This is a genomic window from Streptomyces sp. NPDC096205 (genome assembly GCF_044763135.1).
GTDB lineage: Bacteria > Actinomycetota > Actinomycetes > Streptomycetales > Streptomycetaceae > Streptomyces.
This window is the reverse complement of sequence record NZ_JBIWFS010000008.1, coordinates 428,693-486,363: the sequence shown is the minus strand read 5'-3', so window position 1 is coordinate 486,363 and position 57,671 is coordinate 428,693. Positions and strand designations below refer to the sequence as shown.

General features: G+C 72.2%; 44 protein-coding genes (1 of these 44 cut by a window edge). 24 read left to right on the top strand and 20 right to left on the bottom strand.

The genetic code is table 11. The annotated features are described in order from the left end of the window. A protein-coding gene (locus ACIQ6Y_RS29530; RefSeq protein ID WP_404043345.1) for a hypothetical protein crosses the window boundary here: on the bottom strand, positions 1 to 173 show its 5' end (the start). 721 nt of this gene lie to the left of the window's left edge; only the first 173 of its 894 coding nucleotides appear in the window; the start codon lies at positions 171 to 173; its stop codon lies off the left edge, out of view. A 167-nt stretch (positions 174 to 340) separates the two neighbouring features. Then, positions 341 to 2,308, bottom strand: coding sequence for an acetoacetate--CoA ligase (locus ACIQ6Y_RS29525; RefSeq protein WP_404043343.1), 1,968 nt, complete (start codon positions 2,306 to 2,308; stop codon positions 341 to 343). Between the two features lie 211 nt (positions 2,309 to 2,519). Between ACIQ6Y_RS29525 and ACIQ6Y_RS29520 the strand changes: the two genes are divergently transcribed. Continuing rightward, positions 2,520 to 4,898 carry a glycoside hydrolase family 31 protein gene (locus tag ACIQ6Y_RS29520; protein WP_404043341.1) on the top strand — a complete coding sequence of 793 codons (2,379 nt, stop codon included), beginning with the start codon at positions 2,520 to 2,522 and terminating at the stop codon, positions 4,896 to 4,898. Here ACIQ6Y_RS29520 and ACIQ6Y_RS29515 read toward each other — a convergent pair. Next, complete coding sequence (locus ACIQ6Y_RS29515) at positions 4,889 to 5,425, bottom strand: NUDIX domain-containing protein (protein ID WP_404043339.1); 537 nt, start codon at positions 5,423 to 5,425, stop codon at positions 4,889 to 4,891. The genes ACIQ6Y_RS29520 and ACIQ6Y_RS29515 overlap by 10 nt on opposite strands. A gap of 47 nt (positions 5,426 to 5,472) precedes the next feature. Further along, a complete protein-coding gene (locus ACIQ6Y_RS29510; RefSeq protein WP_404043337.1) occupies positions 5,473 to 6,300 on the bottom strand; it encodes a M15 family metallopeptidase in 828 nt (275 codons plus the stop codon). 255 nt (positions 6,301 to 6,555) lie between these two features. Between ACIQ6Y_RS29510 and ACIQ6Y_RS29505 the strand changes: the two genes are divergently transcribed. The 5 genes from ACIQ6Y_RS29505 (at position 6,556) to glpK (ending at position 12,780) form a co-directional block, all read left to right on the top strand. Further along, positions 6,556 to 6,981 carry a Zn-ribbon domain-containing OB-fold protein gene (locus ACIQ6Y_RS29505; RefSeq protein ID WP_404043335.1) on the top strand — a complete coding sequence of 142 codons (426 nt, stop codon included), beginning with the start codon at positions 6,556 to 6,558 and terminating at the stop codon, positions 6,979 to 6,981. Further along, positions 6,978 to 8,168, top strand: coding sequence for a lipid-transfer protein (locus tag ACIQ6Y_RS29500; protein ID WP_404043333.1), 1,191 nt, complete (start codon positions 6,978 to 6,980; stop codon positions 8,166 to 8,168). Before ACIQ6Y_RS29505 ends, ACIQ6Y_RS29500 begins: the two co-directional genes overlap by 4 nt. A 157-nt stretch (positions 8,169 to 8,325) precedes the next feature. Next, a complete protein-coding gene (locus tag ACIQ6Y_RS29495) occupies positions 8,326 to 9,975 on the top strand; it encodes an EAL domain-containing protein (protein WP_404043331.1) in 1,650 nt (549 codons plus the stop codon). 514 nt (positions 9,976 to 10,489) lie between these two features. Beyond that, on the top strand, positions 10,490 to 11,239 hold the full coding sequence (locus ACIQ6Y_RS29490) for an MIP/aquaporin family protein (RefSeq protein WP_404043329.1): 750 nt from the start codon (positions 10,490 to 10,492) through the stop codon (positions 11,237 to 11,239). A gap of 20 nt (positions 11,240 to 11,259) precedes the next feature. Beyond that, on the top strand, positions 11,260 to 12,780 hold the full coding sequence (gene glpK / locus ACIQ6Y_RS29485) for a glycerol kinase GlpK (RefSeq protein WP_404043327.1): 1,521 nt from the start codon (positions 11,260 to 11,262) through the stop codon (positions 12,778 to 12,780). An 89-nt stretch (positions 12,781 to 12,869) separates the two neighbouring features. On the opposite strand, the gene ACIQ6Y_RS29480 is transcribed toward glpK, so the two are convergent. From ACIQ6Y_RS29480 to ACIQ6Y_RS29460, 5 genes are read right to left on the bottom strand one after another with little or no spacing between them, the layout of a single operon-like run. Beyond that, a complete protein-coding gene (locus tag ACIQ6Y_RS29480) occupies positions 12,870 to 13,481 on the bottom strand; it encodes a GTP-binding protein (RefSeq protein WP_404043325.1) in 612 nt (203 codons plus the stop codon). Continuing rightward, positions 13,462 to 17,100 carry a hydantoinase B/oxoprolinase family protein gene (locus ACIQ6Y_RS29475; RefSeq protein WP_404043323.1) on the bottom strand — a complete coding sequence of 1,213 codons (3,639 nt, stop codon included), beginning with the start codon at positions 17,098 to 17,100 and terminating at the stop codon, positions 13,462 to 13,464. Before ACIQ6Y_RS29475 ends, ACIQ6Y_RS29480 begins: the two co-directional genes overlap by 20 nt. A gap of 24 nt (positions 17,101 to 17,124) precedes the next feature. Continuing rightward, on the bottom strand, positions 17,125 to 17,520 hold the full coding sequence (locus ACIQ6Y_RS29470; RefSeq protein WP_404043321.1) for a DUF742 domain-containing protein: 396 nt from the start codon (positions 17,518 to 17,520) through the stop codon (positions 17,125 to 17,127). 9 nt (positions 17,521 to 17,529) lie between these two features. Further along, positions 17,530 to 17,967 (bottom strand): roadblock/LC7 domain-containing protein, encoded by a 438-nt coding sequence (locus ACIQ6Y_RS29465; protein WP_404043319.1) that lies wholly within the window; start codon positions 17,965 to 17,967, stop codon positions 17,530 to 17,532. Then, positions 17,964 to 20,822 carry a nitrate- and nitrite sensing domain-containing protein gene (locus ACIQ6Y_RS29460; protein ID WP_404043317.1) on the bottom strand — a complete coding sequence of 953 codons (2,859 nt, stop codon included), beginning with the start codon at positions 20,820 to 20,822 and terminating at the stop codon, positions 17,964 to 17,966. The genes ACIQ6Y_RS29465 and ACIQ6Y_RS29460 overlap by 4 nt, the downstream gene beginning before the upstream one ends. A gap of 417 nt (positions 20,823 to 21,239) precedes the next feature. Here ACIQ6Y_RS29460 and ACIQ6Y_RS29455 point away from each other — a divergent pair, with 417 nt between their 5' ends. After that, the gene (locus ACIQ6Y_RS29455; protein WP_404043315.1) at positions 21,240 to 21,845 is read left to right on the top strand and encodes a hypothetical protein; all 606 of its coding nucleotides are present in this window, start codon (positions 21,240 to 21,242) and stop codon (positions 21,843 to 21,845) included. Positions 21,846 to 21,895: 50 nt separating this feature from the next. Here the strand turns inward: ACIQ6Y_RS29455 and ACIQ6Y_RS29450 are convergent, their stop codons facing one another. Next, on the bottom strand, positions 21,896 to 23,104 hold the full coding sequence (locus ACIQ6Y_RS29450; RefSeq protein ID WP_404043313.1) for an NAD(P)/FAD-dependent oxidoreductase: 1,209 nt from the start codon (positions 23,102 to 23,104) through the stop codon (positions 21,896 to 21,898). A gap of 148 nt (positions 23,105 to 23,252) precedes the next feature. Beyond that, a complete protein-coding gene (locus ACIQ6Y_RS29445) occupies positions 23,253 to 23,573 on the bottom strand; it encodes a bifunctional 3-phenylpropionate/cinnamic acid dioxygenase ferredoxin subunit (RefSeq protein ID WP_404043311.1) in 321 nt (106 codons plus the stop codon). Positions 23,574 to 23,877: 304 nt separating this feature from the next. On the opposite strand from ACIQ6Y_RS29445, the gene ACIQ6Y_RS29440 reads away from it, so the two are divergent. From ACIQ6Y_RS29440 to ACIQ6Y_RS29400, 9 genes are all read left to right on the top strand, one after another. Continuing rightward, positions 23,878 to 24,708, top strand: a complete 831-nt coding sequence (locus tag ACIQ6Y_RS29440; protein WP_404043309.1) for an IclR family transcriptional regulator — start codon at positions 23,878 to 23,880, stop codon at positions 24,706 to 24,708. 574 nt (positions 24,709 to 25,282) lie between these two features. Beyond that, on the top strand, positions 25,283 to 26,368 hold the full coding sequence (locus tag ACIQ6Y_RS29435; protein WP_404043307.1) for an S-(hydroxymethyl)mycothiol dehydrogenase: 1,086 nt from the start codon (positions 25,283 to 25,285) through the stop codon (positions 26,366 to 26,368). Between the two features lie 92 nt (positions 26,369 to 26,460). Next, positions 26,461 to 27,063, top strand: a complete 603-nt coding sequence (locus tag ACIQ6Y_RS29430; protein WP_404043386.1) for an MBL fold metallo-hydrolase — start codon at positions 26,461 to 26,463, stop codon at positions 27,061 to 27,063. A 97-nt stretch (positions 27,064 to 27,160) separates the two neighbouring features. Beyond that, a complete protein-coding gene (locus ACIQ6Y_RS29425; protein ID WP_404043305.1) occupies positions 27,161 to 29,602 on the top strand; it encodes an FAD-dependent oxidoreductase in 2,442 nt (813 codons plus the stop codon). A 9-nt stretch (positions 29,603 to 29,611) separates the two neighbouring features. Continuing rightward, complete coding sequence (gene solA / locus ACIQ6Y_RS29420) at positions 29,612 to 30,766, top strand: N-methyl-L-tryptophan oxidase (protein ID WP_404043303.1); 1,155 nt, start codon at positions 29,612 to 29,614, stop codon at positions 30,764 to 30,766. Between the two features lie 10 nt (positions 30,767 to 30,776). After that, positions 30,777 to 31,907, top strand: coding sequence for an aromatic ring-hydroxylating dioxygenase subunit alpha (locus ACIQ6Y_RS29415; RefSeq protein WP_404043301.1), 1,131 nt, complete (start codon positions 30,777 to 30,779; stop codon positions 31,905 to 31,907). Next, positions 31,900 to 33,369 carry an aldehyde dehydrogenase family protein gene (locus ACIQ6Y_RS29410; protein ID WP_404043299.1) on the top strand — a complete coding sequence of 490 codons (1,470 nt, stop codon included), beginning with the start codon at positions 31,900 to 31,902 and terminating at the stop codon, positions 33,367 to 33,369. Before ACIQ6Y_RS29415 ends, ACIQ6Y_RS29410 begins: the two co-directional genes overlap by 8 nt. 146 nt (positions 33,370 to 33,515) lie before the next feature. Further along, entirely contained in the window at positions 33,516 to 35,081 is a 1,566-nt protein-coding gene (locus tag ACIQ6Y_RS29405; RefSeq protein ID WP_404043297.1) for an APC family permease, read from the top strand. Positions 35,082 to 35,097: 16 nt separating this feature from the next. Continuing rightward, positions 35,098 to 36,648: a GMC family oxidoreductase gene (locus ACIQ6Y_RS29400; RefSeq protein WP_404043295.1), complete on the top strand. Its 1,551-nt coding sequence runs from the start codon at positions 35,098 to 35,100 to the stop codon at positions 36,646 to 36,648. 15 nt (positions 36,649 to 36,663) lie between these two features. Here the strand turns inward: ACIQ6Y_RS29400 and ACIQ6Y_RS29395 are convergent, their stop codons facing one another. From ACIQ6Y_RS29395 to ACIQ6Y_RS29380, 4 genes are all read right to left on the bottom strand, one after another. Further along, a complete protein-coding gene (locus ACIQ6Y_RS29395; RefSeq protein ID WP_404043293.1) occupies positions 36,664 to 41,280 on the bottom strand; it encodes a hypothetical protein in 4,617 nt (1,538 codons plus the stop codon). Between the two features lie 38 nt (positions 41,281 to 41,318). Further along, on the bottom strand, positions 41,319 to 42,197 hold the full coding sequence (locus tag ACIQ6Y_RS29390) for a hypothetical protein (RefSeq protein ID WP_404043291.1): 879 nt from the start codon (positions 42,195 to 42,197) through the stop codon (positions 41,319 to 41,321). Positions 42,198 to 42,300: 103 nt separating this feature from the next. Beyond that, positions 42,301 to 43,827 (bottom strand): hypothetical protein, encoded by a 1,527-nt coding sequence (locus ACIQ6Y_RS29385; RefSeq protein ID WP_404043289.1) that lies wholly within the window; start codon positions 43,825 to 43,827, stop codon positions 42,301 to 42,303. 95 nt (positions 43,828 to 43,922) lie between these two features. Continuing rightward, positions 43,923 to 44,615: a GntR family transcriptional regulator gene (locus ACIQ6Y_RS29380; RefSeq protein WP_404043287.1), complete on the bottom strand. Its 693-nt coding sequence runs from the start codon at positions 44,613 to 44,615 to the stop codon at positions 43,923 to 43,925. 151 nt (positions 44,616 to 44,766) lie between these two features. On the opposite strand from ACIQ6Y_RS29380, the gene ACIQ6Y_RS29375 reads away from it, so the two are divergent. From ACIQ6Y_RS29375 to ACIQ6Y_RS29350, 6 genes are all read left to right on the top strand, one after another. After that, positions 44,767 to 46,059, top strand: a complete 1,293-nt coding sequence (locus ACIQ6Y_RS29375) for an MFS transporter (protein WP_404043285.1) — start codon at positions 44,767 to 44,769, stop codon at positions 46,057 to 46,059. Beyond that, entirely contained in the window at positions 46,056 to 46,877 is an 822-nt protein-coding gene (locus ACIQ6Y_RS29370) for a putative hydro-lyase (protein ID WP_404043283.1), read from the top strand. Before ACIQ6Y_RS29375 ends, ACIQ6Y_RS29370 begins: the two co-directional genes overlap by 4 nt. Positions 46,878 to 46,958: 81 nt before the next feature. Beyond that, positions 46,959 to 47,720 carry a LamB/YcsF family protein gene (locus tag ACIQ6Y_RS29365; protein ID WP_404043281.1) on the top strand — a complete coding sequence of 254 codons (762 nt, stop codon included), beginning with the start codon at positions 46,959 to 46,961 and terminating at the stop codon, positions 47,718 to 47,720. Next, entirely contained in the window at positions 47,717 to 48,346 is a 630-nt protein-coding gene (locus ACIQ6Y_RS29360; RefSeq protein WP_404043279.1) for an allophanate hydrolase subunit 1, read from the top strand. The genes ACIQ6Y_RS29365 and ACIQ6Y_RS29360 overlap by 4 nt, the downstream gene beginning before the upstream one ends. Before the next feature lie 14 nt (positions 48,347 to 48,360). Continuing rightward, positions 48,361 to 48,585 (top strand): hypothetical protein, encoded by a 225-nt coding sequence (locus ACIQ6Y_RS29355; RefSeq protein ID WP_404043277.1) that lies wholly within the window; start codon positions 48,361 to 48,363, stop codon positions 48,583 to 48,585. Continuing rightward, positions 48,582 to 49,451 (top strand): biotin-dependent carboxyltransferase family protein, encoded by an 870-nt coding sequence (locus ACIQ6Y_RS29350; protein WP_404043275.1) that lies wholly within the window; start codon positions 48,582 to 48,584, stop codon positions 49,449 to 49,451. The genes ACIQ6Y_RS29355 and ACIQ6Y_RS29350 overlap by 4 nt, the downstream gene beginning before the upstream one ends. A gap of 17 nt (positions 49,452 to 49,468) precedes the next feature. On the opposite strand, the gene ACIQ6Y_RS29345 is transcribed toward ACIQ6Y_RS29350, so the two are convergent. The 5 genes from ACIQ6Y_RS29345 to ACIQ6Y_RS29325 form a co-directional block, all read right to left on the bottom strand. Next, positions 49,469 to 50,326 carry an SGNH/GDSL hydrolase family protein gene (locus tag ACIQ6Y_RS29345; protein WP_404043273.1) on the bottom strand — a complete coding sequence of 286 codons (858 nt, stop codon included), beginning with the start codon at positions 50,324 to 50,326 and terminating at the stop codon, positions 49,469 to 49,471. After that, a complete protein-coding gene (locus ACIQ6Y_RS29340; RefSeq protein ID WP_404043271.1) occupies positions 50,323 to 51,525 on the bottom strand; it encodes a glycosyltransferase in 1,203 nt (400 codons plus the stop codon). Before ACIQ6Y_RS29340 ends, ACIQ6Y_RS29345 begins: the two co-directional genes overlap by 4 nt. 149 nt (positions 51,526 to 51,674) lie before the next feature. After that, positions 51,675 to 52,808: a glycosyltransferase family 4 protein gene (locus ACIQ6Y_RS29335; protein WP_404043269.1), complete on the bottom strand. Its 1,134-nt coding sequence runs from the start codon at positions 52,806 to 52,808 to the stop codon at positions 51,675 to 51,677. Between the two features lie 416 nt (positions 52,809 to 53,224). Beyond that, on the bottom strand, positions 53,225 to 54,643 hold the full coding sequence (locus ACIQ6Y_RS29330) for a HEAT repeat domain-containing protein (protein WP_404043267.1): 1,419 nt from the start codon (positions 54,641 to 54,643) through the stop codon (positions 53,225 to 53,227). A gap of 324 nt (positions 54,644 to 54,967) precedes the next feature. Then, positions 54,968 to 55,360, bottom strand: coding sequence for an ankyrin repeat domain-containing protein (locus tag ACIQ6Y_RS29325; RefSeq protein WP_404043265.1), 393 nt, complete (start codon positions 55,358 to 55,360; stop codon positions 54,968 to 54,970). Between the two features lie 262 nt (positions 55,361 to 55,622). Here ACIQ6Y_RS29325 and ACIQ6Y_RS29320 point away from each other — a divergent pair, with 262 nt between their 5' ends. Both ACIQ6Y_RS29320 and ACIQ6Y_RS29315 read left to right on the top strand, forming a co-directional pair. Further along, positions 55,623 to 55,817 (top strand): hypothetical protein, encoded by a 195-nt coding sequence (locus ACIQ6Y_RS29320; RefSeq protein ID WP_105974144.1) that lies wholly within the window; start codon positions 55,623 to 55,625, stop codon positions 55,815 to 55,817. 40 nt (positions 55,818 to 55,857) lie between these two features. Then, positions 55,858 to 57,540, top strand: a complete 1,683-nt coding sequence (locus ACIQ6Y_RS29315; protein ID WP_404043263.1) for a hypothetical protein — start codon at positions 55,858 to 55,860, stop codon at positions 57,538 to 57,540. Positions 57,541 to 57,671: the final 131 nt, after the last annotated feature.

Sequence of the window (57,671 nt, the reverse complement as noted above, 5' to 3'; positions counted from 1 at the left end):
CGTGTGCGTAGGAGCGCCTCCACCTGGCGTAGGTAGGTGGCGTGGTCGTCGAAGGTGAAGCTGCGGTAGCGCCGCATGGCCCGGAAGTCCTGCTCGTCGGTCAGCAGGCCGATGGTGCCGGCGATTTCGCGGCGCAGGACGCGTCGCATTGTCTGGTGGTCGGTCTGTGCCATGTTCTCCCCCTGTGCACGGTCGATCAATGCTCACTCACAGTAATCGGCACCACTGACAACGGGGTCGGTGATCGATGTCGCCGCAGGTCAAGCGAGTGATGGGGGAAGGCGTGGGTTCGGCCGCGGACCCTGCCGTGAGCGGTCCGCGGCCGAAAGCCGTGTGGTGGTCAGGCGCGCTTGCGAGCGAGATCCTCGTAGAAGTCGAGCAGGTCGAGGTTGTCGATGGAGCCGGGGTTGACGGCCTTGTCCAGGGGGGTGCCCTGGAGGAGGCGCTTGACCGGGACCTCGATGCGCTTGCCGGTGAGGGTGTGCGGGATGCCGGGAACCTCGATGACCTCGTCGGGAACGTGGCGCGGGGACAGTTGCTCGCGGATGGTCTGCTTGATGCGGTTCAGCAGGGCGTCGTCGAGGGTGGCGCCGGGGGCCAGGTGGACGAAGAGGGGCATCCAGTAGCCGCCGTCGGGTTGTTCCACTCCGATGACGAGGGACTCCTTGATCTCGGGGAGGCGCTCGACGACCTCGTAGATGTCGGCGGATCCCATGCGGACGCCCTGGCGGTTCAGGGTGGAGTCGGAGCGGCCGTGGATGATGACGGAGCCTCGGGAGGTGACGGTGATCCAGTCGCCGTGGCGCCAGACTCCGGGGTAGGTGTCGAAGTAGCTGTCGTGGTAGCGGCTGCCGTCGGGGTCGTTCCAGAAGTGGATCGGCATCGACGGCATGGGGTTGGTGACGACGAGCTCGCCGACCTCGTCGATGACCGGCTTGCCGCTCGGGTCCCAGGACTGCAGGTCGGTGCCCAGGCCGGGAGCCTGGAGCTCGCCGACGTAGACGGGGAGGGTGGGGACGGCTCCGGCGAAGCAGGAGCAGACGTCCGTGCCGCCGCTGACGGAGGCGATCCAGAGGTCGTCGCGGACCTCGTCGTGCAGCCAGCGGAAGCCGTCGGGCGGCAGCGGCGAGCCGGTCGTGGCGACGCAGCGGACGGTGGAGAGGTCGTGGTCGCGCGAGGGGTGCACGTCGGCCTTGCGACAGGCCATGACGTAGGCGGCCGAGGTGCCGTAGAGGGTGGCCCGCGTGCGTTCGGCGATGCGCCACTGGGCACCGGTGTCGGGGTGGCCGGGGCTGCCGTCGTACAGGACGATCGTGGTGCCGGTGAGCAGGCCGGAGACGAGGAAGTTCCACATCATCCAGCCGGTGGACGTGTACCAGAAGAAACGGTCCTCGGGGCCGAGGTCGCAGTGCAGGCCGAGCTGCTTGAGGTGCTCGACGAGGATGCCGCCCTGGGACTGGACGATGGCCTTGGGCAGGCCGGTCGTACCGGAGGAGTACAGGACCCACAGGGGGTGGTCGAAGGGGACCTGTTCGAAGACGGGCTCCACGTCGGCGCTGGTCAGGGAGGACCAGTCGAGGGCGCCTTCGGGGGCTTCGGTGCCGAGGAGCGGGATGTGGACGACCGCGCGGAGGGTGGGCAGTTCGCTGCGCAGTTCGGCGACGGTGTCGCGGCGGTCGTGCTCCTTGCCGCCGTAGCGGTAGCCGTCGACGGTGAACAGGACGACGGGTTCGACCTGCTGGAAGCGGTCGAGGACGCTGCGGGCGCCGAAGTCGGGCGCGCAGGAGGTCCAGACGCCGCCGACGGCGGCGGTGGCCAGGAGGGCGACGACGGCTTCGGGGATGTTCGGGAGGTAGCCGCTGACGCGGTCGCCGGGCCGGACGCCCAGGGCGCGCAGCTCGGCCGCCAGGGAGCCGACCTGGCGGCGCAGCTCCGACCAGGTCACCGGGCGCGGTTCGTGGGTCTCGTCGACGCAGAGGAGGGCCGGTTCGTCGGCGCGGGTCGCCGTGGCGCGCAGGGCGTGTTCGGCGTAATTGAGTGTGGCTCCGGGGAACCACTGGGCTCCGGGCATGGAGCGGTCGCCGAGCACGCGCGTGTAGGGCGTGGAGAAGCGCACGTCGAACCATTGGGTGACGGCTTCCCAGAAGGCCTCGGGTTCGTCTACGGACCATCGGTGCAGGTCGGCGTAGCCGCCGTCGGCGGGTGCACCGTGGTGTTGGGCGGCCCAGGCCTGGAACTTGGTGATCCGCGCGTCGCCGATGCGTTCGGGATCGGGCTGCCAGAGGGGCTGGGGGTTCTCGGTCGACATGGGCGGCTCCCGGACTGTGCGCGTCGTGTGCGTCGTCCGCGCACGGGCGGGGTGTGCGCGTGACGCGGATGACACGGACGATGCCATGTGATCGACTTCCGCACCAGGGTCCGCCCCACATAGTCCGCGTCGTGAAGATGTGGTCCGAGCACGGGTGAACGGCAGTTGAACGGCACGCGCGCGTGGCCCTGTCAATGGCAGGGTGAGCAGCATGGACGGTCGTGACCTGGTGCGTTCGATAAAGGCGGTCGGTGCTGTGGGGGTGACCCAGGGGTTGCGTGCCGTTCGGGCGGCGTGGCGCAGGGGGCGCACCGATGCGGCCGGGCTGCCGCCGCGCGGCGCGGAACGCGCGCGTGTGCCGGGTCCGGTGCTCGAGGCGGAGCCGGGTCCGGGTGGTGGGGTGATCCGGTTCAGCCGTGCGGAGCTGCGGATCGTGGTGACTGTCAGTGGGGCGGTGTTCTGGGGCTGGGACGGGGCTGCTCCCGAGCCGTCGTACGCGCTGGCCGGGCGCTGTCCTGAGCCCGACGCACGGGCGGTGCTGGAGCCGGACAAGGACGGCGGCTGGCGGGTGGTGGCGGAGCGGGTGACGGTGGTCGTCTCGCGCCACGGGGCCGTGGAGGTGCAGACGCCGGGCGGGGTGATGCTGCGGCGGGATCTGCCGCCTCGCTGGTGGGAGCCGGTGGGCGGGGGTCGGGCACGGTGGATGCAGCGGTCCGAGGTGCCGGCGGACGCCCGGTTCTTCGGGCTGGGCGGGCGGGCCTCGGGGCCGAGGCTGCGGGACGGCGTGTACCGGCTGTGGAACACCGATCCGGGCGTGCCCTTCGGCCCTGGGGACGATCCGCTGTACATCACGATGCCGGTGCAGTTGGTGGTGTCGGACGCGGCGACGCATCTGGTCTTCCACGACACGTCGTGGGACGGGACGGTGACGTTGCGGGAGGGCGAGGAGGGCGCCGGTTCGGGGCACGACCGCGCGGGGGTGAGCGAGCTGCGGATGGAGGGCGGCCCGCTGCGCTGCTGGGTGATGGTGGGGACGCCTGCGCGCGTGTTGCTCGCGTGGGCCTCGTTGACCGGTCAGGCCGCGGTGCCTCCCGCGTGGGCGCTCGGTCACCACCACGCGCGGTGGGGGTTCGGCAGTGAGCGGGAGGTGCGGCGGATCGTCGCCGGTTACCGGGAGCGCGGGCTGCCGCTGGACGCCGTGCATCTGGACATCGATCACTTCGACGAGCACCAGGTGTTCACGGTCGACCGAGAGCGCTTTCCCCACCTCTCGGGGCTGGCCGAGGATCTGCGCCGGGACGGTGTCCGGCTGGTGTCGATCGTGGACCCGGCGGTGAAGGCCACGGTGGGGAACGCCGTGTACGACAGCGGTACGGCCGAGGACGCGTTCGTGCGGGACGCCTCGGGTCGGGTGGTGCGCGGGTTGGTGTGGCCCGGGGAGGCGGTGTTCCCTGATTTCACGCACGCGCGTGTGCGCAAGTGGTGGGGGCACTGGTACGAGGAGCGGCTCGCGCAGGGGTTCTCTGGTTACTGGCATGACATGAACGAGCCGACGTCGTTCGCGGCGTTCGGCGAGTCGACTCTGCCGCGTTCGGCCCGGCATGACCTGGACGGGCAGGGCGGCGATCATCGCGAGGCGCACAACGTGTACGCCCTGTGCATGGCCGGGGCAGGCTATGAGGCGCTGCGGGAGCTGTCGCCCGGGCGGCGGCCGTTTCTGTTCTCGCGTTCGGGCTGGGCGGGCATGCAGCGCTACGGCGGGACGTGGTCGGGAGACGTGGCCACGGGGTGGCCGGGGCTGAGGGCGTCGCTGTCGCTGGTCCTGGGGCTCGGGCTGTGCGGGGTGCCGTACTCGGGGCCGGATGTGGGCGGGTTCGACGGCAGCCCTTCACCGGAGCTGTTTCTGCGCTGGTTCCAGCTGGGCGCGTATCTGCCGCTGTTCCGTACGCATGCGAGTCTGCGGGCGGGGCGCCGGGAGCCGTGGGAGTTCGGCCCCGAGGTGCTGGAGCACGCGCGCGTGGCGCTGATCGAGCGTCGGCGGCTGTTGCCGTACTTCGTGACGCTGGCGCATCTGGCCCGGCGTACGGGTGCGCCGTACGTGCGGCCCGTGTGGTGGGGTGCGCCGGAGGACCGGGCGCTGCGTGACTGCGAGGACGCGTTCCTGCTCGGCGACAGCCTGCTGGTGGCGCCGGTGCTGGATCCGGGGGCGGACCGGCGTGCGGTGCAGTTGCCGCGCGGGCGCTGGTACGACACGGTGACGGGTCGGGCGTACGAGGGGCCGGGGCAGGTGCTCGTGGACGCGCCCTTGTCGAGGATTCCGGTGCTCGCGCGCGCGGGTGCCGTGGTTCCGGTGCGGGGTGAGGACGGTGGTCTGGAGCTGGAGGTGTGGGCGCCGGCCCGGGGCCGCACCGGGGGCGGGCTGGTCGTGCCGGACGGGGGCGACGGTTGGGAGGAGCCCGAGATGGAGCGCTATGTCAGCCGCTGGGAGGGCCGTCGGGTGGTGGTGCGGCGCGAGGGTGAGGACGGCGTGAGTGCGCCGCCTCACCCGGTGCGTGTGCGTGGTCTCCTCGACGGGTCGGGTCAGACGTAGCGGCCCTCGAACCAGGCCCGTACGGCCAGGGTGTGGAGGGGGAAGGCGAGTTCCTCGGGCCTGCGCAGCAGGTGCCAGCCCTGTGTCTCGTCGGTGGGGGCCGACTGCGGCAGGCGGTCGACCGGGCGCTCGGGGAGGACGCCGAACAGCAGCAGATGGCCGTCGGAGGAGGTCATGGCGTCGACGAGCCGTACGTCGCGGCTCGCGGCGTCGATGCCGGTCTCCTCTTTGAGCTCCCTTACGAGGGCCTGGCGCCAGTCCTCGCGGTCGTCGATGTAGCCGCCGGGAAGTGCGGTGCCCCCGCGCGCGGGTGGCACGTCGCGGGTGACGACGATCAGGGCCGTGCCCTTGGTGTCGTAGACGGGCTGGATGGCCACGGCGACGGGCAGCGGGTTGCGGTAGGCCACCGTGCCGCAGGCCGGGCAGGTGCGGGGCCAGCTGGAGATGCCCTCTCCGTAGGGCGATCCGCAGCTCGAACAGTGGGAGCCCGGTGCGGAGTTGGGGGCGGAGTGCTGGTTCTCGGACACGCCGCGGACTGTATCCGATCACGGAGAGGGCGTCCTCATCCGGCGGTTCAGCGGTGGTCGGCGAGCGATCCGGCACTTACGGGGAAGTCGAAGTAGGTGTCGGGGTAGGACTCGGGCTTGTAGGTGTAGTGCCACCATTCCTCGGCGAGGTTGACGAAGCCGAGGCTCTCCAGGGTCGTCTTGAGGCGGAGCCGGTTGGCGCGCTGTTCGCCCTGGATGCGGGGGTCGAGGGTGTGGCTGAGGGTGTCGAAGCAGTCGAAGCCGGTGCCCATGTCGACGGAGTTGTCCGGGAATCGTTCATTCCCGGGCGCGTAGCACGGTACGAGCGGCTCTCCGGGGTGGTAGGGCCGGGTGTGCTTCGCCGGGAGCTTCACGAGGGTGAGGTCGACCGTGGAGCCGCGGCTGTGGCCGGACTTCTCGGCGATGTAGCCGTCGGCGAACAGCCGGCTCTTGTCCACGTTCGGGTAGAACTCGGCCTTCATCGCCTCGTCGTCGAGGTCCTCGGCCCAGCGGACGAAGTGGTCCACGGCGCGCTGGGGGCGATAGCAGTCGTAGACCTTGAGGCTGTATCCCTGGCGCAGCAGTCGCTGTTGTGCCTTGTGGAGGGCTTCCGCGGCGGGGTGGGTGAGGATGCACAGCGGCTGCCGGTAGCCGTCGATGCGTTCGCCGACGAAGTTGTGCGGGGTGAAGTAACGCATCTCCTGGATGATCGTCCGGTCCACGCTGCTCAGTGCCACGAAGTCGGCCGGGGCGTGGGGTTCGGGCTTCGCGTCGGCCGTCGGGGGTGCGGCGGTCACGGCCGCGAGGGCGGCGAGCGCGGTGACGATCCCGCGGAGCGCGGTGGAGACGCGTACGGAGGCGGAGAGTCGTGTCATGTCTCCTGCATCTATCAGGAGGGTGCGCTTCCGGGGAAGCGGTCCGCCAGGTCCGGCCGGGATGGAGCAGATGCGTGGGAGGGACGGCCGGGGCCACCCCCGTGGGCCTCGCCCGTCCCTCCCGTTACGACGACGCAGGTGAGGCGCACTTGGTTCACCTCAATGACCTGCCGATTTATGGTTGCCCGTGGCACACTTCTGACGCTCCATCAGATTCCTTACCAGGGAGGGGCTTTGACGCGTACACGCATACCCGTGGTCGCCGACTGGTTCACCGGAGAGGGCTGCACGTTCCGGCTGCTCGGGACTCGCTGTTCGGCTTGCTCCGGCATGTTCTTCCCGCGGGAGGACACGAACTGCCGCAATCCGGGCTGTCCGGGAGGCGAGCTGGAGGAGTTTCCGCTGTCGCGGCGCGGGCGGGTCTGGTCGTACACGGACGCGAGATATCGGCCGCCGTCACCCTATGTGACCAATCCGGAACTTCCGTGGGTGCCGTATGCGTTGATCGCTGTGGAGCTGGCAGCCGAGCGGATGGTGGTGCTGGGACAGGCGGCTCCCGGGATCACCGTCGCCGATCTGACGGTGGGCATGGAGGTGGAGGCCGTCTCCGGCGTGCTGTACGAGGACGCCGAGACGGTCTGGACGACATGGCACTGGCGGCCGACGGGGGGCGGGGCATGACGGAGGACGTGGCGGTACTGGGGGTGGGCATGCACCCCTGGGGGAAGTGGGGACGGGGTTTCGTCGCGTACGGAACGGCGGCCGCGCGGGCGGCGCTCACCGACGCGGGGCTGGACTGGCGGGACATCGGCTCGGTCGTCGGCGCCGGCACCGTGCGCGGCGGCTATCCCGGCCATGTGGCGGGGGCGGCCTTCGCCAAGGCGCTGGGCTGGCAGGGCGCCCGGGTGACGAGCGTGTACGCGGCCTGCGCCTCAGGAGCCCAGGCGGTGAACACCGCGCGGGCGCAGATCCTGTCCGGGCTCGCGGACCCGGTGCTCGTGGTGGGCGCCGACTCCGCGCCCAAGGGCTTCTTCCGGCCGGCGGGCGGAGACCGGCCCGACGACCCCGACTGGCTGCGGTTCAGGGTGCTCGGGGCCACGAACCCGGTCTACTTCGGCCTGTACGCACGGCGGCGGATGACTGTGTACGGGGACACACCGGAGGACTTCGCCCAGGTGAAGGTGAAGAACTCCGCGACGGGCGCGCTCAATCCCTACGCCCGCTATCGCAAGCGGGTCACGGCCGAGGACGTCGCGGCCTCGGCTGTGGTCGCCGATCCGCTGCGGCTGCTCGACATCTGCGCGACCTCCGACGGCGGAGCTGCCCTGGTGCTGTCCAGCGTGGACTTCGCGCGTCGGCACGGAGTCACGGAGCCGGTGCGCATCCGTGCCGTGTCGACGGTGACGCCCCGCTATCCCAACACGGTGCTGGATCTCCCCGACTTCGCGACGGACTCCGCCGCGGTGGTGGAACCTGGTCCCGAGACCTTCCGCGCCTCGATCGCCCGCGCGGCCTACGAGGAGGCCGGTGTCGGCCCCCAGGACCTCTCGCTCGCCGAGGTCTACGACCTGTCCACCGCACTGGAGTTGCAGTGGTACGAGGATCTCGGGCTGTGCGGCGAGGGTGAGGGCGCCAAGCTGCTGAGAGGCGGCGAGACGGCCACTGGCGGGCGAATACCGGTGAACGTCAGCGGCGGGCTGGCCTCCTTCGGTGAGGCGGTACCGGCCCAGGCGATCGCCCAGGTGTGCGAGCTGACCTGGCAGTTGAGGGGCGTGGCCGGAGAGCGGCAGGTCGACGGGGCACGGGTGGGCGTCTCCGCCAACCAAGGCCTCTTCGGGCACGGGTCGGCGATCGTCGCGGTGCGGTGAACGGGTCCTGGCCCGGGGCGGCTCCGAGCTGACTCGGTCTCACAGTCCTACGGCCCCATGCAAGAGCGATCCGTACGCTCTGTGAGCGGGCAGGAATGCTGCGTGAACGTCTCATGAACTGGGCCTGGGCGTGCCCGGGCGGAGCCATCATGCTGCCGTGCACTCCTGGACGGATACTCTCCGCTTCGCTTTCCAGCCCGTGGTCAATCTGACCACCGGCGGAATCGCGGCACTGGAGGTCCTCGCCCGGCCTGAGGCGGGGGACATCCTGGCCGAGGCCCGTCGGGACCCCGAGCTGGACGGCAGGCTGGCCGTGCTGGCGGTTCGCGCGGCAGCGCGCAAGGAGACCCTGCTGCCGCTGCACATCAACGTGTTCGCCGCCACGCTCGCCGACCTGGGCGGGCTCGGGCCGCTGCACGACGCAGTGCGGCAGGCCGGCCGGCTGCCGTGGGAGGTGACGCTCGATGTCGGGCCGCCCTTCACCCACGTGCCGCAGCAGGCGCTGCTGGACGCGGTCACCGCGCTGCGGGAGACAGGCTTCCGGATCAGCGCGGACGGCATCGGTGACGGGGACCTGCCCCTGCGGGTGCTTCACGACATGGCGCCCGACCTGGTGAAGCTCGACATGTCGCTGCTGGACCGGCCGGCGGCGGTCGGGGCCATGCGCACACTGTGCGACCAGCTCGGGGCACTGCTGTCGGTCGAGGGAGTGGAGACCGAACTGCAGTACCGGGCAGCCGTGTCGGCCGGTGCGCAGCTGGGTCAGGGGGAGCTGTTCGCTCCTCCGGCGCGGTTGCCCGTGGCGGAGGTATACGTTCCGCCGCGCCCGTCCGGGTCCGCCTCGGGGTCGCGGCCGGGGCCGTCGGTGCGGGAGTTCGTACGGCCTGCCGCGCTCCTGCCGGACACCGCGTCCGCGGGGCAGGTGCGGGCGCTGCTGACAGGCTCGCCGGACGTGTCGGGGGTGCTGCTCGTGGACCGGGACGGCGTACCGGTGCGGTCGGTGCACCGGTCCCGCTTCCTGCTGTCGATGTCGGGGCGTTATGGACACGCCCTGTACGCCGACCGGCCCGCCGCCCGGCTGGGAGATGTGCCGCGCACGGTGGGCGCGGACGCCACCGCGTGGGAGGTGCTGGACGTGGTGGCGGACGGGGCCCGGGACAGGACGTCGGACGATGTCGCCGTCGTCGACCGGTACGGGCGGTGTGCGGGCGTCGTACGGCTGGCCGATCTCGTGCGGGCGCTGGCCGAGTCCCGCGTCGAGGAGGCAGCCGGGCTCAATCCGCTGACCCGGCTGCCGGGGTCGGACGCGATCACCGGTGAGGTCGACCGGCGGATCGCGGACGGGCGGCCGTTCGCGCTCAGCTGGCTGGACGTGGACCACTTCAAGCAGGTCAACGACGGCGCCGGGTTCGCGGCCGGGGACGACCTCATCCGTGCCGTGGGCCGGGCACTGCAGCATGCCGCGTCCGGGAGCACCCGGGTGGGGCACATCGGCGGGGACGACTTCCTGGTCCTCACCGATCCGGAGAGGCTCGATGCGCTGGTGGCGTCCGTGCTGGACGCACCGTGGTCCGCGGGCGGGCGGCCCGTCACGCTGTCACTGGCCACGGTCCTTTGCGCGCCGGGGAGTGTGGTGGAGCACCGGCAGGCGGCGGCCTGTCTGGCGCCGCTGAAGGAGGCCGCGAAGGCGCTGGACGGGGCGAGCTGGGTGCTGGGGCGGGCCGGGATGCCCGGCCACGAGATCCGGCGCGGTGAGAGACCGACGGCCAGTCAGACGGGGGTCGCCGTCGCCGAGCCGCTGGGCTGAAGCCGCTCGGCTGAAGACCTCGCCGCGTGCCGTCGCGGACACCGTGCCGTCACGGACCCGTTGCGGCGGCCGCATTGCCTGCGCGGACACATCGCGCTGCGCTGCAGAACTGTATCGCCGGGCCCCTGCACGTCAGGCGGCACAGGGATAAGGAGTCGGTCCTCGTGGCCAACCCACCTACCACGATGGCTGGTTCGGTCGGGTCGTTCCTTTGGTGTCGGCGACCTTGACGCCCTGTGAGCGCCGGTGAACACTTCCCGGTGTCAGTCGACATCGCCGTACATTCTCGGCGCAATCCGGCACGCCCCCGGGCCTCAGCGCGGCCAGGCCCACTCCCCCACGGGCGATTCGGCTGCCACGGCACGCTCGTCATGGACGCCGGGCGGGGCGCGGGACCCTCCCTGCCACCGGCGGAAATTCGCCACGAGAGCCACGGGACCCGAGGAAACGCGCCCTGCACGCCCACCGGAGTCGATGGACCCTGGGACGAGGGGCCTAGCGTCGAGGAGCCGCCATGAGCAACGGAGACATTTTCGTCGGCGAGATCATCGGTACCGCGATCCTGATCCTGTTCGGCGCCGGTGTGTGCGCCGCAGTCACTCTCAGATACTCCAAGGCCCGGGCCGCTGGATGGGTGGTGATCGCCTTCGGCTGGGGCTTCGCGGTGCTGGCCGGGGCCTACACCGCCGCGCCGCTCTCGGGAGGGCATCTCAACCCGGCCGTGACCGTCGGTATCGCCATGGACACCGGGGACTGGGACCAGGTCTGGGTCTACCTGCTGGGGCAGATCGTCGGCGCGATGCTGGGCGCCGTATTGGCGTACCTGGTGTATTTCGCGCAGTTCCAGGCCAATGTGCGCCAGACAGGCACCACGGAGGGCACGGCTGAGGAACCCACGCCGACGCTCGGCATCTTCTCCACCATCCCGGAGATCCGGAACCCGGTCGCCAACCTGGTCACCGAGATCATCGCGACGATCGGCCTGGTCCTGCCGATCCTGGCATTCGGGCTGACCGAGGGGCTCGGCCAGTCGGGCACCACCGTGCTGATCGTCTCGCTGCTGGTCGTGGGCATCGGCCTCTCCCTGGGCGGGCCGACCGGCTACGCCATCAACCCCGCGCGTGACCTCGGGCCGCGCATCGTGCACACCTTTCTGCCGATCCCGAACAAGGGCACGTCCGACTGGGGCTACGCGTGGATCCCGGTCGTGGGCCCGCTGATCGGAGGGGTGCTGGCCGGCCTCATCTACAACGCAGCCTTCTGAACCGAGCCCAAGGGGAAGCAATGACGGACAACGCCGAGAAGTACGTCGCCGCGATCGACCAGGGCACCACCTCCAGCCGCTGCATCATCTTCGACCACGGCGGTTCCATCGTCGCCGTGGACCAGCGCGAGCACCGCCAGATCTTCCCCAAACCGGGCTGGGTGGAGCACGACGCCACCGAGATCTGGTCCAAGGTCCAGGCGGTGGTCGCGGGGGCGATCGCCAAGGCGGGCCTGCGGGCCGACCAGCTCAGCGCGCTGGGCATCACCAACCAGCGCGAGACGACCGTCCTGTGGGACCGCGCGACCGGCAAGCCCGTGCACAACGCGATCGTGTGGCAGGACACCCGCACGGCGGCGCTGTGCCACGAACTGGGCGGCGCGGACGGGCAGGACCGGTTCCGCGAGCAGACGGGTCTGCCGCTGGCCAGCTACTTCTCCGGCCCCAAGGCGGCCTGGCTGCTCGACAACGTCCCCGGGCTCAGGGACCGTGCCGAGCGCGGCGAGATCGCCTTCGGCACCATCGACTCCTGGCTCATCTGGAATCTGACCGGCGGCACCGACGGGGGCCGGCACGTCACCGACGTCACCAACGCCGGGCGCACCATGCTGATGAACCTGGAGACGCTCGAGTGGGACCGGTCGATCCTGTCCGCCATGAACGTCCCCGAGGTGATGCTGCCTGAGATCAGGTCCTCGGCCGAGGTGTTCGGCACCGCCGTGGGACAGCTCGCGGGCGTGCCGGTCGCCTCGGCGCTGGGCGACCAGCAGGCGGCCGTGTTCGGACAGGCCTGCTACGACGTGGGCACGGCGAAGAACACGTACGGCACGGGCAGCTTCCTGCTGCTGAACACCGGCAGCCGGCCGGTGCCGTCCAAGAGCGGGCTGCTGACGACGATGGGCTACAAGATCGGCGGGGAGGCGCCGGTGTACTGCCTGGAGGGTTCGATAGCCATAACGGGCGCGCTCGTCCAATGGTTCCGGGACCAGCTGGGCATCATCCGCACCGCCGACGAGATCGAGACCCTCGCGGCGAGCGTCGAGGACAACGGCGGGGCGTACATCGTGCCGGCGTTCTCGGGCCTGTTCGCGCCGTACTGGCGCTCGGACGCGCGCGGTGTCGTCACCGGTCTCACCCGGTACGTCACGAAGGCCCATCTCGCGCGGGCGGTGCTGGAGGCGACCAGCTGGCAGACGCGTGAGGTCGTGGACGCCATGTACCAGGACTCCGGGGTGCAGATCACCACGCTGAAGGTCGACGGCGGCATGACCAAGAACAACCTGCTGATGCAGCATCAGGCGGATGTGCTGGACGTACCGGTGATGCGGCCCCGGGTCTCCGAGACGACGTGTCTGGGCGCGGCGTACGCGGCGGGTCTGGCCACGGGCGTGTGGAACGACCTGGACGAACTCAAGGCGCACTGGCAGAAGGACGCCGAGTGGACGCCGTCGATGGACGCGTCCGTGCGTGACCGCGAGTACGGCAACTGGCGCAAGGCCGTGGAGAAGAGCTTCGGCTGGCTGGAGGACGGGCACGCGTAGGCACACGCGTGTGGACGTCGCCGCGGACCGCGGCCCGTACCCCGGTCGGCGGGGGTACGGGCCGTGCGCGGCGGCTCGCTCCGGGGGCCTCAGGTGGCGACGGCTTCGGCCGCGCGGCGGTCGGCCGCGAAGGACATGGCGTGCTGGACGACGCCGATGAGGACTTCCTTGACCGACTCCCGTTCCCTGGCGTCGCACAGCACCACCGGTACGTCGTCGTCGAGGTCCAGGGCCCGGCGGACGTCGTCGGCGGGGTAGCGGGCGGCTCCCTCGAAGCAGTTGACGCCGACGACGAAGGGTATGGAGCGGCGCTCGAAGTAGTCGACGGCCGCGAAACAGTCCTCCAGCCGTCGGGTGTCCGCGAGCACCACCGCGCCGAGCGCCCCCTCGGACAGCTCGTCCCACATGAACCAGAAACGTTCCTGGCCTGGGGTGCCGAACAGGTAGAGCACCAGGTCCTCGCGGAGCGTGATCCGGCCGAAGTCCATGGCCACGGTGGTGGTGTGCTTGGTCTCCACGCCGCTGGTGTCGTCGACCGGGCGGCCCGCCTCGGTGAGCGTCTCCTCGGTGCGCAGCGGTTTGATCTCACTGACCGCGCCGACGAGGGTGGTCTTGCCCACGCCGAAGCCGCCGGCCACGAGGATCTTGAGCGTGACGGGTTCGACCGGTGGCTTGGCGCGCTCAGAACGCCCGAAGATCATCGATCTCTTCTCCTGCTTGATGGGGGTGGGGGGACGGCGGCCCGTAGCCTCCGCCGCCGGGGGTCTCGACGACCAGCACGTCACCGGGGCCGACCTCGGTGGTGTCGCTTCCGCCCAGGTCGGTGACCGTCCCGTCGGCGCGCTCCACCCGGTTCGCGCCGAGCGCGCCGGGTTCGCCGCCCGCCATGCCGTACGGGGGCACCCTGCGGTGCTGGGACAGCGTGGAGACGGTCATCGGCTCCAGGAACCGGATGCGACGCAAGGCGCCGTCGCCGCCGCGCGAGCGTCCGGCTCCGCCGCTGCCGCGCCGTACGGAGAACTCCTCCAGCCGCACGGGCAGGCGCCATTCGAGGATCTCGGGGTCGGTCAGCCGCGAGTTGGTCATGTGGGTCTGTACGACGCCGGCGCCGGGGAAGTCCGCGCCCGCTCCGGAACCGGAGGCGACGGTCTCGTAGTACTGGTGGCGGGCGTTGCCGAACGTCACGTTGTTCATCGTGCCGGAGCCCTCGGCCTGGACGCCGAGCGCGGCGTAGAGGGCGCCGGTGATGGCCTGGGAGGTCTCGACGTTGCCGGCGACGACGGCGGCCGGCGGTTCGGGCGCGAGCATGGACCCCTGGGGGACGACGATCTCCAGGGGGCGCAGACAGCCGTCGTTGAGGGGGATGTCGTCGTCCACGAGGGTGCGGAAGACGTAGAGGACGGCCGCGTTGACCACCGCGTAGGGGGCGTTGAAGTTGGTGGCCAGTTGGGGTGAGGTGCCGGTGAAGTCGACGGTCGCAGAGCGGTTTTCGCGGTCCACGCGCACGCGTACGCGGATGACGGCGCCGGAGTCGGTCTCGTAGGCGTACGCGCCGTCGTCGAGGGCGTCGATGACGCGGCGCACGGCTTCCTCGGCGTTGTCCTGGACGTGCCGCATGTAGGCCTGGACGACGTCGAGGCCGAAGTCCTCGATCATGCGGGCGACTTCTTCGACGCCCTTGTGGTTGGCGGCGATCTGGGCGCGCAGGTCGGCGAGGTTGGTGCGGGGGTTGCGGGAGGGGTGGGGCGCCTCCTCGGTGAGCAGGCGGAGCGTCTCCTCCTCGCGGAAGCGGCCGTTCTCGGCGAGCAGCCAGTTGTCGAAGAGGACGCCCTCCTCGTCGATGGTGCGGCTGTCGGCGGGCATGGAGCCGGGGGCGATGCCGCCGATCTCGGCGTGGTGGCCGCGGGAGGCGACGTAGAAGAGGATGCGTTCACTCTCCGTGTCGCCGTCGGTTCCGGTGCCGAAGACCGGCGTGATCACGGTGACATCGGGGAGGTGGGTGCCGCCGTGGTAGGGGTCGTTGACCGCGTAGGTGTCCCCCGGCCGCATCCGCGGGCCCCTGCGGCGGATGACCTCTTTCACGCTGGTGCCCATCGAGCCCAGGTGGACGGGGATGTGCGGGGCGTTGGCCACCAGGTTTCCGTCGGGGTCGAACAGGGCGCAGGAGAAGTCCAGGCGCTCCTTGATGTTGACGGACTGGGCCGTGGACTCCAGGCGGGCTCCCATCTGTTCGGCGATCGACATGAACAGGTTGTTGAAGACCTCAAGGAGAACGGGATCGGCTTTTGTGTCGGCGTGGGAACTCTGCGTAATCGCCGCCCGTTCCATGACCAGATGCCCGCCGTCGGTCGCGCAGGCTCGCCAGCCTTCGTCGACGACGGTCGTCGCACTGGGCTCGGTGATGATCGCGGGTCCGGTGACGGTCTCGCCGGGAGGCAGGTTCTCCCGGCGGTGCAGGGGTACGTCGCGCCAGGCGCCGCCGCTGGGGAGGCGGACGGTCTCCGGTGCGGCGGTGCGGCCTTCGTACGGGGCGAGGGCGGACAGATCGGGGGGTTCGGTGATGCCGGTGGCTTCCACGGAGAGGGCTTCGACGACGATCGGCCGGTCGAGGGTGAAGGAGTAGGTGGCGCGATGACGTTCTTCGAAGGCGTGCCTCATCGCGCCGGGTTCGGTCAGCTCGACGGTGAGGGTGGTGTCGGTGCCGTCGTAGCGCAGCTGGGCGCGGCGGGTGACGCGGATGCGGTCGTCGGGCACGTCCTCGGAGCGGAGTTCGGCACGCGCGGCGGCTTCCAGGTCGTCCGCCGTCTTTCGTACGCCGGGCATGGAGGCCGGTTCGAGGGGGGCCTCCACCGACTGCTCGCGCATGGCGGTGGTGTCGGCCAGGCCGATGCCGAGCGCGGACAGCACACCGGCCATGGGCGGTACGAGCACGGTGCGGATACCGAGCGCGTCGGCGACCATGCAGGCGTGCTGGCCTCCCGCACCACCGAAGGTGGTGAGGGCGTAGCGGGTGACGTCGTGGCCCTTTTGGACGGAGATCCGCTTGACGGCGTTGGCGATGTTGGTGACGGCGATGCGCAGGTAGCCCTCGGCGACCTGTTCGGGCGTGCGGTCGTCGCCGGTGCGCTCGCGGATCTCGCGCGCGAGCGCGGCGAAGCGGTCGCGGACCAGCGCGTCGTCGAGGGGCTGGTCGCCGTCGGGGCCGAACACCTTGGGGAAGTGGGCTGCCTGGATGCGGCCGAGCATGACGTTGGCGTCGGTGACGGCGAGCGGGCCGCCGCCCCGGTAGCAGGCGGGGCCCGGGTCCGCGCCCGCCGAGTCCGGCCCTACGCGGTAGCGGGAGCCGTCGAAGTGCAGCACGGATCCGCCGCCGGCCGCCACGGTGTGGATGTCCAGCATCGGGGCGCGCAGCCGCACTCCGGCGATCTGGGTGCTGAAGACGCGCTCGTACTCACCGGCGAAGTGGGAGACGTCGGTGGAGGTGCCGCCCATGTCGAAGCCGATGACCCGGTCGAAGCCGGCCTGCTGGGACATGCGGGCCATGCCGACGATGCCGCCCGCGGGGCCGGACAGGATCGCGTCCTTGCCGCGGAACTGACCTGCTTCGGTGAGGCCGCCGTTGGACTGCATGAACATCAGGCGGATGCCCGTGAGGGCGTCGGCGACCTGGGCGACGTAGCGTCGGAGCACGGGCGACAGGTAGGCGTCGACGACGGCCGTGTCACCGCGCGGGACGAGCTTCATCAGGGGGCTGACCTCACTGGAGAGCGAGATCTGCGGGAAGCCGATGCGGGCGGCCAGCTCGCCCACGGCCTGCTCGTGGGCGGGGTGCAGGTGGCTGTGCAGGCATACGACGGCGACCGCACGGAACCCGTCGTCGTAGGCCCCCTGGAGTGCGCTCGTGAGGGCGTCCAGGTCGGGGGCGCGCAGCAGGGTGCCGTCGGCCGCGAGGCGTTCGTCGACCTCGATGACGCGTTCGTAGAGCAGTTCGGGCAGTTCGATGCGGCGGGCGAAGATGTGCGGCCGGTTCTGGTAGGCGATGCGCAGGGCGTCGCGGAAGCCCTTGGTGATGACGAGGACGGTTCGCTCGCCCTTGCGTTCGAGGAGGGCGTTGGTGGCGACCGTGGTGCCCATGCGGACCGCCTCGACCGTCTCCTGCGAGCCGCCGAGCAGCTCGCGCACACCGGCAACCGCGGCGTCCGGGTAGCGCGCCGGATTGTCCGACAGCAGCTTGTGCGTGAGCAGGCGGCCGTCCGGGCGCCTGGCGACGATGTCCGTGAAGGTGCCGCCCCGGTCGACCCAGAACTGCCAGCCCGTCACGTCTTCACCTCGCTTCCGCACTGCTCACAGCGCCCGGAGGCCGTTGATCACGTCGCGCAGAATACTCTCGTCCGGCAGTTCGGCCGGGGGGACGGGGCGCGTCACATGGACGAGGTCCCTGTCGACGAGATCGCCGACAAGGACCCGTACCACTCCGATGGGCAGGTCCAGCTCGGCGGCGAGTTCCGCGACCGACTGCGGAGCCTTGCGGCACAGGTCGACGATGTCCGAGTGCTCCGGGGACAGCGTCGGGTCCGTTTCCGGGTCGCCAGCGTGGGGTTCGGTGACGACGACCGCGATCAGGTCGAGGCGGTGCTGGGCCGCGTGTCTGGTCCGGCCGCGCGTCATGGCGTACGGACGGACGACCGGTCCTGCCTCGTCGTCGAACCAGTGGCTTGTTGCCTGACCGTCTGCGCTCATGTCATCCCACTACCCGCCCGCGGGCAGATCGGTGCGCGGAGCGGTGCCCAGATGCACGCCGACCCGCTTGACGAGCAGGGTCATCTCGTAGGCGACCTGGCCGACGTCGGAGTCGGCGTCCGCCAGGACGGCGAGGCAGCTGCCGTCACCCGCGGCGGTGACGAACAGGAAGGCGTCGTCGAGTTCCACGACGGTCTGCCGGACGCTGCCCGCCTCGAAGTGGCGGCCCACGCCCTTGGCGAGGCTGTGGAAGCCGGAGGCGACGGCGGCCAGGTGCTCGCTGTCCTCACGGCTGAGGTCCTTGGAAACCCCGGTCGGCAGGCCGTCGCCGGACAGCACGACGGCCTTGCGGATGCTGGCGACGCGGTCGACCAGGTCGTCGAGGAGCCAGTTGAGCTCACCGGACTTGCTGGTCGGCGCGTGGTCGGTCGCCTTCGGTGCGGTCATCGACCGTCCCCCTTAGTCGTTCCTTGCGGTGCTGTGCCGCTGTGGGCGTCGTTGCCCGCGGCGTTCTCCTCGCGGCCGCGCTGCCAGCCGCGCTGGAGCGAGGCCATACGGCTGCGTACTTCGTCGGCGTCCCGGTCGGCGGGGTCCGCCCGCTCCTCGGTGCGGCGCTCCGGGTCCTGCCTGAGCTGGGGAGCCAGGTTGGCCTGGCGGACGCGCCTGGGCAGGGCCGAGATGCCGGCCGCGGCGGCGTCGCCGGTGCCGCTGTCGGTGCTCGTGCTCCAGGGCTCCTCGGTGGGACGGCTGGGTCCGGTGCCCCGACGGGGGGTGGCTGTGTCTCGCCGGCGTGTGGGCAGCGGGGCGAGGGCGTCCGAGGCCGGACGGTCGGGGACTGCGGGGCGTCCCGGGCTCGGCAGCGGGCCGAGGGCGCCGGTGGGACGTTCCCCGCCCGGCTCGGACCGGCCAGAGGTGGTGCGGCGCGGCTCGTCCGGGACCGGACGGTCCGCGGCGGTGAGGCGCTCGTCGTCCGGCTGCGTGCGGCGGGACCGCTGCTCGGTCACCGGACGGCCGTGGGAGCTGACCAGCTTCGGGGTGCGGCGGCGGGGCAGCGGCACAGGCGCGTCGGCGTCCTCGTCGGGGTCCGTGCGACCTGGCCCGTCGTGGGGGCCCGGGTAGGGCGTGAGGGAGCGGCCTTCCGTGTCGGCGTCCGCGCCCGTGAGCGAGCGGCGCGGACGGAAGAGTCCGCCGCGTTCGGTGTCCTCGTCGCCGAGGACGCCCGGGAAGTCCTCGACGGCGTCCAGATCGACGGGGGCCTCGAGTTCGACGGGCCCGTCGAGGAGGGACGCGGGCAGGCCGGGGACCTGGACGGGTACCTGGGAGAGGGCGGCCCTGCGGCTCACCGCCGGGTCGGGTTCCTTGGCCACCCGGGGGCGGTCGAGGCGGAAGCCGATGCCGTTGGTGTCGGGGACGTCGTCGGTCAGCAGGGCGTCGGGGATGAAGACGACGGCCGTGGTGCCGCCGTAGGGCGACGGCTGCAGCGCGACCCGCACGTTCTGGCGCTGGGCGAGCCGGCTGACGACGAACAGGCCGAGCCGGTCCGTGTCCGACAGCTCGAACTCAGGGGTCTCGGCCAGCCGCAGGTTGGCGTCCAGCAGGGCCTCGGCCGCCATGCCGAGGCCACGGTCGTGGATCTCCAGGGTGAAGCCGTTGGCGACGCGCTCGCCGACCACCTGGACGGCGGTGTGGGGCGGCGAGAACACCGTGGCGTTCTCCAGGAGCTCCGCCACCAGGTGGGTGAGGTCGGCGACCGCGGGGCCGGTGACGGCGGCGCGGGGCAGACGGCGTACCTCGATGCGTTCGTAGTCCTCGACCTCGGCGACGGCGGCGCGGACGATGTCCATCAGCTGGATGGGCTTGCGCCACTGCCGGGAGGGGGCGGCGCCGGAGAGGATCACCAGGCCCTCGGCGTGCCGGCGCATGCGGGTGGTGAGGTGGTCGAGGCGGAAGAGGTCGGCGAGTTCCTCGGTGTCCTCGGTCCTGCGTTCCATGGTGTCGAGGAGGGTGAGCTGCTTGTGCAGCAGGACCTGGCTGCGACGGGCGAGGTTGACGAAGACCTCGGAGACACCGGCCCGCAGTTCCGCCTGCTTGACGGCGGCTTCGACGGCGGCGCGCTGCAGGGTGTTGAGGGCCTGGCCGACCTCGCCGATCTCGTTGCGGTCGTACTCCAGGCGGGGGACCTCGGTCTCCACGTCGACCTGTTCACCGGCCGACAGGCGGCGCATCACGCTGGGCAGGCGGACGCCGGACGCCTCATGGGCCTCCATGCGCAGTTGCCGCAGGTCGCGGATGAGGGCGCGGCCGATGCGCACGGACACCACGAGGGAGACGAGCAGGGCGGCCAGGCCGAGGACGCCGGCGATGGCCACCTTGACGATGACTCCCGTGGCGATGGGGCTGATGCGGTCCTGGTAGCGGTTTCCGGCCTGGTCGTTGAGGGAGGCGAGCTCGTCGAGCACATTGCCGGCGGCGGTGTCCCAGCCGGTCATGGTGACGCCGCGCGGCTGTCCGTTCCGTGCCTTGACGGCGGCGTCCTCGGCCACACGCAGTGGAGCGGTGGCGGCGTTCTTCCAGAACCGGGTGTAGCGGTCCCGCTCCGACGTGGGCAGGAGGGGGAGGTTGAGGTCGTAGAGCAGGGTGCGCTGGGCGACGAGGTCGGAGATGTTCCTGGCCTCGTCGCGGGTGACGTTGCCGACGATGAGGGCGGAGCCGAGGAGCGCGTCCTCACGGGAGAGGAGTTCGCGGGCCCGGCTGAGGTTGACCAGGGCGCGGTACTGCTTGTCCATGTCCGCGTTGTCGAGGACCTGGAGGTCGGCGAGCAGTTCGTAGCAGGGGTCGACCAGGTGGTTGTAGAGCTCGAGGGCGTGGGCTCGGTCGACGGTGCCGTCCTCGACGCTCTGGCGCAGGGGTGCGATGCCGTCGAAGGCGTCCAGGACGGTGGTGAGGCGCTCGTCCGTGGCCGGGCCGACGGCGTCGAGCAGATCGGGGTCCCGGGCGTTCTTCCTGATCTCGGCGACGGCCCGGTCGGTGGCGACTCGGCTGCGGCGCAGCGCGGCGAGCGCGTCGGCGGCCCTGGGGTCGGCGAGGTAGGCGAGGCTCTGGCGGCGTTCCTCCTGCAGGACCCGCACGGTGTCCTCGGCCGGGTAGCCGATCTCCTCGACGACGGACGACCCGCTGAAGAGGCGGGCAGCCTCGCGTCCGGTGAGGACGGTGGCGAACGCCCAGATGGCGGTCAGGGAAAACAACGGCACGAGAAGCAGCGCCACGATCTTCCGGCGGATGGATTTCCCGCGAAAGCGCATGGCCTCCCCCAGCTCGGCCCCCACCGGCAGGGGGCACACATGTGCGTCAACAAACGGCGCGAGCCTACTACCGACGCACAAGGAACTCGAAGGGCCATCCGGAAGCCGAACTTCCGCACTGGCGGGGTGAGATGGCGCGTTGTCCGCCCATTGCGGGAGATTGCAACCCCGGTAGCCCACACGTCGGCGGGGGCCCGCGTGGCTGATACGAGAAGCCAATTGGCCGGAAATTTTCGGTTCTTGGGAATCTTCGAGGCACGCCGTTCGTCATTCTCTACGGGAGATGGGGGCGGAATCGGCCACAGGAGCCGCATCCCGCACCCTGGCGGCGTAAATAGGCGCAAGCCGGGCAGTCAATGGGGTGTCGGTCTTCGGACCGGGACGCAGGGTCTGCTGGCGGTGGGGAGTGACACGGTGATGGGCACGGCGGAGCGGAGCGGAGCACCCGCACAGGGCGCGGCGGCGCGGGTGGCAGTTCAGGGCGGCGCCGGGGCACCGGATCTCGACATTCCATCGGACACACGCAAGGTCACGCGCGGGCCCGACCCAGCCCCGGCCGCGGGCCGAGGTGCTTCGGCCGGCGAAGGCCCGGCGCGGACCGCCGACTCCGGCGCGGGCGCCCAGCGCCCCTACTACCGGCCCTTGTGGGTGGAGGAGCCCGCCAAGCGGCGCAGGCTGCCCGACCCCGTGCGTACGGCGGCGGTGCGGGCGGTACTGATCACCGCCGTGACGCTGATACAGGCCATGGTCGCGTTCCTGTGCACGCTGGCCGGGTCCTGGCTGGCGTTCCCCATGGTTCTGACCAGTGTGGCCAGCACGGTGGCGGCCACCTGGGGCGTACTCGACGTGTGGGTCACCCGCCAGGTCTGGAACCAGCGCCATGGCGTGGTGTCCACGCCCAGCAGCACCGCCCGTGCGCTGCGCAGGGAGCGGCGGCGGGTCCGTCGGCAGGCCCGGGCCACCGCGCGCGCCCAGGAGCGGATACGTCGGCCCGGCGGGGCCGGGTGGCTGTCCCACTCCTGAGCGAGGGCTCGCCAGGGAGTAGTGGCCTCCGCCGCGCCGCCGGGTAGCTGTCAAGACGCGGCAGTCACTGCCCGCTCCCCCGCCTCCGCCTCCGCCCGACCCAGCTCCCGCACAAGCTCCCGGCGGGCCCGCATGAACGGCCGTGGCCGGTCCACGGAGAGCACTGCGGTCGTGCGGCCGTCCCGTTCGTAGAGCGCGAGGAGGCCGTCGCTGCCTGGGGCGCCATCGGTGAGGCCGCCTTCGGCGATGCACACGGTGTCGTCCGGGTGTCGTCGTCCGGCGAACTGGATGCGGGCGCCGTACTGGTCGGACCAGAAGTACGGCAGGGACCGCAGGGTCTCGGCGGTGTGTCCGGCGAGAAGGTTCGCCACGGCGATCCGGGGCTGCTCGGTGGCCGAGGTCCAGTGTTCGGCACGGGATCCGCCGACGCGGGCGACGTCGCCGACGGCGACCACCTGGGGCAGCGTGGTCACGCAGCCGTCGTCGCACAGGACGCCGTCGCGCAGGGCCAGCGTCGAGCCCGCCAGCCAGCCGGTGTTGGGCGTGGCCCCGATGCCGACGATCACGACGTCGGCGTCGAGGAGGCGGCCGTCGGCGAGTTCGACTCCGATGACGGAGACGGTGCCGTGCAGACGGGCCACCCCGGTGCCGGTGAGCAGGTCCACGCCTCGACGGCGATGGAGTGCGGCGCAGACGGCGGCCATCTCGGCTCCGAGCTGGGGCACGAGGGGGAGGGATGCGGACTCGACGACGGTGACGGTGTGGCCGAGCGAGGCGCAGGACGAGGCGGTTTCGGCGCCGATGAAGCCGCCGCCGATGACGACGACCCTGCGGGGGCCGTGGGTGAGCTCCTCACGCAGGGCGAGGGCGTCGTCGAGGGTGCGCAGGGTGTGGACGCCGGCCAGGCTGTCGCCCGGCAGCCGGCGGGCCGAGGCGCCGGTGGCGATGACGACGCCGTCGGTCGACACGGTGCGGCCGTCGTCGAGCAGGACGGTGCGGCCGCGCGCGTCGAGCCCTCGGGCACGGGTGCCGAGGAACCAGTCGGCGTCGAGGCCGGCCGTCTCCTCGGCGTCGGTGAGGCCGAGCCGGGCCTCGTCGGCGAGGCCGGTGAGGAAGTCCTTGGACAGGGGCGGGCGATCGTAAGGGAGGTGGGGTTCGTCGCCGACGATCACCAGGCGTCCGTCGAAGCCCTGGGCGCGTAGTTCCCGGGCGGCGTAGAGGCCGGAGAGGGAGGCTCCGACGATGGTCACGGTTCTCATGCGCCGTGGCTCCTCTCAGCTGCGGGGCGGGGACCGGGTGCGGAGGTCGGCGCCGGCACGCAAGGCGTGGGCGGACAAGGCGAGGGCCGGCAAGGCGAGGGCGCGACGAGTGCGGGGGCGCAGAGCGCAGTCGCGCAGGGCACGGCGATCATGCGGCGGTGCCCTCCTGGGCGGTGAGGTGGACGTGGATGACGCCGTCGTCGACGGTGACGCGGTGGGTGCGCACGGGGCGGCGGGCCGGGAGACAGGTCGGTTCGCCGGTGCGCAGATCGAACGAGGCGGCATGCAGCGGGCATTCGACCAGGCAGCCCTCCAGCCAGCCCTCGGAGAGCGAGGCGTCCTGGTGGGTGCAGGTGTCGTCGATGGCGTAGAGCTCGCCGTCGGCGTGGAAGACGGCTATGGGCGGAGAGGTCTCGATGCGGACGGACTCGCCCTCGGGGAGGTCTTCGAGGCGGCAGACGGGAATCACGGGCCCCCCTCTCGGTCCGGGACATTGTGTCCGGGACCTGTGGTCCAGGCGGTTCAGGAAGTACGGACCGTCGTCGGTCCGTGGGGAAGCGGTGCGGGCGACGCGGGTGGCGCGCGGCGTCATCACATGCGGGCCACAGTGGTGTCCGAACCCTTACGGCGGCCGGACTCTTGGGTAACATGATGTTTCGTATGGCGCATGAGCGCGCGCTATGCGCAACAGAATCCGGGCGGGGCGACCGTCGCGTCAAGGGTTTCCCGCAGATGCGGCCCAAACAGGGCCGTCAGGTGGTGAGAGTTGAGCTATGGCCCGCACGCAGAAGCAGTCTGACGTCCCTGAGGAGCACGGCGAAAGCTCGCCGCGGCAGAGCGGCAGAGGCGCGGCGAGCGCCGTGCAGTCCGTGGACCGGGCGGTGAGCGTCCTGGAGATCCTCGCCCGGCACGGCGAGGCCGGCGTCACCGAGATCGCCGACGAGCTGGACGTACACAAGTCGACGGCATTCCGGCTGCTCGGCGTCCTGGAGAACCGCGGTCTGGTGGCCCAGGCCAAGGACCGCGGCAAGTACTACCTGGGGGCCGCGGTGCTGCGGCTCGCGGGCGCGGCGGCCGTGCGCCTGGACATCTCGCAGGAGGGCGTCCCGGTGTGCCGGGAACTCGCCGACGAGCTCGGCGAGACGGTCAACATCGCCGTCCTGGACGACGACGCGGCCGTCAACATCATGCAGGCCCGCGGCACCGCGTCGGTCACGGCCCAGAACTGGCTCGGCAGACGCACCCCGTTGCACGCGACCTCCAGCGGAAAGGTGCTGCTCGCCCACATGCCGCCGACCCTGCGCGAGGGCCTGCTGGCGAGGCCGTTGCCGCGGTTCACCGAGCGTACGATCACCGGTGCGTCGATGCTGCGGGGCGAGCTGGAGGCCGTGATCGAGCAGGGCTACGGGGTGACCATCGAGGAACTGGAGCTGGGACTGGCGGCTGTCGCGGCTCCCGTACGGGCCCATGACGGCAAGGTCATCGCGGCCATCAGCGTCTCGGGGCCGGTGTACCGGCTCAACGCGGACCGCCTGCCCGAGCTGGCGAAACGGACCGTGGCGGCGGGGTCCGAGCTGTCCCGCCGTATGGGCTACGGCTTCTGACGCACCGCCCGCCTCCTGGCGACGCCCCCCTGACCCGCTGAGGGCGCATCCCCCGCCGCCCGGTGCCATCCACTCATCACCGTGGGTGCACCGCCCGCCCACCTGGCGCCGCCCCTCACCACAGAGGGCCCAGCGCCCGCCCCCTCACCACAGAGGGCACCTAGCCCCGCCTCTCACCACCGAGGCCACAACAACACACCACCGCACCCCCTTCACCAGCGGGGGGGGGGGGGGGGGGGGGGGGGGGCCCGGCCCCGGGGGGGGGGGGGGGGGGGGGGGGGGGGGGGGGGGGGGGGGGGGGGGGGGTGGGGCCCCGGGGGGGGGCGCCCCGCCGGCCACCCCCCCCCCCCCCCCCCCCCCCCCCCCACCCCCCCCCCCCCCCCCCCCCCCCCCCCGGGGGGGGGGGCCCGGCCCCCCCCGGCCCCCCCGCCGCTGTGTGTCCGACGGGTTTCGTTCGGCGGGCTGCTTTTGCCAAGGGTTAACGCGCGCCTCTTGACGGCTCCCTGACGGCGTTCTCAGTATGTTCCCCATCGCGCAACCCATAGTGCAGTGCGCAACAACCGAGGAGCGTGCCGTGCCACACGAGGTCCGTGCCGTAGTCGCTGTGAAGAAGGGCGCACCCGTCGAGGTGCAGACGATCGTCGTCCCCGATCCGGGGCCCGGAGAGGCCCTCGTCACCGTGCAGGCCTGCGGGGTCTGCCACACGGACCTGCACTACCGGGAGGGCGCGATCAACGACGACTTCCCGTTCCTGCTGGGCCATGAGGCCGCCGGCACGATCGAGGCGGTCGGCGAGGGAGTCACCGACCTCGCGCCGGGGGACTACGTGGTGCTCGCCTGGCGTGCCCCGTGCGGCAGTTGTCGCTCGTGTCGCCGCGGCCGCCCCTGGTACTGCTTCGACTCCCGCAACGCCACCCAGCCCATGACGCTGCTGGACGGCACACCGCTGTCCAACGCTCTCGGCATCGGCGCCTTCGCCGAGAAGACGCTGGTGGCGGCGGGCCAGGCGGTGAAGATCGACCCGGCCGCACGCCCCGAGGCCGCGGGCCTGATCGGCTGCGGAGTGATGGCCGGCTACGGCGCCGCCGTGAACACCGGCCAGGTCGGCCGCGGCGACTCGGTCGCGGTGATCGGCTGCGGCGGGGTCGGCAACGCGGCCATCGCGGGTGCCTGTCTCAACGGCGCCATGAAGGTCATCGCCGTCGACATCGACGACAAGAAGCTGGACCAGGCCGAGAAGTTCGGGGCCACCCACACCGTCAACTCCCGCGGCACCGACCCCATCGAGGCCGTGCGCGCGCTCACCGACGGCCACGGCGTGGACATCGCGATCGACGCGGTCGGCCGCCCGGAGACCTTCAAGCAGGCCTTCTACATGCGGGACCACGCGGGCCTGCTGGTCCAGGTCGGCGTGCCCTCGCCGGAGATGAAGATCGAACTGCCGCTGATCGACGTGTTCTCGCGCGGCGGCGCCATCAAGTCGTCCTGGTACGGCGACTGTCTGCCGAGCCGCGACTTCCCGTTCCTCATCGACCAGTACCTGTACGGGCTGCTTGACCTCAACGCGTTCGTGACCGAGACGATCGCCCTCGACCAGGTGGAGGAGGCGTTCGCCAAGATGCACCGCGGAGAGGTGCTGCGCTCGGTGGTGGTCCTGTGACCGACCCCGCGGCCGATCCCGGCCGAGCCCCCACCGCAGACCACACCCCCGCTGCAGCCCCCGCAGAAGTCCCCACAAAAGGACCCGCCCGCATCGAACACATCGTCACCAACGGCACCTTCACCCTCGACGGCGACACCTTCGACGTCGAGAACAACGTGTGGCTCGTCGGCGACGACAAGGACGTGCTGGTCGTCGACGCCGCCCATGACGCCCGTACGATCGCCGCGGCCGTCGCCGGACGCCGCGTCACCGCCATCGTCTGCACCCACGCCCACGACGACCACATAGGCGCGGCGCACGAGCTGTCCGTCCTCACCGGCGCGCCCGTCCTGCTGCACCCCGACGACGCGGAGCTGTGGTCGCTGACGCACCCCGCGCGCAAACCCGACGGGGAGCTGACCGACGGCCGCGTCCTCACCGTCGCGGGCACCGCACTCCATGTCGTCCACACGCCCGGCCACACCTGGGGCAGCTGCTGTCTGTACGCCCCCGCCCTCAAAGCCGTGTTCACCGGCGACACCCTCTTCCACGGCGGCCCCGGCGCCACCGGCCGCTCCTACTCCGACCGCCCGACCATCGAGGCGTCGATCCGCGACCGGCTGCTCACCCTGCCCGGCGACACGGTCGTCCACACCGGGCACGGCCCGGACACCACGATCGCCGCGGAGCGGTCCCACCTGCCCAACCCATGAGCGCCGCGGAGCGGTCCCACCTGCCCAACCCATGAGCGCCTGAGCAACCCTGAGCACCTCCCGAGCGCGATCATCCCCACCCCCGGCAAGGAGGGGCATGTCCCACACCCGTGAAAACCCCCGCGTGGTCGTCATCGGCGCCGGCATCGTCGGCTGCTCCCTCGCCGACGAACTCACCGCACGCGGCTGGACGGATGTCACCGTCCTCGAACAGGGCCCCCTGCCCGCCCCAGGCGGCTCCACCTCGCACGCACCGGGCCTGGTCTTCCGGACGAGCCCCTCCAAGACCCTCGCCGAGTTCGCCAAGTACACGGTCGAGAAGTTCAGCTCCCTCCAGGTCGACGGCGTCCCCTGCTTCGACCCGGTCGGCGGACTGGAGCTCGCCACCACACCCGAGCGCCTCGCGGAGCTGCACCGCAGGGCCGGTTACGCGGCCTCCTGGGGCATCCGGGGCGAGATCGTCGGCCCCGCCCGCTGCAAGGAACTGTGGCCACTGATCGACGAGTCGATCGTCCTCGGCGGCTTCCACACCCCCGACGACGGCCTCGCCCGCGCCCTCCTCGCCGCCCGCGCCCAGATGGAGCGGGCGATCACACGCGGCGCGCGGTTCCTCGACCGCCACACCGTCACCGGCATCGAACGGCAGCACGGCCGCGTGACCGGCGTGGTCACCGACCGGGGCATCTTCCCCGCCGACCACGTCGTCTCCGCGGCCGGTTTCTGGGGGCCGGTCATCGGCCGGATGGCCGGAGTGGACGTCCCGCTGCAACCACTCGCACACCAGTACGCGAGGACGCGCCCGCTCCCGGAGCTGAGCGGCGCCACCGCGGAGGCCACGCGCCCGATCCTGCGCTTCCAGGACCGCGACCTCTACTTCCGCGAGCACACCGACCGCATCGGCATCGGCTCCTACGCGCACCGGCCGCTGCCCGTCGACCCGTTCGCGGTGCTGCCGTACGACGAGGCCCGCGCCCGGGACATGGACATGCCGTCCTCGTATCCCTTCACCGAGGAGGACTGGGCGCCGAGCTGGGAGGACTGCCGCGCTCTGCTGCCTGCTCTGCGCGCGAGCGAGATCGAGGAGGGCTTCAACGGCGTCTTCTCCTTCACCCCCGACGGCATGCCGGTGCTCGGCGAGGCCCGGGAGCTGCGGGGCTTCTGGCTGGCCGAGGCGGTCTGGGTCACCCACTCCGCCGGCGTGGCGAAGGCCGTCGCCGAGTGGATGGTGAACGGCCGGCCGTCGCTCGACCTGCACGAGTGCGATCACACGCGTTTCGAGGAAGCGCAGCGTTCACCGTCGTACGTCCGTGAACGCGGTTCACAGCAGTTCGTCGAGGTGTACGACGTCATCCACCCGCTCCAGCCGATGGAGCAGCCGCGCCCGCTGCGGGTCAGCCCCTTCTACGCCCGTCAGCAGCAGCTCGGCGCCTACTTCCTGGAGGGCGGCGGCTGGGAACGCCCGCACTGGTACGAGGCCAACGCCCCGCTCGTCGACGCGCTCGGCCCCCTCCCCGAGCGGGACGCCTGGTCGGCGCGCCACTGGTCCCCGATCGCGGCGGCCGAGGCCAAGGCCACCCGCGAGAGGGTGGCCCTGTACGACATGACGCCGCTGCGCCGTCTGGAGGTCACCGGCCCCGGAGCCCTGGACTTCCTCGACCGTATGACCACCAACAACCTCCGCAAGAAGCCCGGCGCCGTCACCTACACCCTGCTGCTCGACGACTCCGGCGGCATCCGCTCCGACCTGACCGTCGCCCGCCTCGCGCCCGACCGCTTCCAGGTGGGCGCCAACTCCCCCGCCGACCTCGACTGGCTCACCCGGCACGCCCCCGACGACGTACAGATCAGGGACATCACCTCCGGCACCTGCTGTATCGGCGTCTGGGGCCCCGCCGCCCGCGCTCTCGTCCAGCCGCTCACCCGCGACGACTTCTCCCACGAGGGCTTCGGCTACTTCCGCGCAAAGCAGACCCATCTCGGGCATGTCCCGGTCACCGCCATGCGCCTGTCGTACGTCGGTGAGCTGGGCTGGGAGCTGTACACCAGCGCCGACCTGGGCCTGCGCCTGTGGGACACGCTGTGGGAGGCGGGCCAGGAGCTCGGGGTGATCGCGGCGGGCCGCTCGGCGTTCAACTCGCTGCGCCTGGAGAAGGGGTACCGCGCCTGGGGCACCGACATGACCGACGAGCACAGCCCGTACGAGGCGGGCGTCGGCTTCGCGGTGCGCCTGGACAAGGAGTTCACCGGCCGCGGCGCCCTCTCCCCGGACATCACCCGCAGACTCACCCCGCTCCTGCTCGACGACCCCGCCGCGGTGGTGCTCGGCAAGGAACCCGTCTACGTCGACGGCGCCCCGGCCGGATACGTCACCAGCGCGTCGTACGGCTACACCCTCGGCCGCTGTGTCGCGTACGCCTGGCTGCCGGCCGACCTGGCCACGGGGACGGGCGTGCACATCGAGTACTTCGGCGAGAAGGTCCCCGCGACCGTGGCCGAGGAACCCCTCTTCGACCCGAAGATGACTCGGATCCGCCGCTAGGAGGCTGGCATGTCCCCCAGTTACGACGTGATCGTCATCGGCCTCGGCGGCATGGGCAGCGCCGCCGCCCACCATCTGTCCGCGCGCGGCGCGCGCGTCCTCGGCCTGGAGAAGTTCGGCCCGGTCCACAACCGCGGCTCCAGCCACGGCGGTTCGCGGATCACCCGGCAGTCGTACTTCGAGGACCCGGCGTACGTTCCGCTGCTGCTGCGCGCCTACGAGCTGTACGACGACCTGGAGCGGGCCACCGGGCGTGACATCGCGACCCTGTGCGGCGGAGTGATGGTCGGACCTCCCGACTCGCGCACGGTGTCGGGCTCGCTGCGTTCGGCGCGGGAGTGGGCCCTGCCGCACGAGCTGCTGGACGCCAAGGAGATTCGGCGGCGCTTCCCGACCCTGAGTCCGAAGGACGACGAAGTCGCCCTCTACGAGCGCAAGGCCGGGTTCCTGCGGCCCGAGAACACCGTCGCCGCCCACCTCCAGCTGGCCGGCCGGCACGGCGCCGAGCTGCACTTCGAGGAGCCCATGACCCGGTGGGAGCCGTACCGGGACGGGGTGCGGGTGCACACCGCCGAGAACTCCTACACCGCCGGGCAGTTGGTGATCTGCCCGGGCGCGTGGGCGCCGCAGCTGCTGACCGACCTGGGTGTGCCGTTCAGCATCGAGCGGCAGGTCATGTACTGGTTCCAGCCCTCCGGCGGCACCGAGCCGTTCGTCCCCGAGCGGCACCCGGTCTACATCTGGGAGGACGCGGCCGGTGTCCAGGTGTACGGCTTCCCCGCCCTCGACGGGCCCGACCTGGGCGCCAAGGTCGCCTTCTTCCGCAAGGGGAACGCCACCACACCGGAGACCATCGACCGGACGGTCCACGAGGACGAGATCAAGGCCATGGCGGACCACATGTCCGGCTGCATCCCGGACCTGCCGGGCTCCTTCCTCAAGGCCGCGACCTGCATGTACTCCAACACACCCGACGAGCACTTCGTCATCGCGCGCCATCCGGCGCACCCCGGCTCGGTGACCGTGGCCTGCGGTTTCTCCGGGCACGGCTTCAAGTTCGTGCCGGTCGTCGGGGAGATCCTCGCCGACCTGGCCCTCAACGGCAGCACCGCGCACCCGATCGGCCTGTTCGACCCCGCCCGCCTCGCCGCCGCGCCCGCCTGAGGAGCATGCCGTGACGACGACCCCCGTCTCCCCCAGCCTGATCGCCACCCTTCCCGGCCACTACTACACGGACCCGGAGATCTTCGGCCGGGAACAGGAGCAGCTCTTCGAGTCGATGTGGTTCTGCGCGGTGCGCAGCGCCGACCTCGACAAGCCCGGTGCTTTCCGGACGGTCCAGGTGGGCCGTGAGAGCGTCCTGATCACCCGCACCCGCACGGGCGGGCTGCGCGCCTTTCTCAACATCTGCCGGCATCGCGGGGCACGTCTGTGCACGGAGGAGTCCGGCGAGGTCCGCCGCTCCCTCCAGTGCCCGTACCACGCATGGACGTACGACCTGGACGGCAAGTTGATCGCCGCGCCCAACTTGATCAAGATGCCCGACATTGATCGGGTCGAGTACGGGTTGATCAATGTGTCGTTGCGGGAGTGGCTCGGCTACGCCTGGGTGTGCCTCGCCGACGAGCCGCCCTCCTTCGAGGACACCGTGATGCACGCGGCCGTCGAACGGCTCGGCGACGCGGCCGCGATCGAGCACTACGGCACCGAGAAACTCGCCCTCGGCAAGCGCATCACCTACGACGTGAAGGCCAACTGGAAGCTGATCGTCGAGAACTTCATGGAGTGCTACCACTGCGCCACGATCCACCCGGAACTCACGGACGTGCTGCCGGAGTTCGCGGACGGCTACGCGGCCCAGTACTACGTCGGCCACGGCGCCGAGTTCGGTGAGGAGATCAAGGGCTTCACGGTCGACGGCAGCGAGGGCTTCGCCAGGCTGCCGGACGTGACCGCCGACCAGGACCGCCGCTACTACGCCATCACGGTCAAGCCGACCGTCTTCGTCAACCTGGTGCCGGACCACGTCATCCTGCACCGCATGTTCCCGCTCGCCGAGGACCGCACGGTCGTCGAGTGCGACTGGCTGTACGCGCCGGAGGTGGTCGAGTCCGGGGCGGACGTGTCGAAGTCGGTGGAGCTGTTCCACCGGGTCAATGTGCAGGACTTCGAGGCGTGCGAGCGCACCCAGCCGGCGATGAACTCCCGCGCCTACCGCCGGGGCGGGGTGCTGGTGCCCAACGAGCACCACATCGGGATCTTCCACGAGTGGCTGCTGGAGAACCTGGGAGGCGGCCATGCCTGAGCTGTTCGTCGACGGCCGCTGGCGCGCCGCCCTGGACGGGCGCACCCGTGAGATCCGCTGCCCCGCGGACGGCTCCCTGGTCGCGGTGGTGGACGAGGCGGGCGGCAAGGACACCGTGGAGGCGATCGCGGCGGCGCGGCGCGCCTTCGACGAGGGGGCCTGGCCGCGTACGTCCGCCGCGGACCGCGGGGACCTGCTGCTGCGGGTCGCCGACCTGCTGGTGCGCGACAAGGAGGCGCTGGCCCGCGCTGAGTCGCTGGACACGGGCAAGCGGCTGGTGGAGAGCGCGTACGACATCGACGATGTGGTCAACTGTTTCCGCTACTTCGGCAGGTTGATCGCTGTTGAGTCGGCCGGTCGGGTGGTGGACACCGGCATGGATCACATTGACAGTCGCATCAACTATGAACCGGTCGGCGTCTGCGCATTGATCACCCCGTGGAACTATCCACTCCTCCAGACAGCCTGGAAGGTCGCCCCCGCGCTCGCCGCGGGCAACACCTTCGTGCTGAAGCCGAGCGAGCTGACCCCTCATACGGCCGTCCACCTCATGCGCCTGCTGGAGGAGGCCGGGCTGCCTCCCGGCGCCGGCAACCTGGTCCTCGGCGCCGGTCCCGAGGCGGGCGCCCCGCTCGCCGACCACCCCGACGTCGACCTGCTCTCCTTCACCGGCGGGCTCGGCACCGGACGGCGGCTGATGGCGGTCGCGGCCGGCACGGTGAAGAAGGTCGCGCTCGAACTCGGCGGCAAGAACCCCAACATCGTCTTCGCGGACGCCGACTTCGAGGCGGCCGTGGACATGGCTCTCACCGCCGTGTTCCTGCACTCCGGCCAGGTCTGCTCGGCGGGCGCACGGCTGCTGGTCCAGGACACGCTGCACGACCGGTTCGTCGATGAGGTCGTCCGCCGGGCGGAGCGCATCCGCCTGGGCGGGCCCTTCGACGAGCACGCGCAGACGGGCCCGCTGATCTCCGCGGCCCACCTCGCGAAGGTCGAGGCGTATGTGGCCAAGGGCCTCACCGAGGGCGCCGTACTGCGCTGCGGCGGGGAACGCGCGACCGGCCCCGGCCTCGACGCGGGCTTCTACTACCGGCCGACCGTGCTGGACGGGTGCACCGCGGACATGTCGGTCGTCCAGGACGAGTCCTTCGGGCCGGTCCTGACCGTCGAGCGCTTCACGAGCGAGGACGACGCGGTCCGGCTGGCCAACGACACCATCTACGGCCTGGCCGGCGCCGTCTGGACGACCGACGAGGCCCGTGCCGCCCGGGTCGCGTCCCGGCTGCGCCTCGGCACGGTCTGGATCAACGACTACCACCCGTACGTCCCCCAGGCCGAGTGGGGCGGCTACAAGCAGTCCGGCTTCGGCCGCGAGCTCGGGCCCGCCGGACTCGCCGAGTACCGCGAGACGAAGCACATCTGGCGCAACACGAACCCGGTCCCGCAGGGCTGGTTCGACTGACCGACCCGGTCCCGGGCCCCGCAGGGCTGGTTCGACCGACCGACGCGGCTCCGGGCCCCGCTGTACGGACTCGGCCCGCCGGTCCCGGTCCCCGGCCCCGCACGAGCCACTCCCTCCCCTCCCCCAGGCCCACGAGGAGTCCGCTCATGGCACAGACAGCACCACCCTCAGATTCCCGCCGCCCCGACGACGCCGAGCTCGCCGAGTTCGGCTACAAACCCGAACTCAAGCGCACCCTCGGCAGCTTCCACACCTTCGCCGCCGGGATCAGCTACATCTCGATCCTCACCGGCACCTTCCAGCTGTTCTACTTCGGCTACGGCAGCGGCGGCCCCGCCTACTGGTGGTCGTGGCCGCTGGTGTTCGTCGGCCAGTTCATGGTCGCCCTGTGCTTCGCGGAGCTGGCGGCCCGCTACCCGGTCGCGGGATCGGTGTACAACTGGTCGAAGAAGATCGGCAATCCGCATCTGGGCTGGCTCGCCGGGTGGATGATGTTGATCGCGTCCATCGTGTCCATCTCGGCCGTGGCGCTCGCCTACCAGTTGACGCTGCCGCAGATCTCCGACGCGTTCCAGTTCGTCGGGGACGGCACGGGGAAGTACGACGTGGCGACCAACGCGGTGGTCCTGGCGTCCGTGTTGATTCTCTTCACGACTCTGGTCAATGCGTTCGGCGTCAAGTTGATGGCCACGATCAACACGGCCGGTGTCTTCATCGAGTTGATCGCCACGGTCGTATTGATCGTCCTGTTCGCGGCGCACATCACGCGCGGCCCGCAGGTGGTCACCGACACCGCCGGCACCGGGGCGGGGTACCCGACCGGCTACCTCGGTGCCTTCCTGGTGGCCTCGCTGGCGTCGGCGTATGTCATGTACGGCTTCGACACGGCCGCCTCGCTCGGCGAGGAGTCGCTGGACCCGTCCCGCAACGCACCCCGTGCGATCATCCGGGCGATCGTCGCTTCGTTCCTGCTGGGCGGCCTGGTGCTGTTGCTCGCGTTGATGAGCGTGTCCAGTCTGAACGGCGAGAAGCTGTCCACGGACGGACTGCAGTACGTCGTGCTCGACGTCCTGGGGTCGACGGCCGGCAAGGCGATGCTGTGGTGCGTGCTGATCGCGGTGACCGTGTGCGCGCTCGCGGTCCACACGGCGGCGATCCGGCTGGCGTTCGCCATGGCCCGCGACAACAACCTGCCCGCGTCCTCGCTGCTGGCCCGGGTCAGCCCGCGGTTCAAGACGCCCGTGCTGCCGGCCGTGATCATCGGTGTGCTGGCGCTGGCGATCCTGGTGGTCAACATCCGTCAGCCGCAGATCTTCACCGTCGTGACCAGCATCGGCATCATCATGATCTACCTGGCCTATCTGGGCGTGACCGCGCCCATGCTGGTGGCCCGGCTGCGCGGCAAGTGGCAGCCAGCGGGTGACGGGAAGTTCTCGCTGGGCCGCTGGGGCCTGCCGGTGAACATCGTCGCCGTCCTGTGGGGCCTCGGTATGACGGTCAACCTGATCTGGCCGCGCGCGGCGGTCTACAACGCGGCCGCGCCCTTCCACTGGTACCTGCAGTGGGGTGCCGTCCTGTTCGTCGCGGTCATCGCGGGCGGCGGCTTCGCCTACTACTGGTTCGTCCAGCGCCACCGCACCTGTGTCCTCGCCGAACACCGTCTGGAGCCCGCTTCTCCGGAGCCGACCCTCGCCGCCCCCGCGGCCGACTGACGGAGGTCAACAGCGTATGCGTACCGATGAGTTCGACTATGTCGTGGTCGGCGGCGGCACCGCGGGCAATGTGGTGGCGGCCCGGCTCTCCGAGGACCCCTCCGTCACGGTGTGCGTCCTGGAGGCCGGCCCCAGCGACGTCGGCGACGACGACGTGCTCAAGCTGGAACGCTGGATGGGCCTGCTGGAGTCCGGCTACGACTGGGACTACCCGGTCGAGCCGCAGACCAGCGGCAACAGCTTCCTGCGTCACGCCCGGGCCAAGGTGCTCGGCGGCTGTTCCTCCCACAACTCCTGCATCGCCTTCTGGGCACCGGCCGAGGACCTCGACGACTGGGCCGCGCAGGGCTGTACGGGCTGGAGCGCGGCCGATGTGTTCCCGCTCTACCAGCGGCTGGAGAACAACGACGCCCCCGGCGACCACCACGGCCGCACCGGCCCGGTGAAGCTGCGCACGCTCAAGGGCGGCGACCCGTGCGGCACGGCCCTGCTGGAGGCGTGCGCGCAGGCCGGCATACCGACGGTGCCCTTCAACACGGGCAGGACCGTGGTGCGGGGCGCCAACTGGTTCCAGATCAACTCCGACGAGAACAACATCCGTCAGTCCTCGTCGGTGGCGTATCTGCACCCGGTGATGGGCAGGCGGCCCAACCTGGAGGTGCGTACCGGGGTCCGCGCCAAGCGGCTCGTGCTGGAGGGGCGCCGGTGCGTGGGCGCCGAGTACCTGGACCCCGACCTGATCCACACCCGTACCGTACGAGCCCGCCGTGAGGTCGTCCTCTCCTGCGGGGCGATCGACTCCCCGAAGCTGCTGATGCTGTCCGGCATCGGGCCCGCGGGGCATCTGCGCGAGGTCGGCGTCGAGGTCGTCGTGGACTCGCCCGGCGTGGGCGAGAACCTCCAGGACCACCCCGAGGGCGTCATCATGTGGGAGGCCCGGCAGCCCATGACCACCACGTCCAGCCAGTGGTGGGAGGCGGGCATCTTCTACGACACCGAGCCCGGCCTGGACCGGCCGGACCTGATGTTCCACTACGGCTCGGTGCCGTTCGACATGAACACGGCCCGGCATGGCTATCCGACCTCGGAGAATGCTTTCTGCCTCACTCCGAACGTCACGCGCGCGAAGTCACGCGGAACGGTGCGGTTGCGCACCCGGGACTACCGCGACAAGCCCATGGTCGATCCGCGGTACTTCACGCACGAGCACGACGTACGGGTGATGACGTACGGGCTGCGTCTTGCGCGAACGATCGCCGGGCAGCCCGCTTTGAGCGGTTGGGCGGGCGCTGAGCTCGCCCCCGGTCCCGATGTCCGTACGGACGACGAACTGCTCGACTACATCCACAAGACGCACAACACCGTCTACCACCCGTCCTGCACGGTGAAGATGGGCGCGGACGGCGACCCCTCGGCCCCGCTCGACGCGCGGCTGCGGGTCAAGGGGGTCGAGGGGCTGCGGGTCGCGGACGGTTCGGTGATGCCGGACCTGGTCACCGTCAATCCGTGCATCACGACCATGATGATCGGTGAGAAGTGCGCGGATCTGATCAAGGCCGACCGATAGGCGCGGGATCGATCATCAGGCCGGTCGTTTGAACATCCGTGTCGCTGTGATCTCGCTGTGCACCGTTTCTCCCGCCTGGGGCTGTTGCGGCAGTCCCGGGCGGAGGTGTTCCTCGACGCTGATGTACTTCAGGCCCGCCCTCAGGTCCGCGTCGTTGCGCAGCCGGATGACCAGCGGGAACTCGGCGAGCGCGGTCGTGTCGAACAGGCCCGTGGTGTACAGGAGCTGGACACCGAGGGCGTCCGACACCGCACGCTGGAGCTCCAGCAGGTACGTCGCGTTGGCGCGGCCGATGGGGTTGTCCAGGAACAGCGTGCCGGCGTGGCGGTGCTTGTCGCGGCCCCGGTCGTTCGACCGGAGCGCGGCCATCGTGCAGTACAGGGCGATGGCGGCGGTGAGGAGCTGGCCGCCGGAGAAGACGTCGCCCATCTGACCGACGGGCACGCGCTCGGCGCGCAGCACGGCGTCCGGCTTGAGGATCTCGACGGCGACGCCCTTCGGCTGGAGGGCGGCGGCCACTCCGCGCAGCAGCAGGGACATGCCGTCGCGGCGCAGGTCGGAGTTCTTCTTCACGGCCGCGCGGGTCGCCTCGTCGATGACCTCGCCGAGACGCTCGGTGAGGGTCGCCTGGTCGGGTTCCTCGAAGCGGATGCGCAGGAACTCCTGCCCGGACCACTCGCCGAGCCCCTCGGGCAGCCGGGACAGCCGCTGGGCGGAGCGCAGGGTGGCGAGGGCCGACTCGACCAGTCCGCGCAGCCGGTCCACGATCGAGTCGCGGTTGCGCTCCAGCTGGGCGAGCTCGTCGGTGAGGACACGCAGCCGGGGTGCGAAGGCGTCGGCCCACTTCGCGGCGTGCTCGGGCAGCGCGGCGGCGGGCAGCTCACGGATCTGCTGCCGGGCGGGGGTGCGGACCTGCTCGTAGCGGGTGGAGTTGGCGTGCCGGACGAGCACGTCGCTCGCCTCGCGCACGGCGGCCTCGGCGGCCGACAGGTCGGCGGCGCAGCCGCGCAGCGAGCGGCGGGCCTCGGCGCCGGACTGCCGGGCCTCCTCCAGGCTGCCCGGGTACGGCTCGGCCTCCTCCTGCTCCTCCTCGGTGACGTGTTCGCGCAGCAGGTCGCGCAGCAGCGCTGCGATCTCGTCGAAGCCGCCGGCGGCGTCCTCGGCGGCGCGGTGCGCGTCGAGCAGCTCGGCGTGTGCTTCGCGGGCCTGGTTCAACGCCTCGGTGCGCGAGGCGAGTTCGGCGGTAGCGGTGCGCAGCAGGGCCTGGGCGTGTTCGGCGTCGCGCGGCTGCGTCTCCTCGGGCAGCTCGGTGTGCGTCTCGCCCTCCTCCGGCGCGTGCCGCTCGGCCTCGCCACGCAGCCGGCCGAGCTGCTCGCTGGCGGTGGACATCCGGGTCTCCAGGAGCTGCACCAGCTCCTCCGCGCGGGCGGCGGCAGCCTGCCGGGAGGGCCCGTCCGAGCCGTCGGGCGACTGCAGGAGCTGCTCGGCGCGGGTGCGGACCTTGTTGCTGAGCCGGTCCAGCTCGGCGCGCGCCGCGCTCTCGTCGCTCTCCGCGCGGGCCTGCTCGGCCCGCAGATCGGCGCCGACGCCGACCTTCTCGTAGACCTGGGAGGCGGCCCGGTGGGCCTCGCGCAGCGCGGGCAGGGACGCCTTGGGCCCACTGGCGTCCGCGTCGGCGTCCGGTACTTCGTCGGGGGCGCCCGCGATCTCGGCGCGCTCGGCACGCAGCGCCCGCGCGGTGCGGCGGGCGTCGTCGGCGGCGCGCTGGGCGGCGCGGCGGTCCTCGTCGGCGGCGCGGGCGCGCTCCAGGCAGGCCTGGGCGCGGGCCTCGGACTCGGTCGCCTCGTCGGCGAGTTCGCGCAGGCGGACCTGCCAGCCGGCGCGTTCACGCAGCCGGAAGGCGAGCCCGGCGAGGGCGTCGGCGGCGCGCCGCGCCTTCTGCGCGGCCTCCTGCCGTTCGTCACGGACCTGGGCGGCCTCGGCGGCGGCCTCCTCCGCCTCGGCGCGGGCGATGCGCGCCTCGGCCAGCTCGGCCTCGGTCTCCTCGGCGAACGTACGCGCTTCCCGGGCGGCCTCCGCCAGCTCCAGGAGCCGTCCGGCCGGGCAGCCGGTGCGCCAGGAGGCGAGCCGCGCGGCCAGCTCCCGGTCCTTGCCGAGCCGGGCGGCGAGCGCGCGGATCTCCTCGTCACGCTCGGTGGCCCGCGCGCGCAGCGCCTGCCGCTCCTCGTCGGCGGCGTGCTCGTCGTGCATGGCCGGGTTCGGCGGTACGAGGAACACGTCACCGTCGTCCGCCACCGGCGCCGGAGTCGGTGCGAGCAGGGCCGCCGCCGTGCCGACCGCGACGGCGGAGCGGGGCAGCAGCGCGGCGTCGCTCAGCGCCTCACGCGCGCGTGCGTGCGATGCGGGGTCGGTGATGATCACGCCGTCGACGAGTTCGGGCCGGGCGGCGAGCACACGCGCGTGGTCGGCCGGATCGACGGCCTGGGCGAGGTAGCGCCAGCCGGGCAGGGCGGGAATGCCGTGCTCGCCGAGGAACTCGACGGTGGCCAGCACATCGGGGCCGGGCGGCAGCAGTCCGCCGTCGCCGAGCGCGCCGAGGATGCGTGAGTCGTCGGCGGCCGCGGTGCGCAGCTCGAACAACTGGCGTTCGGCGGAGGAGACGGCGTCGTCGAGGAGCTCGCGCAGCTCGTCGGCGAAGCGGTCCAGCTCCTCGGCGCTCAGGGGGGTCTCGGCCGGGGAAGCGTCCTCCTCCCGGCGCTGCCGCGGAACACCCGCGCGTACGTCGTGCCCGGCGAGGCCCAGCAGCTCGGCGAGCCGCTCCTCGGCGGCGAGGGCCTGCGCGGTGCGGCGTTCGCCGTCGTACGCGCGTTCCGCGGCGACGGCGGCGTCGGCCGCGCGGGCTGCGGTCAGTTCCGCGCGCGACTCGGCGGAGGCGGTCTCGCGGGCGTGCTCGGCGGCCCGGCGGGAGGCCTCGCGGGCAGCGTCCCAGGCGGCGACGGCGGTCTTCTCGGCGTCGCTGGCGGCGAGCGCGGCGCGGGCCGGGTCGGCGTCGGGCGCGCTGTCGTCGAGCCAGCCCGCGCGGACGGCCTCGGCGGTCTCCTGCTCGACCTCGGTGAGGCGCTGGCGCAGATGCCCGGCCTCGCTGCGGGCGCGCTGCGCCTCGGTGGCGGCGGCGGTGGCGTCCCGGTGGGCCGCGTCGCCCGCCTCCTGGAGGGCGGCGGAGCGCTCCTCCTCCTCGTTGGCGAGGGTCTCGGCGCTGCCGGCGGCCGCGTGCAGGGCCCGTACGAGATCCACGGCGGCCTTGGTGCGGGCGGCGAGCGCGGGAGCGGCGTCCCGCTCGGCCTCCTGGATGGCGGCGGCCACGCGCGCGACCCGGTCGGCCGCCGCGCGGTGGCGCAGCACGGCCTCGGCGGCCTGCCAGGCAGCGTGCAGGGTGCGTGCGTCGGCCAGCTCGCGCTTCTGCGCGGCGGCGGACTTCTCGGCGGCGGCGAGGGCCAGCGAGGCGTGCCGGTAGGCGAGTTCGGACGCGATCAGGGCGCTGCGCCCGCGCGCGGACTCGGAGTGGGTGACGGCGTAGGCGGCGGCCGTGACCCGCTGGGCGAGGTCGGCGGCCCTGCGCCGTTCCTGCACGCCCCGCGCGGACAGCCGTCGGGCGAGGGTGCGGGTGCGCCGCTCGGCGCCGGAGTGCACCTCACGCGCGCGTGCCCGAGTGTCGGCGGCCTCGACGATCCGGCCGAGCAGGTCGACGGACCCGGCGGTGAAGTCCCGTTCGGCGATCAGCTCGGCGCGTCGCCCCAGCTTGTTGCCGAAGCCGCTGACGAGGTCGGCGAGCCCGTCGGTGTCGCGGGTGTCGGTGACCGCGCGCAGCAGCAGGTCGGTGAAGTCGGAGTCCTTCTTCACCGCGAACAGGCCGGCGGCCTCGCCCTCGTCGGCGTTCATCTCCCGCTGGTAGCGGAAGAGTTCGGGGTCGAGGCCGAGGTCCCCGAGGTGCTCGATCCAGCGGTCGTGGATCTCCTCCCAGTGCACCTCCAGGTGCGGATACGCCTTGCCCGCCTCGGTGATGGCGTCGCGGAAGCCCTTCATGGTGCGGCGGCGGCCCTGCGCGCCCGAGACGCCCTCCACGGGCGCGCGTACGGCGGTGGACTCGGCGACGGGGAGGTTGTCCAGGGTGAGTCCGGGGCCGGGCCGGAAGGAGTACCAGGCCTCGGCGAACTTGCGCGGGTCGTTGGAGACCTGGCGGCCGCGCCATTCGCTGACCTTGCCGACCACGACGCACTCGCCGGTCAGCACGTGCTGCCACTCCAGGGCCACGTGTCCGCAGTCGTCGGCGAGCAGGAACTTGCGCAGCACGCCGGAGCTGGCGCCGCCGAGGGTGTTGCGGTGGCCCGGCAGCATCACCGAGAAGATCAGCTTGAGCAGGACGGACTTGCCGCCGCCGTTCTCCAGGAAGAGCACACCGGCCGGCGCCGGGCGGCGCGGCGGGCCGACGGGCTCCTCCTCGAAGAACTCCGCCTGCGTGGGCGCGGGGTCGGGCACGACGTCGCCCACGCCCCGCAGATCAAGCACGGTGTCGGCGTAGCGCGCACCGGCGGGTCCGATGGAGTAGAGGCGGACCCGGGACAGCTCGTACATGGCGGACTCTCGTCAGTCTTCTTGCAGGTGAGGGAGGTTCAGGAGTGGAAGGGCAGCCCGGCGTCGGCCACCAGGTCCAGGTCGTCGCCGTCCTCGGCCGGCAGCAGCGTGGGCGTGCCGTCGGTGACCGGGACGACGCCGAGCTCGAGCAGCTCGGCCATGGCGGCGCTGCCGGCCATGTCGCGGACCTGGAGCTGGTAGCGGGCCGTGGTGCGGTAGGTGCCGCCGTGGTCGTCGCCGGTGCGCTGCAGGAAGCCGGAGTCGGTGAGGAAGGCGACGGCCTTGCCGACGATGCCGGTGGTCGACCCCGCGAGGCGGCGCGCGTCCTTGGTGGCGCCGGTGGCGCTGCGTCTGGCCCAGATCCGCCAGGCCGCCTCCAGCCCGGGCGCGTCGGTCGCCGGGTCGGTGTTCTCGCCCTGCTCCTCGGCCCGCTCCTCCAGGCGGCGGCAGGCCTGCCGGACGAACGCGTCGACGCCGTTGACGCTGACCCGCCCGATGTACCCGTCGTCGGCGAGGTCCTCCGGCCGCGGGAAAGCCATGGCGGCCACGGCGAGATGGGCCAGCCCGTGCAGGAAGCGGTCCGAGCCGTCGGCCGAGGTGCGGCGGGCGTAGTCGCCCATGCGCACGGCGAACACCGAGTCCTCCGCGGCGGTGACGGCCATCCCCGCGCGCGGGGACACCTCCAGCACGACCAGCCCCAGACCGGCGGCCACGGCGTCGGCGAGCCGCGCGAACGCCGGGTCCTCCCGGTAGCGGCGCAGCAGCTCGGCGTACTCCTGGTCCCGCGCGGGCTGCAGCTTGGGCTGCAGGCCGAAGGCGACCAGCCGCGCCGCGTCGGCGGCGTCGGCGGGAGTGACGGCACTGCTCACCGGCGCGGCGGCAGTCTCCGGCTCACTCCACTCGACGTGCTCGGTCACGGCTTCGGCTCCTTGCTCGGCTGTCGCGAAGATCGCGGGTGTTGCGGGTATCGCGAAGATCGGGCGTGTTGCGGGTATCGCGAAGATCGCGGGTATCGATCACTCATGCTGCTTCCGTCCGGTCCGCCGCCATCCCCGCGGCGTCCAGCAGGGCGGTGCCGACTATCAGGTCGGCGCCGCCGAACTCGGGGTCGTCCAGTTCCGTCCCGTCGTCCACGGCGAACAGCAGCTTCTCCTCGCCCTGCCGGTACGCCGTACCGACCGCCGGGCTCGCCGCGTGGACGGCCAGCAGCGCGACCAGGTAGGGCAGTTCGGGGTCTCGGCCGCGGGCCTCGGCCAACAGGCCCGAGAGTCTGCGGGGCGCGTCGGCGGGCAGGTCGAGCAGCTCCATCGCCTGGGCGAGCTGCTCCTCGCTGAAGCGGCTGTCGTCGGGCGTGGCGATGAGGTCCGGCTCGGGCATCTCCGCGCCCAGGTGCTCGCGCTCCATCGGCGGGGTCAGCAGTATGTCGACCAGGTCGCCCACCCGCACCGACACCGGGGTGCGCAGCCCGGTCCCCTGCGCGAAGAACGCGTCGGTGACCCGGACGGCCTGCTCCAGCGGCAGCGGCAGCACGGGCGCGAAGAGGTGCCCGTACAGGTCCGTCCCCGCGGAGGCCATCGGCGTGGCGAAGGCCTGCCGGTCCTGCTCCGCGCGGAACAGCGGCCCGGCCTCCAGCAGGCGCGACTGCAGCTGCGTGTGGCGCCGGATGCAGTCCTTGACGATGTCGACCAGCTCGGCGGCCCGCCGCTTGTGCTCGGGGTCCTCGGACTCGTCGCGTGCCTTGCGGATGTTCGTCAGGATCGCGTTCTCGTGGCGGTAACGGTCGGCCACGTGGTCGAGCGCCTCGGCGATCATGTCGGGCACGGCGTTCAGCCAGTCCACCGCGCGGACGTTGCGCCGGGTCGCCTCCAGCGCCCGGCGCAGGGTCTCGGAGTACTGCACGGTCCGGTAGCGGGCCTGCTCCGCGGCGAGCTGCGCGTCGGCGAGACGGCCCCTGTTGATCAGGACCTCCAGCTTGACCTCGGCGGCGATCTGCGCGCTGGTGACGTCCGTGTCGAGCGCGCCGACGAGGACGTTGACCGCCTCGTCCGTCGTCCGCAGATAGACGCTGCCGCCGGGGCCGGGGACCTCCTCGATCAGCTTGAAGTCGTAGTCACGGCGGACATAGGTGCCGTCCGCGGCGAAGGTGCCGTACACCGCGCGGAAGCCGCGGTCGACGCTGCCGACGTTGATCAGGTTCTCCAGCACCCAGCGGGCCACCCGCTCGTGCTCGGCGGTGGGGCGCTGCGGGGCCTGCGCGGCGATGCGGGGCACGAGCCGGGCGACTACCTGCTCGTGGTCCGCGCCGGTGTCGAAGTCCATGTTGAGTGTGACCAGGTCGATGGCCGAGAGGGCCACCTCCGCCATGCCGTACACCGAGTACTCGCCCGCGAGGTTGGCCTTGCGCGCGTCGAGGTCGTGCAGCGGGGCGGTGCAGGCGAGCGCGCGCAGGCGCCGCGCCAGCCCCTCGTCGGCGGCCGGGCCCGGTGCGGGGCGGGACGCTGCGCTGAGCTGGGGCGGCACGGGGTCCGTCGTTGCTGGCGGTGTCACGGTGCAAAGAGTAGGTGCTGGGTCTGACAACAACCCAAATCGGTAGTCGTTCGGGTGCGGGGTCGTCTGTGGTTGCTCGCGCAGTCCCGCGCCCCTTACGGGGCGCTCACACGCCGTCGGTACGCGTTCACGACCCGCTCCAGCGAGTCCGCCAGGTAGATCCCCAGCGACCGCTCCGCCGCGTCGCGGTCCCCCGACTCCAGAGCGAGCAGAATCGCCTCGTTCCGCGCGAGGTACGGCTCGTGGAGCTCCCGCGGATCGTCCACCACATGGAAGGCGAGCCGCAGCTCGGCGAACACACTGCGCATCAGCTCGTCCGTTCGCTCACTGCCGGCGAGCGCGACCAGTTCCCGGTGGAAGTGGATGTTCGCCGTGCCCAGCGCTTTCCAGTCGTCCTCGCGGATCGCCCGCCGCCCTTCGGACACGGCCGCCGCGAGCCCCTCCAGCGCGTACGGCGGCTTCCCCAGGCCCCGCACCACCGCGCACTCCACCAACGCGCGCGTGCGGTAGATGTCCTCGACGTCCTCCACAGTGAGCACTCGAACAAAAACGCCCCGATTGAGCTCATGGACGAGCAGTCGTTCATGTGTGAGCAGCCGGAACGCCTCGCGGAGCGTGTTGCGGGAGACGCCGAGGGCGCCGCCGATGCTGTCCTCCGAGAGGCGGGTGCCGGGCGGGAAGAAGCCCTCGGCGATGCGGCTCCTGAGGATGTCCGCGACGCGCTCCGCGGTGCTCGTACGTCCGAGAAGTGCGCGGTCGTCGGCCAGTCCCGTCAACTGCTCTGCCATGCCCGGAATTCAACCGCAGCGGGGAGAACGAAACAACACAGGTATTGAAGGATCGTTCAACGATCCTCTACCTTGCTCATCACTGTACGGCTCCATCCGCTCACCGCACGGCTCAGCACCGCACCCTCCGTCCCCTCACTGCGAGGTGCCCATGAGCTCAGTCCCTCCGACGAAAGCCACCGTCCGCCCCAGCTCCGCCGCAGCCGTCGCCGACGACGGCCCGCTCGGCTGGCTGCGCGCCCTCGGCCCGCGCGGCCGACGGGCCTTCGCCGGCGCGTTCGGCGGCTATGCCCTGGACTCGTACGACTACTTCACGCTGCCGCTGAGCATGGTCGCGCTGGCCGCGTACTTCGGCCTGGACAGCGGTCAGACCGGCCTGTTCACCACTGTCACGCTGGTGGTCTCCGCGGTCGGCGGAGCGCTCGCGGGCGTGCTCGCCGACCGGATCGGCCGGGTCCGGGCGCTGATGATCACGGTGATCACCTACGCCGTGTTCACCGTCGCCTGCGGGTTCGCGCCCACCTACGAGTGGCTGCTGGTCTTCCGCGCCCTGCAGGGCCTCGGATTCGGCGGCGAGTGGGCGGTCGGCGCGATCCTGGTCGCCGAGTACGCGAGCGCACGGCACCGGGGCCGCACCCTCGGCGCGGTCCAGAGTTCGTGGGCCGTGGGCTGGGCGCTCGCGGCGATCGTCTACACGCTGGTGTTCTCTCTGCTGGGCGACGATCTGGCGTGGCGCGTGATGTTCTGGACCGGCGCGCTGCCCGCCCTGCTGGTCATCTGGATGCGCCGCCGAGTGCAGGACGCGCCCGAGGCGGCCGCCGTACGCGAGAAGAGCCCGGCGAAGGGGTCGTTCGCGGAGATCTTCAAGCCGGGTCTCGCGCGGACCACGTTCTTCGCGGTGCTGCTGTCCACAGGTGTCCAGGGCGGCTACTACACGCTCGCCACCTGGGTTCCGACGTACCTCAAGACCGAGCGCGACCTGTCGGTCGTGGGCACCGGCGGCTATCTGACCTTCCTGATCTCGGGTGCCTTCGCCGGCTATCTGACCGGCGGCCACCTCACCGACCGGCTGGGCCGCCGGCGCAACATCTGGCTGTTCGCGGTGCTGTCTGCGCTGTGCATCCTGACGTACGCGAACATCCCGAGCGGGGCCGACACCCTGCTTCTGCTGCTCGGTTTCCCGCTCGGGTTCTGCATGTCGGCGATCTTCAGCGGCTTCGGCTCGTTCCTGAGCGAGCTGTACCCGACAGCCGTGCGCGGTACGGGACAGGGCTTCACGTACAACACCGGTCGTGCCGTGGGCGCGGTCTTCCCCACCACGGTCGGCTTCCTGGCCGACAGCTGGGGCGTCGGCGGCGCGCTGGCCTTCGGCGCGCTCGGCTACGGCCTGGCGGCGCTGGCCCTGCTGGGGCTGCCGGAGACACGGGGGAGGGAGCTGACGTGACGGAGGTGACGGACCGCCCGCTGACCCTCGTGCACGAGCACGCGCACGCGTGGAGCCCGAAAACCGCCCGCGCCCGCTTCCGGGAGGGCCTCACCGGCCCCACCGCCGGGGTCGCGGCCGGCCATACGCAGGTCAATCTGATCGCGGTGCCCGCGGACTGGGCGTACGACATGCTGCTGTTCTGCCAGCGCAATCCGAAGCCGTGCCCGGTGCTGGACGTCACGGACACCGGGTCCTGGACGACCGTGCTCGCCGAGGGCGCCGATCTGCGCACCGACCTGCCGCGCTACCGGGTGTGGCGGGACGGGGAGCTGGTGGACGAGCCGACGGACGTGCGCGCGTACTGGCGCGACGACCTGGTGTCGTTCCTGATCGGGTGCAGCTTTACGTTCGAGTGGGCGCTGTCCTCGGCAGGCGTACCCATCCGCCATGTCGAGCAGGGTCGCAACGTCCCGATGTACGTGACGAGCCGTGCCTGCCGGCCTGGTGGGCGGCTGCACGGGCCGATGGTGGTCTCGATGCGGCCGGTCCCGCCTGAGCACATGGCCGCGGCGATCCGCGAGAGCAGCCTGCTGCCCGCAGTGCACGGCGGCCCGGTGCACTGCGGTGATCCCGCGGTGCTCGGCATCGGCGACCTCGACCGGCCCGACTTCGGTGATGCGGTGACCGCCGCGCCGGACGACATCCCGGTGTTCTGGGCCTGCGGGGTCACGCCCCAGGCCGCGGTGATGGCCTCCCGCCCACCGTTCGCCCTCACCCATGCGCCAGGACAGATGTTCCTCACCGACGCCCGCGACGAGCAGTACCGGGTCGCCTGAACAAACCCTGATCACTCGAACAAACCGAGTACAGAACGCTCAAACGCACAGAACGCTGATGTACAGAACACGGAAGGATCCATGACCACCTCGATCGACCTGAACGCCGACCTCGGCGAGGGCTTCGGCCGCTGGCGGCTCACCGACGACGAACAGCTGCTGTCCGTCGTCACCAGCGCCAATGTGGCCTGCGGCTTCCACGCCGGGGACGCGGCCACCATGCGGCGGGTCTGCGAGCTGGCGGCCGAGCGCGGCGTGACGATCGGCGCGCAGGTCTCCTACCGGGACCTCGCCGGGTTCGGGCGGCGCGCGATGGACGTACCGCCCGCCGAACTCGCGGCCGAGGTGGCCTACCAGATCGGCGCCCTGGAGGTGTTCGCCCGGGCGGCGGGCGCGCGCGTGGCGTACGTCAAGCCGCACGGCGCGCTCTACAACCGGGTCGTGCACGACGACGAGCAGGCGGGCGCGGTCGTCGAGGGCGTGCTGCTGGCCGACCCCGCACTGCCCGTGCTCGGTCTGCCCGGGTCGCGTCTACTGGAGCGCGCGCAGAAGGCGGGCCTGCCCGCGGTCACCGAGGCCTTCGCCGACCGCGCCTACACCGACGACGGCACCCTGGTGCCGCGCGGCACGGAGGGCGCGGTGATCACCGACTCCCTGGCCGTCGTGGAGCGCTCGGTGGGACTCGCCCGGGACGGCCGGGTCGTCTCGCACTCCGGTCTTCCGATCGAGGTGCGGGCCCGCTCGCTGTGCCTGCACGGGGACACCCCGGGAGCCGTGGAGCTGGCCCGCCGGGTGCGGCGACGGCTGGAGGCGGCTGGCGTACGGGTGGAGGCGTTCGCATGAGGGTGCTGCCCGTCGGCGACGACGCGCTGCTCGTCGAGGTCTCCTCGGGCGAGGAAGCCGAGGCCCTGCACGCCGAGTTGCTGCGGCGTCGCGCGGAGGGCTCGCTGCGGGTCCGCGAGCTGGTGCCGGCCGCACGTACGGTGCTGCTGGACGGCCTCGCCGACCCGGCCCGGCTCGCCTCCGAGCTCACCGCGACGGACCTGCCGCCGGTGCCGCCACGCGCGCCTGAGGTGATCGAACTCCCTGTCCGCTACGACGGACCCGACCTCGCCGATGTCGCCGCGCACTGGGGCGTCGCCGAGCAGGAGGTCGCGCGCATCCACGCCGACACCGAGTTCCGCGTCGCCTTCTGCGGGTTCGCGCCCGGCTTCGGCTACCTCACCGGTCTGCCGCCACGCTACGACGTACCGCGCCGGGCGACACCGCGTACCGCGGTGCCCGCGGGGGCGGTGGCCCTGGCCGGGCCGTACACGGGCGTGTACCCGCGCTCCTCCCCCGGCGGCTGGCAGCTGATCGGCACCACCGACAGCGTGCTGTGGGACCACACGCGTGTGCCCGCCGCCTTGCTGTCACCGGGTGCCCGGGTGCGGTTCGTGCCGGTGGGCGAGCTGGTGGGTGACGTATGAGAGGGCGTAGCAGCATGAGCTTGTTCGTTTCGGCCGGCGAGCGCATGGCTGATCGCACGAGCATGAGGCTGTTCGTTCTGCTCGGTGGCCCAGGGACCGATCGACCGAGCAAGAGCCTGTTCGTTCCGGCCGGTGGCGCATCGACCGATCGCACGAGCAAGAGCCTCTTCGTACCGGCCGGTGACACATTGACCGATCGCACGAGCAAGACCCTGTTCGTACCGGCCGGTGACGCATGACCGATCGCGCGATGTCCGTCGTACGCGCAGGGGCGCTCACCACCGTCCAGGACCAGGGGCGCCCCGGGTACGCGCATCTCGGTGTGCCCCGGTCGGGGGCGCTGGACGGGCCCACGGCGGGGCTGGTCAACCGGCTGGTCGGCAACCCGTCCGACGCGGCCGTCCTGGAGACCACCCTCACCGGCTGCGCTCTGCGCCCGCGCTCGGCGGTCACCGTGGCCGTCGGCGGGGCGCCCTGCGCGGTGACGGTGGACGGGCGGCCGGTCGCATGGGGGGCTCCCGTGCGGGTGCCCGCCGGGGCGCTGCTGGACGTCGGCCCTGCCGTGAGGGGCGTACGCGGCTACGTGGCCGTCTCGGGCGGGGTCGCCGTCGAGCCGGTGCTGGGCAGCCGCTCCACCGACCTGCTGTCCGGGCTCGGCCCGGCACCGCTGACGGACGGAGCCGTGCTCCCCCTGGGACCGGAGGAGTGCCCCCACGCGCGCGTGGACGTCGCTCCGCAGTCGGCGCCGCCCGCCGAGCTGGTGCTGCGGGTGACGCCCGGCCCGCGCGACGACTGGTTCACCGCGCGGGCCCTGCGCGACTTCACCACGCGCGTGTACCGGGTCTCACCGGCGAGCAACCGCATCGGGCTGCGCACCGAGGGGCCCGCCCTGGAGCGTGCCCGTCCCGGTGAGCTGCCCAGCGAGGGCATGGTGCTGGGCGCGGTCCAGGTGCCGCCGGACGGCAGGCCGGTGGTGTTCCTCGCCGACCATCCCACCACCGGCGGCTACCCGGTGATCGCCGTCGTGCGCGCGGCCGACCTGCCGGCGGCCGCGCAGGCGGCACCGGGCACGCCGATCCGCTTCCTGGCGGTACGCCGCCACTGATACGCCAGCGAGGCCACCTACGCCGCCTCCGGCCCCTCCCCCACCGCAGACACCGAAAGCGCCGCGAGGGCCGCCGACACCGCGTGGGTGGCGCCCAGGTCCAGTCGGGCGCTGGTGCCACGTGCCCGGTGGCGCATCTCGTCGGCGGCCAGCCGCAGCAGCTGGGGCAGCAGGTCGGTGCAGCGACGGGCCACCCACCCCGTGCCCGCCGTGGCCAGCCACCTCAGGCTCGCCGCGCGGGTCGGCGCCGGGAACTCCGGCGCCGGCGAGGGCGCGGGCCCGCGCGCCAGGCCCGCCCCGGCGAGCAGCGCGTGGAAGCGCACGGCGAGCTGCCGGTGCCCGCGCTCGCCCGGGTGCAGCCGGTCCGCGCTCCACAGGGCGCGGTCGGTCAGCCAGGCGCCCTCGGCGGCGTGCAGATGGACCGCCCCGTGCCGCTCGGACAGCGCGTGCACCGCGGTGTTGACCGCGCGCTGGCGCCGCGCCAACGGTCGGGCCAGGGCGCCCGGCAGGCCGAGCATCGCGCCGGGGTCGGGCAGACACGCGGTGAGCAGGACCGCGCCCTGCGCGGCGAAGGCGGCGTACACCCGGTCGAGCCGGGCGGCGACGGCGTGGATGTCGAAGGAGCGGCGCAGCGTGTCGTTGACGCCGATGACGACGGACACCAGGTCGGGCCGCAGGACGAGGGCCGCGGGCAGCTGGGACTCCACGACGTCCCGGGTCTGGGCGCCGCTGACGGCGAGGTTGGTGAACCGGACCGACTCCTCCGCGAGTCCGCCCGCGAGCAGCGCGGCCCAGCCGCGCCACCCATCCCCCACGGGATCGCCCACCCCCTCGGTGAGCGAGTCCCCGAGCGCGACGAACCGGACGGGTCTCATGCCGGGCCTCCGGGCAGCACCGGGTTCCGGGGCGTGCGCACGGTCGCCTCGTGCGCGGCGAGGAAGGCTTCCACTGCGGTGTGCCAGCCGAAGCACTCGGCACGCGCGCGTGCCGCCTCCCGCCGCTCGGGGCCGGGCCGGTCGAGCAGGGCGGCGACGGCGTCCGCGAAGGCCTCTCCGTGGTCGGCCGCGGTCTCCCCGGCCGAGCCGACCACCTCGGGCAGCGCCGAGGCGGCGCTGACCGCCACGGGCGTGCCGCAGGCCAGCGCCTCCAGGGCCGCGAGTCCGAAGGTCTCGGCAGGACCGGGCGCCAGGCACACGTCGGCGGAGGCCTGGAGCGCGCCCAGCAGCCCGCCGTCGGAGACGTGCCCGAGGAAGGTGACCGGCAGCCCACCGTCCCGCGCGCGCTGCTCCAGGCGGGCCCGCAGTGGCCCGTCCCCGGCGACGACCAGCACCGCGGGCACGCCGCGCCGCAGCAGTGCCTCCAGGGCGTCCAGGGCGGTGCCGGGCCGCTTCTCCACAGACAGCCGGGAGCACATCACCAGCAACGTCTCGTCCACGCGCGCGTACCGGGCCCGCAGCGCCGGCGAGCGCAGGGCGGGGTGCCGGGAGGTGAGATCGACGCCCAGTGGGGCCCGTACGACATTGCGGGCGCCGATGCGGACGAACTCCCGCTCGGCGAACTCTGTGGTGCACACGACCTTGGAGTAGACGTGGGCGGTACGGACGTTCAGGGCGTCCGCCGCGCGCCGGGACAGCCCCTCGGGAACCCCCCAGGTGCGCAGCACCCCGTCGGCGGTCTCGTGGGACACCATCACCGAGGGCACCCGGGCGCGCCGGGCCCAGCGGCCGGTCCAGCGCAGCGTGGTGCGGTCGGAGACCTCCAGTCGGTCGGGGGCGAGTTCCTCCAGGAGGCCGGCGACCCGCCGCTTGTCGGTGAGGACGCGGTAACCGCCGGTGCCGGGCAGCAGCGGCCCCGGCAGGGTGATGACCCGGCCCTGCTCGGTCTGCTGGTCGGTGTGCCGTTCCCCGGGCACGACCAGCACCGGCTCATGACCGGCCGCCCGGAAGCCCTTGCCGAGCTCACGCAGCGCGGTACGCAGCCCACCGGAGGCCGGTGCGACGAAGTTCGCCAGCCGCACGATCCGCAACGACGGCCCCGCGGCTCCGCCGACCCCACCTCCCGACCGCGACGGCACGGCAGCTCCCCCGACCCCACCTCCCGACCGCGACGGCACCGCGGCTCCGCCGACCCCGCCTCCCGACCGCGACGCCGCAGCCACACCAGCGTCACCCTCTCCCAGCCCGGACAACCCAGCTACATCCCCGGCATCGCCTCGCACTCCGCTCACGCCGCCAGCACCGCCTTCCGGGCCACCAGGACATCCTCGTAGTGCTCGATGAGCCGGTCGCCGACGGCCGCCCAGGTGCGGCCCTCGACGGTGGCCCGCCCGGCGGCGCCGTAGGCGGCGCGTGCGGCCGGGTCGGCGGCCAGCGCCGCGATCGCGTCGCGTACGGCGCCGGCGTCTCGCGGTGGGACGAGCAGGCCGGTGCGGCCGTGGTCGACGAGGTCGAGGGGTCCGCCCACCGCGGGGGCGACGACGGGCACGCCGCTGGCCATGGCCTCCTGGACGGTCTGGCAGAAGGTCTCGAACGGGCCGGTGTGGGCGAAGACGTCCAGCGAGGCGAAGATCCGGGCCAGGTCGTCTCCGGTACGGCGGCCCAGGAAGACCGCGCCGGGCAGCGCCCCGGTCAGCTGCGCGCGGCTCGGCCCGTCGCCCACGACCACGACCCGCACACCGGGCAGGGCACACGCCTCGGCGAGCAGTGCGACGTGCTTCTCGGGGGCGAGGCGGCCGACGTAGCCGACGATCAGCTCGCCGTTGGGGGCGAGTTCGCGGCGCAGCGCCTCGTCGCGCAGCTCCGGCCGGAACCGTACGGTGTCCACGCCGCGCGGCCACAGCCGTACGCGGGGTATCCCGTGGGCCTCCAGATCGCCGCGGGCGGCGCTGGAGGGGGCGAGGGTGAGGTCGGCGGCGGCGTGCACGGCGCGGATGCGCCGCCAGGCGGCGGCCTCGCCGGCGCCCATGTAGGTGCGGGCGTATCCGGCCAGGTCGGTCTGGTAGACGGCCACGGCGGGGACGCCGAGCCGGGCGGCGACGGCCATGCCGCGCACGCCGAGGACGAAGGGGCTGGCCAGGTGGACGACGTCCGCGCGGTGCTCGGCGACGGCCGCGGCGAGGCGCCGGCTGGGGAGGGCGACGCGGACCTGGGGGTAGCCCGGGAGCGGGAGGGAGGGGATCCGGACGACGGGGCACGGCGCCTGGGCGTCGGCCGCGGAGCCGGTCGCGGGGGCGGGGGCCGGTGCGACGACGAGGGGAGCGTGACCTCGGTCGACGAGGTGCCGGGCGGTCTGGAACGCGCAGTGGGCCACGCCGTTCACATCGGGGGGAAAGGATTCGGTCACGATGACGACACGCATACGGGTGTTGTCGCCGTGCCGGGCGTGGACGCGTCAACGTCGATCTTTCCGGCTCGGGAACGTCCCATGAGCGTTGCGCACCACGCCCTGTGAGCGTTGCGCTCCGCACCCTGTGAGCTTTGTGCTCCGCGCCCTGCGAGCTTTGTGCTCCGCGCCCTGCGAGCTTTGTGCTCCGCGCCCTGCGAGCTTTGCGCTCCGCACCCTGCGAGCTTTGTGCTCCGCGCCCTATGAGCGCTGCGCACCGAGCCCCCATAAGCGTGGCGCTCCGCGTCCCCCGAGCCTCGCCCCCGACGCCCGCCCCCCACGCCCCCGCGGGCCAAGTGCCGGTCATGCGCACCTGACCCGCGGGTCATGCCTCGTTCACCTGGCGGACGTGCCACGCCCGCGCGGACAAGGCGGACAGCACCGTCAGGCCGTCAGACGGGCGGCATCTCACTGCCGAAGCGGCTGCGTACGGCCGTCTGTACCTCGTCCTCCTCGGCCGGGTCGGCGGCGAGCCTGCGGAGTCGGTCGACGACGCGGGTGTCGCCGGTCTCGGCATGGCGTGCGGCGACTTCGCGGGTGGTCTCCTCGCAGTCCCACAGGCATTCGACGGCGAATCCGGCGGGGAAGGAGGGATCCGTGGCGGCGAGGGCGCGGGCGGCGCGGCCACGGAGGTGGGAGGAGGCGGTCTCGCGGTAGATGTGCCGCAGGACGGGGGCGGCGCAGCCGATGCCGAGCCGGCCGGCGCCGTCGACGAGGGTCCACAGGGTCGGTGCGTCGGGCCCCTCGCCGCGGACGGCCTCGCGCAGGGCGCCGAGGACCAGGTCCTTGTCCTGGGCTCCGCCGCGGCAGGCGAGCATGCGGCCGGCGGCGGCGCCGAGCGGGTCGGGGCGGTGGGCCCAGCGGCGGGCACGTTCGACGGCGGCGACGCTGCGCATGCGCTCGTAGGCCTCGACGGCGGCCTCCACGACCGGCGTGGGGCCGGTGGTGACGGCCTGCTCGACGAGGTCGAGGGCGTCGGGGTCGTTGCTGTCGGCGAGGTAGCGCAGGGCGGTGGCGCGGGCGCCTTCGGTGCCGGTGCGGGCGGCTTCGAGGATCTCGGGCCGGTCCTCGGGTCCGGCGACGGCGGTCAGGCAGCGGGCGGCCGGGACGTGCAGGGCGGTACCGCGTTCGACGCCCTGTTGGGCCCAGTCGAACACCGCCTGGACGCTCCACCCCGGGCGGGGTCCGGACGAGTTCATCTGGCGCTGCCAGCGGTCGAAGCAGCCGGTCTCCTGGGCGGCACGCACGCGCGTGGCGATCCATTCGCGCGGATCGTCGGCCCACAGCCGCCAGGGCCGTGGCTCGAAGGCGTCCCGCACGGCGGCGGCGAGTTCCGCCTCGCCCTCGGGGTCGGCGGGGAAGCGAGCGAGGACGGGGGCGGCGAGGGAGCGCAGCCCGGCGTCGTCGTCGCGCAGGGCGAGCTCGTCCAGGGCCCAGGCCCAGTTGGAGCCCTCGGCGGCGTACCTGCGCAGCAGTTCCAGGGCGTCTCGCCTGCCGTAGGAGGCGAGGTGGCCGAGGACCGCGAGGGCCAGGCCGGTGCGGTTCTCCTCGGTGTCGAGGATGTCCTCGCTGTCGAAGAGGTGGGCCTCGATGGCGTCGAGTTCGCCGCCGAGGTCGAGGTACAGACGGGCGTAGTAAAGGGAGCGGTTCTCCACCTGCCAGTCGTGGCGCGGGTCGCGCACCACACAGTGGTTCAGCGCCGCGAGCGCCTCGGCGCGCGGGGCGGTGAGCGCGTGCAGCGTGCCGTCGCCACGGCCTCGCTGAAGCAGGCCGAGCAGCGTACCGCTGGGCGCTATGACCGGATCGAACATGGGAAACAGCCTCACATCAAGCGTCGACGCGACCGGAAAACGTGCTTTACCGGGCCGCGTGACAACGCGTCGGGGTGCCCGCCGTCTCATGCTTGCTGTAGACCATCTCTCTCTGCCTCTCGTCGGTGGCCCATGCGGGCCGCATCACGGCCCGCGCGGTGCGGCAACACCTGCCCAGCCATCGCGTCCGTGAATCACGACGTCATGATGACTCGGCGCTCTTCGATGCCGCGACCGAAATTTCCGGCGGCCCTGTACCGCCTCCCCCGTTTTCCGTTGCCTGTCCTGCCAGGGACCTTGTTTTCCCTGGTCAGGGCGTTCGGATCAGTTCGCTCCGAACAGTTGGAGCAGGTCTGTCTTGCCGAACATCCGGGCCGTGTCGACGGCCGAGGGCGTCCCTGCGGACGGATCGGCTCCGCCCTCCAGGAGGGCCCGGATCACGGCTTCCTCGCCCTTGAAGACCGCCCCGGCGAGGGGGGTCTGGCCTCGGTCGTTGATCCGGTCCGCCTCGGCGCCTCGGGCGAGCAGGGCCCGGACGGTGTCGGCGTGTCCGTGGTAGGCGGCGAGCATCACGAGCGAGTCGCCGCGGTCGTTGGTGAGGTTGGCCGGAACGCCCGCGTCCACATACTCGGCGAGCGCGTCGGTCTGCCCCTGCCGCGCCAGATCGAAGATCTTGGTCGCGAGCTCCACGACCTCGGGGTCGGGGGCTTCAGTCATCGGCCGGTCCACCTCTCCTTACAGCCGTTCAGGTGAATCGCCAGGGTACTGGCTGTGGGCGCACATGACCGGAGTCGCCCGAGGCAAAGATCACCGTGAGACCCGTTCGACGCAACTTGCCTGCTCAGGCAGACCCTCCAAGCCTCCGCCATGCGGGGGAAATTTCCAGAAATTCCACCATTTGCACCTTTTATCGTATGGATACATGCTGTGATCCTGGAAGTACTCATGGTGACTGTCCCCACGAACCAGGAGAACTCAAATGATCCTGTCCATCTCAGGCGTGGTCCTGCTCGGCATCATCGTCTTCCTCTTCTTCAAGAAGGACGGACTCAAGGCATCGCACGCCTTTGTGGCGGCGCTCTTCGGCTTCTACCTCGCGAGCACGGCCATCGCGCCGAGCATCAAGGCCGGCGGCGAGAGTCTCGCGAGCCTCCTCGGCGGCATCAAGTTCTGACGCCGCAGATCCCGTCCGTACGCACCTTCAGGAGACAGCAGTGGCCCGGCGCCCCCTCCCCCGCATCCTGAGCACAGGCAGCGCACAGATCGCCCGGAGCCGGGAGCTGGCCCGGACGGCGGCCGACAGTGCCACCGACGTCCTCCACCCGCTGATCACGATCACGCGCGGGCTGCGCCGGCTGGCCTCGGCCGGGCGGCGCAGGTGGTCCGACACCCCCAAGGACAAGCGCGGGCCACTGCTGTTCCTGATGGCGTCGGTGATCCTGGTCGTGGCCCTCGTGCCGTACGGCCCGCTGCTGGCCGTCATCACCCTGATGGCGGCGGCAGCCTGGCAGGGCCGGGACCGCACCCCGCCGGCCCCCGAGGGCCCCGACGAGTCGCAGACGCAGCGTCTGCAGGCGCTGTACGAGGCACTCGTCCCGTACTTCTCCACCGCCGAGGACCCCGCTCCGCTGTACGCCCACGGCGGCGAGTGGGACAAGGTCCTCACCGACTTCGAGTTCGACGACTCGGGCCGGGTCAGCACTCTGGTGGTCCGCTACCCGGCGTACTTCACCGACGGCGAACCGGCCGCCCGCGCGCGGATCGAGCAGTTGCTGAGCGCCAAGTCGGGCCGCGGCCGCGAGTACCACTTCATCTGGGACGAGGAGGGCAACCAGCTCACGGTCACCGTCCTCGCCCCGCTCCCCACCGACATCGCCGCCCAGCGGTTCGTCACCTCCCCCGGTGAGACCGTCCTGGGCTTCACCGACCCCGGCGAGGTCCCGCGCACGCTCCCCCTCACCCACATGGAGGAGCAGCGCGACGTCCCGCCCGTGGTGTGGCGCACGGGCATCCGCTCCACCGAGCCGCATCTGCTGGCCGTGGGCCAGCCGGGCAGCGGCACCTCCACGCTGCTGCGCTCGATCGCCCTGCAGGCCCTGCAGTACGGCGACGTCCTGATCGTCGAGGGCGGCGGCACCGGCGAGTACGCCTGTCTCACCGGCCGGGACGGCGTTCTCGCCGTCGAGTGCGCCGTGGCCGGGGCACTGGCCAGCCTGGAGTGGGCCGCCCACGAGACCGAGCGCCGGCTCATCGCCGTCAACCGCGCCCGCCAGGCGGGGCAGGCACCGCCCGAGGACACCCGGCGCCCGCTGTGGATCCTGCTGGACCGCCCCATCGCGCTCGGCCTCGTCGGCACCGACGGACACCAGGACCCGCAGTCCCTGCTCCATCTGCCGCTGCGGCACGGCCGCGCCGCCAACGTCACGATCGTGGTGGCCGAGCAGTTCGACCACCTGGATCTGCTCAGCGACGCGGTACGCCAGCACACCCGCGCGCGTGTCGTCCTCGGCCCGGCCAGCGCCGAGCAGTTGGCGGCCGTCCTGGGTGCCCCGCCGCACACGACTCCCACCACCGCTGTCCCGCCCGGCCGCGGCTACGCCCGCCTGGGCACCGGCCCGGTCCTGCGTCTCCAGGTGCCGGCCACCCCCGACCCGTACGACGACGCCACCAGCGACGCCCATCGCCAGGCCGTCCTCGACCTCCTGCCACCGCGCACGACCCCGGCGGACGCGGAACCGGCCGCCGAGACGACCGACGCGGTGCCCATCGAGAACCTGCCCGTCGAGAAGCCGGCACTCGAGAAGATCCCGATGGAGAAGATCCCCATGGACAAGCCACCGCTGGAGGAGGTGCCGATGAACAAGGTGCCGACGGAGGCGATGGCCGCGGAGAGCTGAGCGGACACGGCATCGGCGAGAGGGGCCGGGGGGGGGAACCGCCCCCCCCCCCGAACCCTGATCAACACGGTTTGGGCGCGACAGGGGTGGGTGCCCCCAAGGTTCCGCGGGGCCCCCCCCCCCCGCGGCGC

Bases quoted from the DNA above. Each gene is read 5' to 3' on its own strand.
- ACIQ6Y_RS29520 (WP_404043341.1), top strand. From the start codon at position 2,520: ATGGACGGTCGTGACCTGGTGCGTTCGATAAAGGCGGTCGGTGCTGTG.
- ACIQ6Y_RS29330 (WP_404043267.1), bottom strand. From the start codon at position 54,643: ATGTTCGATCCGGTCATAGCGCCCAGCGGTACGCTGCTCGGCCTGCTT.
- ACIQ6Y_RS29480 (WP_404043325.1), bottom strand. From the start codon at position 13,481: ATGATCTTCGGGCGTTCTGAGCGCGCCAAGCCACCGGTCGAACCCGTC.
- ACIQ6Y_RS29405 (WP_404043297.1), top strand. From the start codon at position 33,516: ATGGCACAGACAGCACCACCCTCAGATTCCCGCCGCCCCGACGACGCC.
- ACIQ6Y_RS29465 (WP_404043319.1), bottom strand. From the start codon at position 17,967: ATGACCGCACCGAAGGCGACCGACCACGCGCCGACCAGCAAGTCCGGT.
- ACIQ6Y_RS29335 (WP_404043269.1), bottom strand. From the start codon at position 52,808: ATGCGTGTCGTCATCGTGACCGAATCCTTTCCCCCCGATGTGAACGGC.
- ACIQ6Y_RS29360 (WP_404043279.1), top strand. From the start codon at position 47,717: ATGAGGGTGCTGCCCGTCGGCGACGACGCGCTGCTCGTCGAGGTCTCC.
- solA (WP_404043303.1), top strand. From the start codon at position 29,612: ATGTCCCCCAGTTACGACGTGATCGTCATCGGCCTCGGCGGCATGGGC.
- ACIQ6Y_RS29525 (WP_404043343.1), bottom strand. From the start codon at position 2,308: ATGTCGACCGAGAACCCCCAGCCCCTCTGGCAGCCCGATCCCGAACGC.
- ACIQ6Y_RS29510 (WP_404043337.1), bottom strand. From the start codon at position 6,300: ATGACACGACTCTCCGCCTCCGTACGCGTCTCCACCGCGCTCCGCGGG.
- ACIQ6Y_RS29325 (WP_404043265.1), bottom strand. From the start codon at position 55,360: ATGACTGAAGCCCCCGACCCCGAGGTCGTGGAGCTCGCGACCAAGATC.
- ACIQ6Y_RS29375 (WP_404043285.1), top strand. From the start codon at position 44,767: ATGAGCTCAGTCCCTCCGACGAAAGCCACCGTCCGCCCCAGCTCCGCC.
- ACIQ6Y_RS29395 (WP_404043293.1), bottom strand. From the start codon at position 41,280: ATGTACGAGCTGTCCCGGGTCCGCCTCTACTCCATCGGACCCGCCGGT.
- ACIQ6Y_RS29425 (WP_404043305.1), top strand. From the start codon at position 27,161: ATGTCCCACACCCGTGAAAACCCCCGCGTGGTCGTCATCGGCGCCGGC.
- ACIQ6Y_RS29410 (WP_404043299.1), top strand. From the start codon at position 31,900: ATGCCTGAGCTGTTCGTCGACGGCCGCTGGCGCGCCGCCCTGGACGGG.
- ACIQ6Y_RS29320 (WP_105974144.1), top strand. From the start codon at position 55,623: ATGATCCTGTCCATCTCAGGCGTGGTCCTGCTCGGCATCATCGTCTTC.
- ACIQ6Y_RS29380 (WP_404043287.1), bottom strand. From the start codon at position 44,615: ATGGCAGAGCAGTTGACGGGACTGGCCGACGACCGCGCACTTCTCGGA.
- ACIQ6Y_RS29450 (WP_404043313.1), bottom strand. From the start codon at position 23,104: ATGAGAACCGTGACCATCGTCGGAGCCTCCCTCTCCGGCCTCTACGCC.
- ACIQ6Y_RS29355 (WP_404043277.1), top strand. From the start codon at position 48,361: ATGAGCTTGTTCGTTTCGGCCGGCGAGCGCATGGCTGATCGCACGAGC.
- ACIQ6Y_RS29455 (WP_404043315.1), top strand. From the start codon at position 21,240: ATGGGCACGGCGGAGCGGAGCGGAGCACCCGCACAGGGCGCGGCGGCG.
- ACIQ6Y_RS29440 (WP_404043309.1), top strand. From the start codon at position 23,878: ATGGCCCGCACGCAGAAGCAGTCTGACGTCCCTGAGGAGCACGGCGAA.
- ACIQ6Y_RS29365 (WP_404043281.1), top strand. From the start codon at position 46,959: ATGACCACCTCGATCGACCTGAACGCCGACCTCGGCGAGGGCTTCGGC.
- ACIQ6Y_RS29470 (WP_404043321.1), bottom strand. From the start codon at position 17,520: ATGAGCGCAGACGGTCAGGCAACAAGCCACTGGTTCGACGACGAGGCA.
- ACIQ6Y_RS29345 (WP_404043273.1), bottom strand. From the start codon at position 50,326: ATGAGACCCGTCCGGTTCGTCGCGCTCGGGGACTCGCTCACCGAGGGG.
- glpK (WP_404043327.1), top strand. From the start codon at position 11,260: ATGACGGACAACGCCGAGAAGTACGTCGCCGCGATCGACCAGGGCACC.
- ACIQ6Y_RS29500 (WP_404043333.1), top strand. From the start codon at position 6,978: ATGACGGAGGACGTGGCGGTACTGGGGGTGGGCATGCACCCCTGGGGG.
- ACIQ6Y_RS29490 (WP_404043329.1), top strand. From the start codon at position 10,490: ATGAGCAACGGAGACATTTTCGTCGGCGAGATCATCGGTACCGCGATC.
- ACIQ6Y_RS29350 (WP_404043275.1), top strand. From the start codon at position 48,582: ATGACCGATCGCGCGATGTCCGTCGTACGCGCAGGGGCGCTCACCACC.
- ACIQ6Y_RS29460 (WP_404043317.1), bottom strand. From the start codon at position 20,822: ATGCGCTTTCGCGGGAAATCCATCCGCCGGAAGATCGTGGCGCTGCTT.
- ACIQ6Y_RS29400 (WP_404043295.1), top strand. From the start codon at position 35,098: ATGCGTACCGATGAGTTCGACTATGTCGTGGTCGGCGGCGGCACCGCG.